Origin of the sequence: Streptococcus sp. UBA4344, assembly GCF_002393675.1 — a bacterium.
Classification (GTDB): domain Bacteria; phylum Bacillota; class Bacilli; order Lactobacillales; family Streptococcaceae; genus Streptococcus; species Streptococcus vicugnae.
In genome coordinates this window covers 57672-115342 of record NZ_DGTE01000041.1, presented here as the reverse complement: position 1 = coordinate 115342, position 57671 = coordinate 57672, and the positions used below count along the sequence as shown (strand labels likewise).

The window sequence follows — 57671 nt, the reverse complement described above, 5'->3', positions numbered from 1 at the left end:
GGTATTTTGCCACTGTAGTATCTTGGTCGTTTTTCATTGACGCATAAACATAAACTTTTTCCAAACGACGTGACAAAGCAAGGTAATCTTCCGTAATTGATAGCAATTCTTGACTTGATTGTGTCAAGTGACCTTTGTATTTTTTAGCGTCTTCTAAAGCACTATCAAGCTCTGCTAATTCTGCTTCCCAATCTTCATCTGTCGCAAAGACTGTGCTCAAATCCCATTTATATTTTTCATCGATATGACTACGATTATCTGACATTATGTTCTCCTTTTCTTGGCATTATTAACCATTCTACCATAATAAGCAGGAGGATAAAGTTTTTGAACACTTTTTTCAACTTGATTTTGATAATAACGCCTAAACGTCTCATAAAAAAGTGACAAATCTTGTGAAATTTGGCAAAACCCGTCCTTCAGTTCTGGCGGTCTGACCTGCGGAAAATAAGCCGAGAGAGGCATGGTTAAAAGATTTTTTCCTTGCAAATAAGCCTCTTCCTGCCTTTTCAACCAAGAAACATTTCTAGCTAGCAATTGCCTCTGAATATAGCATAATAAAGCTTGATCTTGTTTGACTTCATACATTGAAAGCTTCTGCTTTTGATAAGGCAAGCGAAGAAATGCCATGACATTACCCGAAAAAGGACAAGTCTTTGTCAGGTAATGAAGATTTCCACGCCTATCCTCATAAATCAAATAACGTAATCTAATAAGACCTTGCTTAACATCAAGCTCCCACAAGTGAAATCCCATATTTTGTGAAAAATACAGAAAGTGTCGATGTAATGGCGTCAAGCGCCTTCCAAGCCACAGCTTTTCTCCCAAAAACCATAAAACCTTAAAACCTGCCTGATGATAGGCTGCTGTCCTTTGCTTAAGACGTTTTTCTGACAAACGTGAACACTGCACTTCCAAAACCAAATTGTCATTTACTAAAAGATCAGCCACTTGATGCAAAGCTGGTAAAACAGCTTCAACAGTTACTTTCTCAGTTTGCGAAAGAGACTGATAGAGCGCCGCTTTTAACCCAAGATGTTCGTCACTTTCATTTTCACTATAAAAATCACAATTCTCCAAAGACACATGAGCAAAATGCGGACGCATAATACTGCCATTTTTTAAGCGCACTGGCATATGGCAAGCTGGACAAGTAAAAGCCTGCTTTTTAGGAATACCATCTAAGAGTGAAATCAAGCGTCCATTTTCATCAAGAGCTGATAGCATAGTAAACCTCCTTACCTTTTTATTCGAAAAAAATCCTGAAAAATCATTGGCATTAATCCAAATAATCTTTCAAGATTTCTTTTTCTTCACTTGTTAATTCACGGTAGTGGCCAACTGGCAAATCTCCCAAATGAAACTGTCCAAAACTCAATCGTTTCAAGTAAGTAACCTTAACCCCGTAAGCCAAAAACATTTTCTTAACCTGATGAAATTTTCCTTCTGAGATACTAATATTAGCAGAGCTTTTTTCAAGACTTGTCTCAATTATCTCTAGCCTTGCTGGTTTACAAACTGTCCCATCATCAAAAGTCACCCCGTTTTCAAAAAATGCTGGCGCATCTTCAGCTAATAATCCATTAACTTCTACATAATAAGTTTTTGTGACATGATACTTTGGATGTAACATGCGAAAGCCTAGGGGACCATTATTAGTAATCAATAAAAATCCCTCAGTATCACGGTCTAAACGCCCAACAGGGTAGAGCTTAGGAACTCGGTCAGCCTCATCAATCAAATCAATGACCGTCTGATGTTCCTTATCAGAAACTGCAGAAACCACACCAGCTGGCTTATTCAGAATAAAATATTTTTCTTGTGAAAAGGTCACCTGTTTTCCTGACACCGTAACCTCTTGCAGGCTCGGCTCAACATTAAGATTGTCCGCCTCAGCTAATCGACCGTCCACATAAACCTGACGACTTCTGATTAATTTTTTAACTTGATTACGTGAACCAAAGCCAGCTTGACCTAATAATTTATCTAAACGCATGCTCCTATTTTACCATGTTCTGAAGCATTTTTTTAGTCTAATTCGCTCGCTGCTGCTTCATCAACAATCACCACAAGATTTGGATGATTTTGAAGAACACTAGCTGGCAACTCTTCACTAATCGGTCCATTAATCATTTGATTGATAGCGTCAGCTTTGTCCTTACCATAAGCCATTAAAACAACCATTTTAGATTGCATAATAGATTTAATTCCCATTGAGATAGCTTGTTTTGGAACATCATCCATGCTATCAAAGAAACGGCTATTAGCCTCAATCGTATCTTCAGCCAAATCGACGATATGAGTCGTCATATCAAATGGTGTGCCAGGTTCATTGAAACCAATATGACCATTTCGACCAATCCCCAAAATTTGAAAATCAATTGGGTGCTCAGCTATCACTTGATTGTAACGGCGAGCTTCTGCTTGCAAGTCAGTTGCTAAACCATTTGGTAAAAAACTTTTTTTGAAAGGTTTATATTGGAAAAGATTTTCCTTCATAAAATGATGATAACTTTGTGCGTTATCTGCTGCTAAGCCGACATATTCATCAAGATTAATGCTTGTCATTTCTGAAAAATCAAGGTCACTATTTGCAATTTCTTTATAGAAACTAAGAGGTGTGCTACCTGTTGCCAATCCTAATGTTTTAGCCCCCTCAGACATGGCATCTTTCAAGAGAGAGAATGCCACTTTTCCACCTTCAATTTGATCATTAACACTAATCACTTTCATAATATTCTCTCCATTTCGTTTTTTGGTATATACCGTTTATCTATTTTTATTATATGGTATATACCAATCTATGTCAAGGAAAATGTTTTGAGAAATAAAAAAAGAGTTTGAAACTTAAATTCCAAACCCTTTTTACAGTTAAAAATCCATAAAGTAGCCTAATTGCTCAGCTTTATAAATAGCTTCTTGCTTATTGTTCACTGACAATTTTTCATAGATATGACTCAAATGGTTAAATACTGTTCTACGACTTATGTAAAGCTTCTCCTCAATTTCTTTTATAGTATGTCCTTTTCGACTTAAATCTAAAATGACAACCTCTTGCTTGGTTAATTCTTCTAGATACTCTTTACATTGGTAAGACTCAAAATATTTCCTTCCAGAATAAATTATTTTCAAAACCCTCAAAAGTTTATCTGGCTCAATATTTTTGTCAATAAATCCATAGGTACCAATTTTTTTAGCTCGTTCCTCATAAACTGATTTTACATAACCTGTTAACATAGCAATCTTCATTTCAGGATTTTTCTGAATTAATTTTTCAGCTAAATCCAAGCCATTTTCCTTAGAAATATTTGTTAAATTAATATCAAGTAAAATAATATCATAATAGGCTGAATTAATGTCAAGATTATCAAAATTTGTCGTTAAAGTATCCAAAACATCAATTTCATCAAATTGTTCACACATCAATTGAATACTCTTTGCAAAAAGCTTATGATCATCAATCAATAAAATTTTCATAACATAATTTCCAATCTACTGGTAATAAAATTTTTACTACAAAGATGTTGTCACTAATCCGAACACTAATATTTCCTCCAAAAGCTGACAAGGTTTCTTCAATTGATTTAAACCCTCGTCCAAAAGTTATTGATTCTCTATGACATGAACATTCATTCCATTGCTTAATTACTATCGTATCTGATTGAATATCTAAAGATAAATCAATACTGTCATTTGTTGCATATTTAATTGCGTTATTAGTCAATTCTTTTAAAAATCGATATACCATAACATCATATGGAGGAAGCAAATTCAAGTCATCAGAGCAATTAAAAATGATTTGTCTACTGCTCTTACGTTTTTGCACTAACTCAGCTAAAAGCATCTGATAATTATCCTTTAAATTTTTCTCTGGCAATAATATAGGATGATAGGAATCAATTTCATTTCGAATACTAACAACTAAATCATTTAATTCCTCAACAACATATTGACTAGCAAGCTTTTGATTTTCCAAGGCTAGTAAATTTTTAACGGCTATAATATTTTGCAAAATATCATCATGAAGGTAATTCGAAAAATCCTGTCGAACACTTTCTTCTGTTTTCATAAAACGTGACAAACGCTGTCCATCGATTAGCATTACCCGCTCATTCATTTTAGATATATAATAAATCGACCATGATAGCACCATCAAAATGAATAATACATTGATACTTGTAACAACAAAAAATAAGAGAAAATCTGTGATAAAAAAGCGAATAACTATTATCCATACAATTATAAAAAATATCAGTGATACTTCAACTCTTGGTCGATAGTCACCCCAGCATCGCTTTATTTCCAAGCGAAGTTTATCATGAATCGTTCTAAAATAATAAATTACTCCCAATATAGAAGGAAATAAATACCAACCTAAATTAGTATAAATTGGACTAACACCATGTACATCTCCGTAAAACTCAGTACTTAATATGAACAGTAGAAGAATTGCAAAATAGAGGCATGATTTTTTTACTGGACTAATAACCTGCTTAAAATGTGAACGATAAACTACCAATAATAACAATGGGTAGAAATGTAATAAAACAAATATAAAGAAATATAACAAATTAAACAGAGAGGGATTAATAAAATAACATAATATAGTTACTAAAATACTACTAATAAGTACTGTATCAAATTTTCTTTTAAAATCTTTTTGATTATATAGTATCAAGTTAATAATTTCTACAGTATATCCATACATCAGCAACGGCTGAAAAAGAATTCCTACTATATTGAAAACATCATGATTTGATATTGTAAAATAGTATTGCCATATAGTCAAAGAAATAATAAAAATAATCTTTTTAAAAATACTATCTTTATCTTGACGTAAAACTGAAGCTAACCATACAAAAATACCATCAAGTAAAATCGTAATAATAGCAAATTTTTCAGAAAAGATTAATCCATCAATTCTTTCGTCATAAAACAACAATAACAAAGTGATTAATTGTTGAAAAAGTACAACAAAGACCCATAAGTATTTTTTACTCCCATTTTTATTCAGTTGTTCCATATCTCATTCCCACTAAAATATAATTTTCTTCATTGTATCATATTTTAAACTCTAACTATAGAACGTGCTGAACGATTTGTCAAAAAGAAAACAATGAAATAAAGTAATAAAAATACTAATAAACAAGTCACTATTGAAGCAAAAATAATTTGATTTGCTACTAGACTGTCTGTAAATAAATATTTGTAAAAAATAAGTAATAGTCCTCCGTTAAGAATACCTACTAAAACAGGCACAACAAACAATACTCCAATTTCACATTTAAGAATTTTGTCAATCATCTGTCCATTATATCCTAATTTACTTAGATAAGAATATTCATCTTTATTTTCCATAATCTCAACCAAACTTGTAAAGTACAAAATACTTCCTGTACAAATAACAAACAGTATTGATAAAAATGAAATAAAGATATAAGTTGAAATATTTCCCGTTTTAACTAGATATTCACGCTCATAGCTACTCTTAACATCATCTAGATTCTTAAATTTTTCATAAAAAGTTTTACTATGACGAATCTCATTCCCATTAAAAGTCCTAATTATCATTTCCTTACTTGGATAACTTTCTCTCAAATTATCATAAAATTTATCACTCACAACCAGAGTAGTCACACTAGTTGCAAAACTAAAAATATTATCAGTTGTTACTTTTTTTACAGTTACTTCACTACCATTTTCAAATTTAAATGTTTTTCCTAAACTTTTTTTAGTAGGATAATAGTTAATTAACAAAGGAGCTGATGTATCAGCCAATACTTTTTTTCCTTGAACTTTAGCAAGATGCTCATAATCACTATATTTTACCAAGTCAAAATATGGTATTGTTTGTCCACTATCTGTAATAGTTATTTCAGGATTGCTATTAAGTCTTAAAAGGTGAATATCTAATTGACTTACTTGATACTTACTAAGAATTTTATCAATGTTAACCGATTCATTTTCATCCTGTAAATTATATTCAATAACTGATGGGTTTAAACGGCTAATACCATTCACACTATAAGTAATAAGCATTACCATCATACCACTAATAACAATCGTCAATGTTAAAAGCCCACTTAAAATGATTAATAATTTACTTTTTGTTGCAATTCTAAAACTAAGTTTAGGATATACAACATTAGCTACCGGTTGATAGAGTTTTTTTCGATTTTTCTTTAAAAGGGATAGTATAAAAACTAGACCATAACGAATTGTAAAAATACTTCCTAGTGAAATAAGAATAATCACTAAAAATGAAATTGGCATAATCCCTATTTTCAACCAGATACGCTGTGTCACACTAAACATGCTTGTTAAACACAAACAATATGCAGCTCCTAAAGCCATAATTGCTAAAATTGAACGAATCCTTTTCACCTTAATTTGTTTTTCAGCTTTTTTAGAATAATTAACAAACTCAATCAAAGATTGACCTTTGATAATACTAATGTTAATCAAAAAATTAATAACAAAAATGATTAATACAATTCCAAAAGATTTTACAATCATCTCTGATGATATAAACCACTGATTTGATATTTCAATTCCTAAAACATTAATAATAAGAGATACTACCACTGAGTACAAAGTTGGCCCAACAATAAGACTAATAAGATAACTCACCGATAAAATAACAAGATTCTCCATAGTTAGTAGAGTAACTAACTTTTGTTTAGAAAATCCTAAAATAGCCATAGCTCCTAATTCATGACTTCTTCTTTTGATGAAAAAATTATTGAAATACATCAAAAAAATAGTTAAAAAAACAATCAAAAAAACAAGTGAAATATTCGCTATCGCTGAAGCCTGCCCGCTCTCTGCTATTTTTGCCAGAGTCATCTTATCAGAAGTAAACGTTAAAAATGCTGTAAATACACTTAAAAGTCCAATGGTAGCTAAAAAATAGACTCGATAAAGTGAAAAATTTTTTATAATATTTGCTTTCGTTATTGTCCAAATCATATTATTCACCTACTTTTGATAATGCTTGGCTAATTTCATCATGATATGAAGAACCACATTCTGATTTTATGATTTCTTTATCAAATTGACCATCTTTTAAAACAACCACTCGGTTAGCATAAGAAGCTGATAAAACATCATGAGTAACCATTAAGATAGTGACATTAAATACTCGATTAATTTTACTCAATAACTTCATTGTATCTTCTGATGATTTTAAATCTAATGCTCCTGTCGGCTCATCAGCAAAGACGATATCCGGATTTTTTATAACTGCTCTAATAATACTTGCTCTCTGTTTCTGTCCCCCTGACAATTGATATGGATATTTTTCTAACTGGTCATATAAGTTTAACTCCATTGCATAGTCATCAATTCTACTGTCTATTTTTGCCCTATCAACATTTTGAAGAGATAAAGCAACTGCGATATTTTCTCTAATAGTTAAACTATCTAATAACATGTAATCTTGAAAAACAAACCCAACATTATTTTTTCTAAATTCAGTTGCCTCATTATCATTAAGGTGACTAATATTTTTACCACCACAAAAAATATCACCACTATCAATACTATCAATAGTTGAAGCAGCATTTAAAAATGTTGTTTTACCGCTTCCACTTCTCCCCATAATGGCTACAAAATCACCTTTTTCAACTGCTAAATTAATATGATCTAACGCATAGCGAGATTGACCAGTATATTTTTTACAAACATTTTTTAGTTCTAATTGTACCATGTTTATTCACTCCTTTTTTGGTATTTATTCATGTATGAATCGTACATTTGTCTATATGACATATTTTTGTTGTACAAATTATTATGATTTCCACAATCAACAATTTTTCCTGAATCCATCATAATAATCTTGTCAGCTTTTTCTATCGTATTAAGTCTGTGAGTTACTAGAATTCTTGTACATTTTAAAGACTCCACACTTTCCTGAACAATTCTTTCAGTCTTCACATCTAATGCTGAGGTGGGTTCATCTAAGACAAGTATTTTAGGTTTTGTGATTATTTCTCTTGCTAGAACAACCCTCTGCATTTGACCTCCAGATAGCGTTGGTAACTCTCTATTCATCGGAGTATTAAATTTCATAGGGAGTTTTTCTATATCATCATAAATAGATGTATCTTTACAAGCTCTAACTACATCTTCGTAATTAATATTCGATCTATCTAAAGTAACATTATAAAATAAACTTCCATCCAATATAAAAGGATTTTGAAATACAAATGAAGTAATATTCCTAAAGTCTTTTTTATTTATATCAGTATAACTAACATGGTTATAAAAAAGCTCACCAGTGGTTGGAGAAAGATAACCAGATAATACTTTGGCGAAAGTCGATTTTCCACTACCACTTTTTCCAATAATCGCTACAAATTCCCCAGGATTAATCGTAATTGAGACATTTTTCAAAACAAAATCACTATTTAATTCATATTTATAATTTACATTTTTAAGTTTTATTTTAATCTCCCCAAATTTAGATAACTTATAATCCCCACTTTCTTCTTCATCCAATGTAGTGATTTCAAGTGCTCTTATATAATGACGAATCCCATAAAGAATTTCATCAATAGATGTTAAGATACTATTAATTGGATTGACAAAATTTAAAACCATCATATATAATAAAATAATTTCACCACTACTACTTTGAGGGTAGTAATGCAAAAATAAAATTATACTAATTATTGGAGTTGAAAATGTAATAAGAAAATTTATAGCTGATAATAAATTAAAATACCTTGTTCTATCAAACGAAGCCTTATTATAATCTACTAAATCACTTTTCCATTTGTTGTAGATATTTGATTCTGAGTTTTTAGCTTTCAAAACAAACAAACTATCCAATAAAGAGAAAAAACTTTGCAATGATTTTTTCTGTTTTAAAATTTCTTTTCCCAATTTCTCCTGTTTACTTTCTAATAATTTAAAGAACTCTCCTAATTCAAATACAAGAATTATCAGTAGAACCAATCCAATTTGAATTGATTTAGATGAAACGTAGAATAGACTTAAAATCATCAAAGCAACATCCAACCAGATAGAAATTGTCTTTTCCGAAATCAATTCCTTTATTATTAAAATACTATTGTATCTATGGATAACATCACTCTTATCTAATTTAAAAACTTTTTCCAATGGAAGCCTTAATAATTTTTCTACAAAGATAATCGATACATCATTGTATATATTTGTTTTCAAAAATGCTAAAAATACATTTTTTATAAAAAGAACAAGACTTTGAAATGAAACAACTCCTACAACTAACATTAACAGTTTATTATAAGAAATATTCTGTAGAATTTCCAAATTATGATCAACTATTTTTCTTACACCAAAAGGAATTGAAATTGTTATGGCCTGAAATAATAATGTAAAAATGATTATCACTATTATTGATTTTTTATATTTCTTAACCATCTGTTTTAGACTATTGATTACTAAAACTTTTGAAATACTCCTATTACCATCTTCCTTTAGCGCAGGATTGTAGAAAAAAATTGTATAGTATTTTGGAGACATATTTTTAAATTCTTCTTCATTTAAAACATACTTTCCAATTGCAGGATCAACTATATAAAATTTTCCGCCTTTTATTCTTTCTAATATCACAAAATGTGAATTATTAACAAAAAACATAGCTGGTAAAGTTTGAGGTTGATTTTTAAATTTATAAGTTTTACAATCTACTCCATATCTTCTAGCAATCTCAGATATATTTTGTATGCTTAAACCATTTCTACCAATTTCAATTTCTTGCTTTAATTTAAAAATATTTTCCCTTATGCCATAATAATTTAAAATCATACATAAGCAACACAAACCACACTCAGTCATAGTCGTTTGTTCTATTAATGATATTCTTTTCATTATTTCAATTCCTTTGGAAATTCTAATAACAAAATAGATGGAATTTGATATCCAGAAGCACATCTTAACAACTGATATGACATTCCAATTTCTCCCAACATTAAGTTGAAAATTCTAATATTCTGAGGAACGCCACTTTTCCATCCGCTTTTTTTTGATTCATGAATCATATGTAGCACAAAACTTATTACTTCATTTTTTTCATTAGGTTGATTAGAAAGCATTAATAGTTCTAAATTTCCAAATTTTCCATGACAAAGACAATCTGAATCAATAGCTCCTTCCTCAACTACTGTTTTTTTAGCCATTTTATAATTATCACTAAACTCTTTCACCCCCAACATTTTAAATTCTTTATACCTTGTCATACCTATTCCAGCAGCTCCGTGACACCAATAAACTGGATTTGGAATTTTTAGTCGCTCTCTATGCTCCTTATTTCTAAAATCAATCCAATTGCCATTTAGAATTCTCGTATTTTCAAAATCAATTGCTGATAATGCAAATTTATAATAAGTACTATTTTGAGTAATGTTTCCTGATAATACTAGGGCATATGCAATTCCTGATTGTCCATGTGAAAAACCATTTAGAGTTTCTGAACTTATTTCATCACATTTCCAAACTATCCTACCTTTTTCAACATCTGCTTTCTGTATTAAATAATCAGAAATTTTTTCAATAAGATGATATATAAGACTACTTTTTTCAATATTATATATATTACACAAAACAACAAGTAAACCTGAAATTCCTGAGATATAATCTAAATTCTGAGTATCTAAAGATTTCCTCTCGAAACTATGAAGAATTTCAAAACATTTTACATAGTATTCTTTTTCCTTTAATACCAACCATAAATTAAAATATAAATATATTAGTCCTCCTTCTCCTAAGAATACAGACATATCATCACTTTCATATAAGGAATGCAAATTTTCTATTGTTTTAGTTATCTTTTTTAAAATTATATAGTAATGATGTTTTTCAGTTAATGAGTATGCATATAAATAGCATAATGCATTTCCAATTAAACCACTGTACAAAGTAATATCTTGAGGAGATATTACCCATTGTTCTGTCTCTGTAATATCAATATTTAGCCATGTAATTTCTGAATCTGTTGAATAACTATTCATCTCTGCTTCAGATAATATTGTCTCAGCACTTGAAAAAATTTGAGTTATATAATCATATCTGATAGGAGATGCTTGAAACTTCGTTGATTTTTGGCTTATTTTTTCCCAATGCTTATGGGGTTTACTTAATGCTATTTTTAATAAGAAAGCACTAAAATTCATGGCCTCTATTGTCATTTTTTCTAACTTTTCAGTTATATTTACCTCATCAGAAAAATAACCTAAGGGTTGTTTCTTTGAATTAAAAACAAGTCCAGTCATATCCGCAAAAAAGTATGGTATATCACCGTTCATTAAATCCGAAATTTCATTATCGATAATTTTTTTATCAATTTCATTTTGCGCCTCATACAATATATGAAATAGACGCTTTCTCTCTATTGTAGACACTAAATATTTAGGATTAGTTGATGCCTGAAGAAATTTACTATAATCAGAAGTATTTCTATACAACACTCTCGTTCGCATATCAGAATACTTAGACAGCATTGCTTTTATTTCATTTCTATTTATTATAAAGAACTTATAACATTTTTTAAAAGAATCTATTAAATTTGAAGAATAATCACGAGGATCTACTTCGATACCTCTAACACGTGGAATATTAAGAGAACTTTCTCTAAAGAAATCATCTTTAATCAATTTCATATCACCACGTCTCTGATTTAGCAATAAGTATCTTCCTTTTTTTCTAAATCCACTCTTCCCACAAATTCCAGAAACATTTGGTAAGGCTCTTTTTGAATACTGAACTGGAAATAAGCCACTCGATAAAACACTATCATTAATTTTTTCATAGATTCTTGAAGTAATATTATCTGAAATTTGTTCTTTCTTGTATAAGTTACGTTGAAAAATAGTTTCAATATCAATTAAGTAAACTTTATCACCTGTAACAATAATATTTTCCATATGTAAATCTGAAATTGATAATACATCTGCTAAACATGCCATAACTCCAAATTGTTCATAAATTTTTCCTAATTCATCTTTCCTAGAATCTCTACACAATATACCTTCAACCCAACTATAAGTACCTTTATCAAGTATATCGGGTAAAAAAAATGAACAGATTTTATTTTTTCTAAGAATATCTGTTATTTCTGATAGCAAATAGTAAGAAGAATAGCTTTTAGGTTTATAAAAGATATCTTTGTCACTAAATTTTATTTTTATTACTGATTCTTTTCCAGAGTGACTATCACCTTTTGCAAACTCAATCTTTTCTACATTCCCATCAATATTAAAATTTAATTTTATCTCATCTAAATCGTTTTTCAGACGGTCAATAAATACTAAAGCTGATTTTAAAAGTAAATCTATTTCAAGGTTTAATTGTTCAAATAAACAATTATGGCGCACAAAAAAATTCTCGATACCACTTTTTTGCTTTAGATAGGAAATATATTTCTTATATGCTTCTTCTTTATCAGAAAAATTCTTAGAAAAATAGTTTATGTCCAAAACAAGTGACTTGAGTGATAAATAAATAATAGTTTCAAATAGTTGATTCTTCAAGCCATCAACAAAAACATATTCCAGGTCAGTATTTTTCAGACTTTTAATCAAGTCACTCTCTAATATATTGTATTTCAATATTGAATTATAATACTCATAAAATGGATGAGATTCATACTCTTTTTTCATTTTTCAGCACCACTGTTATCAAAAAATCCTACTTAGAACACTCCAAGCAGGATACCAAGTTAAAATAAATTGAATGTCATAATTAACAACAAACAATTACTGAGTTAGGACAATCATCTGTGATTGTTCTTACCCAACCACCACCTTTTTTACCACCAGCAATTTCTTTGAGTTCCTTTTCAGAAACTTCTTCAATCACTTCTGAAACAAGTTCTTTCGAATTTTTCATGATAACAATAATTCCTTTCTAAAAATAATAAAGATTAATCCTTACACCTTTTAGGTTACATTATCTAAATTACTTTTTAATGAGTAAATAGTGCAACATTAAAAAATCCACCCATCTGAGATGAGTGGAAGCTCCTTATCTAGTTCCAGCGATTTGCCCCAAAATGTCACCGACATAATAAGCAAATAAAGCAGCGATTAAACCAATCAATAAGGTTCTAAAAATTTCTTTGAATTTGCTTTTCTTTGTTATCAAAGCTTTGACAAATCCAAGTAAGGTTAGCGCTAGCGATACTAAAATACAAGCCATCATAAAAGTATGGACTTTGAAAATGCTAAAAACATTAATCAAAAGATATGACAAAAGAGGAATCAAGCCAAAAAATATGAATGAAAGGAAAGTTGCACCTGCGTTCTTAACTGCTTTTCCTTTAACAACTGATTCTTCTGTCGTTGAACTTAGATAATCTCCAACTGCCATTGAAAAACCATCAGCTAAAAGATTTGAAAAGCCAAGAATTACAATCGGTGTGACTCCTAAATTACCACCGACCGCTCCAGCAACGACCGCAAATGTTGTAACAATACCATCCATACCGCCATAGACGATTGATTTCGCGTAATCTCCAATTTTTTCTTTCATCTTTTTTCATCACTTTCCATTAACTTTTTAAGCGTTTTCTTTACCATTTTCATTATATCACCTCTTTAGAATTGTTACAATTAAATTCAGACAAGATGACGGAAAAGATTTCTCGTGTTATAATGTAAAGTTGAGAATATATTTATTAAGGACATATTATGAATACCAACGATTTTGATTTTAATTTACCAGAGGAATTAATTGCTCAAACTCCTCTTGAAAAACGAGATAGTTCAAAACTTTTGGTCATTGACCATAACACACACGAAATGGTTGATGCTCACTTTGACCACATTTTAGATGAATTGAACCCTGGTGATGCACTTGTAATGAATAACACGCGTGTGCTTCCAGCTCGACTTTACGGTGAAAAACCAGACACACATGGTCACGTTGAACTGCTTCTTTTGAAAAATACTGAAGGCGATAAATGGGAAGTTCTTGCAAAACCTGCAAAACGCTTACGAGTCGGCGCTAAAGTGTCATTTGGTGATGGTCGATTGACAGCGACAGTTGTTGAAGAATTAGATCACGGTGGACGTATCGTCGAATTTGCGTATGATGGCATCTTCCTTGAAGTTTTGGAAAGTCTTGGCGAAATGCCATTGCCACCATACATCCACGAAAAATTGGATGATCCAGATCGTTACCAAACTGTCTACGCTAAAGAAAACGGCTCTGCTGCTGCTCCAACTGCTGGACTTCACTTCACCAAAGAATTGCTTGAAAAAATCGAAACAAAAGGTGTAAAACTTGTCTACGTAACACTTCACGTTGGACTTGGAACTTTCCGCCCAGTTTCTGTTGACAATGTTGAAGAACACGAAATGCACTCAGAATTCTACTGTTTGTCTGAAGAGGCCGCCCAAACCCTTCGTGACGTTAAAACTGCTGGTGGACGAGTCGTTGCTGTCGGAACTACATCAATTCGTACCCTTGAAACAATCGGATCAAAATTCAACGGCGAAATTAAAGCAGATAGCGGTTGGACAAATATCTTCATCAAACCAGGTTATGAGTTCAAAGTAGTTGATGCCTTTTCAACAAACTTCCACTTACCAAAATCAACACTTGTCATGCTTGTATCAGCTTTTGCAGGACGTGAATTCGTTCTAGAAGCTTACCAACATGCCATTGATGAACGTTATCGCTTCTTTAGCTTTGGCGATGCCATGTTCGTAAAATAAAAGATAAAAAGAACGGAAAAATTTCCGTTCCTTTTTTATTAATCAGCCATATTTGTGTAAACATCTTGAACGTCATCATCGTCTTCGAGTTTATCAACCAACGTTTCTAAAATCTCTGTTTGTTGGTCATCAAGACTAACATAATTTTGTGGAATCATGCTAAGTTGGGCTTGAGCGAATTCAAGATTTTGTGCTTGCAAAGCTTCTTTAACAGCTGGAAATTCTTTTGGTTCGGTAAAAATTTCAAAAGCGTCATCTGATGTTTTCAAGTCTTCGGCACCAGCATCCAAAATCAATTCAAACATAGCATCTTCATCCATATCCAAATTTTCACGGTCGATAACAATGTAACCTTTACGGTCAAACATGTAGGCAACAGAACCTGTTGAGCCCATATTACCACCATTACGAGTGAAAATGGTATGCATGTTAGCATCTGTACGTTTTTTGTTGTCAGTTAAAGTGTGAACTAGGATAGCTACCCCACCAGGTCCATAACCTTCATAAGTGATTTCATCGTAATTTGTTGTATCACCAACATCTGTTGCTTTCTTAATCGCACGATTGATGTTATCTTTTGGCATATTAGCCGCACGCGCTTTATCCAAAACCATACGAAGGCTAGCGTTCATTGATGGATCACCACCACCAGCTTTAGCAGCTACAAAAATTTCACGTGACAATTTATTGAAAATTGCTCCGCGTTTAGCATCTGCTTCACCTTTTTTGTTTTTAATTTTGCTCCATTTATTATGTCCTGACATGCAAAATTCCTCCCTATTCCCTGATATTATATCATATTTAAACATAAAAAGAGGATAGACATCCGCCTATCCTCTTAGATTAGAGAGTGCTATGATAATAAAAATTAATCAGCAAGTGCTGCTTGATACAATTCAGCAACTTTCGTCCAGTTGATAATATCAAAGAATGCTTTGATGTAATTTGGACGAACGTTACGATATTTGAGATAGTAAGCATGTTCCCAAACATCAAGAGCAAGAATTGGTTTCTTACCTTCTGAAAGTGGAGTATCTTGGTTAGCAGTTGAGGTTACTTCAAGTTTGCCATCTTTGTTAACGACAAGCCAAGCCCAACCTGAACCAAAGCGAGTTGTTGCTGCTTGCGTGAAAGCTGTTTTGAAATCTTCAAATGAGCCAAATGCTTCTTCAATTGCCGCAAGAACATCTGCAGTTGGTTCTTGTTTTTCAGGAGATAGCAATTCCCAGAAAAGTGCGTGATTCAAATGTCCACCACCATTGTTAATAACCGCTTGACGGATATCAGCTGGAATGCTATTAACATCTGACAATAATGCTTCCAAGTCTTCTCCGATTTCTGGATGTTTTTCAAGAGCAGCATTTGCATTTGCTACGTAAGTAGCGTGATGTTTGTCATGATGCAATGTCATTGTTTCTACATCAATGTATGGTTCAAGTGCATCATATGCATATGGTAATTCTGGTAAAATAATAGCCATGCTAGTTACCTTCTTTCTTTTCGTTATTTCTTATCATCATTCTATAAGAATTTAATCTAACTAGCAAATTATTTGACCGCTTTTTTTAAGTCCGATTCATGATGCTCATGAGCAATTTTTAAAATAGCCACATCAAACAAATAATCCTTATCATAAGTCCCAGTTTTAATAGCATAATCTGTCTCGATTAAAACAGCTAAGGCTTTCTTCAAGAAAGTCATTGATAACGTACGTGAATCACGCACAGCAAATTTGACTTGATAAGGATTAACACGTCGTCCAAGATATTCTGACAATGTTGCTACCATCTGCTGTTCATTTTTACCTTGGCTGGCTAAAATATTGACTTGCAAGAACATACGGAACTGTCCTAACATAATCGCAATCAGCTTAATCTCATCTTCACCCTGCAAACGCAAATCACGAATCAGCTCGCGCGCCTCATCGATTTTGCCATTCAAAACAAACTGCGTCAAATCGAAAATATTGTCCTGAAGCGTTTTAGGAATGGCTTGATTAATATCATCTGCCGTGATATGACCATCTTTTTTATAAGATTTCAAAAAAGCAATGTTTTTCAAAATCTCACTGAAATCATAATTAGATTTCAAAAGCAAAGCCTCAAAAACACCTGAATCAAAAACTAAGTTTTCCTGGTGAGCCAATTTTTGGAAATACGTTTTTAGCTCTGCTTCTTTTAATTCATTGGCTTCAAAAATCTGTGCATCACGTTTTAAAATTTTGACCAAACGACGTTTACCATCTAATTTCCCTGGCGCAAAAATAATCAAGCGCGTCGTATCGAGCGGATTTTCCAAATAAGCCTCAAAACGTTTGAGGGCCTTATCATCCAAATAAGATTTCTTAGCCGTCGTGATATCGAGCAGATTATCAAAAATCACCACTTTTTGATCTGCAAAAAACGGTAAGCTTTCAAGATCCATCTCAGCATCTTGGTAATCAACCTCAGCCATATCAAAATAAGAATAAGTCAAATCATCCTTATCATAGCCCACGCGCTCCATCATACGTTCTTTTAGCTGAGAAAATTGTCCCAAATCTTCGCCTGTCACTACCGTAATCAAACTAAGATTTTCTTTTCGTAATTTATCAATTTCTTCGATTGCAATCATAGAAATATTATAACAAAAACAGCCGTCAATCGACTACTGTTTTTATTTTGCTTTTAATTTAACTTCATCTCGCTGTCTCAAGTTTCCAGTGGTTCAATCCTCTAAAGCGAATAGCACCTTGTTCATCAGTACGGTAAATGGTTATGTTTTGTTCTTGAAAGCGTTCGAGTGTTTCTTGGTGAGGGTGTTTGTAGCGGTTATTTTGTCCAGCAGAAATCAAAGCTATTTGTGGAGAGGTGTAAGCTAGAAATACTGGACTTGATGAGCCTTTTGAACCATGATGCCCTGCTTTTAAGACGTCAACTGGCAGATTAGGATAAGTCGCTATCAACTTTTGCTCGCCTTCTTCTTCCAAATCTCCTGTAAACAAGAAATTCTTGCCCAAAAGATTGCCATAAAGCACTACCGAGTCATTATTACCACCATCACCAATCTGGCTCGGATAAAGCACTTGCAACCTGCTTCCCATAATGGGTAAAACATCACCAGCTGTTACCACGCGCGCCTTGGTTTTCATGGCTTGTAATTTCGCCACAAAATCTGGCTTTGTCAAACTTCCCTGACTAACCAGTATTTCACCAATTTTCACCTGCTTTGCCACCTCCAGCATATCTCCCATGTGGTCAGTATCCGTGTGCGTCAGAACTAACTGGTCAATTTTTCCAACGCCGCGACTGTTGAGATAAGGAATCAAGGTTCGCTCCGCATTGCTATCAGACTTGCGCTCCTGCCACGCGTTCTTCTCACTAAAACTCACCTTTCCGCCCACATCAATTAGCAGCGTATGCCCCTTAACATCACGCACAAAAATACTATCTCCCTGCCCAATATCAACCATCGTCACCTCGTTTTCTAGCGGATGCTTGATTTGAAAAAATAGCAGAGCAATTAAGCTAACTAGAAAAATCGCCAACTTTTTGTACTGGTAACAATCATATAAAACTCCTAAGATTAACACTAATAACAACAAGATAGCTAGACTCGGTTTTCCAAAAACAAGTGGAGAACCAACAAGAACCTTACTCATTTTAACTAACTTTTCCAAAAAGACAAACAAAGGATTGAGACAAGTTAATTTAAGAAAAGGTGAAATAAGGAAAGTGAAGCTCAACAAAGGGAGAATGACAACATCAAAAGCCAAGGAAAAGATTGCAGTTAAAAGAATTGACAAAGGTTGAAAAACTGAAAAAAAGTATACCAAAACAGGCAAGCTACCCAATGAAATGGCCAAACTCTCTACTACCACTTTTCGATAGTGACTAAAATCCTCAAAGTCAACAAAACTTAAAATAAAAGCATAAGTAAAAGAAAGAACACCTCCCGTCGTCAACAGAAAATTAGGCATGACAAGAAAAAGGCTAAGCAAAGTTAAAGCAAGATTATCCAAACGTTTTATCCCAAGATTTGCCAAAATAGATTGAATAAGACTTCTAATCACTGAAACAGAAAAGCCTGTCATACCCGCATAAACAAAGGAAAAGGGAATTTGTAGGATATCAACATAATCTCGTCGTAAACCAAAACGCAAAAAAACAAAGCGAAAAATACCCAAGAAAAATCCAACTTGCATCCCAGAAAGCGCAAAGAGGTGAATAATACCTAAGCTGGTATAAACATCACTCATTTCATCGAAAGATTTATCCAGGTAACCAAATAAAAGTCCTGTCATGTAATGTTGCATAGGAGCTGGAAATTGCTTTTGAACACTGGCAATAGCCTTTCGACGAAGGTCATGTAATCTATCCCAAATAGTCATCGTTTTAACCAGACTAAATTGGTCAATCGAAGACAAATGCCCCACACGATAAATACCTTCATGTTTCAAATAAGTTCGATAATCAAAGCCAGCAAAATTTCGCTGAGGCGTTGCTTCTTCCAATTCTACATCACCTGATAATATCACCGTTTGATTTAAGTCTTTAAAAAAATGCTGCTCCTTTTCTGACTTCAAGGTGTAAAAGACCTGATAAGTTTGACCTGCTTCTTTTCCTCGAAAAGATAATAAATCTCCGTTAACCGTAATGCTATCTGGAATCATCTGAATTTGTGAAAGAGTTTCTGATGCTGATTGGTAGTCTCTTTCAGTCTGATTAACTTTAACCAGAAAAAAAGCTGCAAAACAAGCTATAAGAAAACAGGTTTGAGTCAACTTTTTAAAGCCGTATTGTTTCCATAAGGCAGCTAAAACTAACACTAAAAAAAGTAAACACATCAAGACTTTTAAAAAGCATAAATAATATACTAAAAGGAGCAAAAAAGCCAATTGAATTGGCTTAATGGGAAGATACTTAATCAACAGTCACCTCAGCTTTTAGTTTTTCCAAAGTTTTCTCACCAATACCTGACACATTTTTCAAATCATCAATCGATGAAAAGCCACCGTTTGATTCACGGTAATCGATAATATCTTGGGCACGTTTGGCACCAATTCCTGAAATAGTTTGAAGCTGTTCTAACGTTGCTGTATTAAGATTAATCTGATCTGAGCTCGTATCTTGATCTATACCATTATTTGCTTGTGAAGGAGTCGTTACTTGTGCAACATTTTCACCAACTTTTGCAACATAGACAACCGCTTCATCAACTAATTTTTCAGCCAGATTTACTGATTTTTTATCCGCATCTTCTGTGAAACCACCTGCTTTTTTGACTAAATCGGTTACACGGCTACCGTTTGAAAGCTCATAAACACCTTCATTTTTTACCGCACCTTTAATGTCGACAAAAATCCTTCCAGATGCCACTTGTGAACTAGCAGCCTTTTCCTTTGAAAAACTTGCTGTAGTACTTGCTGAAAAAGTCGTGCTTAAAGCAGGCAATTCACTCTGTGCTTCTGCTTTAGGTCTTGTCACATTTGACCAAACAAAAAAGCCTAGCAACATGACAAACACTGTTCCTAAAACCGTAGCTAGTGTTTTATTTTCTAAAAGTCTTTCTTTTAGCTCTTCAATCATTTTACTTCCTCGCTTTTAGTATTTAAAAAGAGCTCATACGAGCCTTATATCTATTTATTCGAAAAAAAGCCCTGCTAAATGCCGAGCTTTTGATTATTATTTCATTTTACGGTGCTTATCTGGATCCCAAACAAAGCTTGCAATGTAACTAAAGAGTAATGTCAAAAGAACAACAATAATGGCTACTAAGCCAAGCGGAACACGATAAATATAAGTTAATGGATTTGGTTTTTTATCGATATGATAAGTCGCGTTTTCAGCATCCAAACGATCAAATTCAGTTTGAATACGGTTGGCAACTTCTTCAATACCTTCGTCATTCATACGTTTGATATCAGAAATGTCAATTGGATTACCAAAGTTCATATCAACACGTTCACCAGTCAAAAGACCTTTTAATTGCATTGGTCCAGCATAAACCACTGGCATGATTTTAACTTTAGCCATTTTAGCAATGACGGCTACCCCACCTTTAACGTCTGTTGAATGACGACTACCACTTGGAAACATAACAAGTGAGCGATTGCTTTTCTTCAACATATTAATTGGGTATTTGATAGCTTTTTGACCAGGATTTTCACGGTCAATTGGAAAGGCACCACACATGCGAATCCACCAACCAAAAATACGGTTTGTGAATAATTCCTTCTTAGCCATGAAAATGAATTGTTTTGGTCGAGCTGCGAAAGCCATATAAACAGGGTCCCACCACGTACGGTGAGGTGCAACCAAAATATAGTTTTCATCTTTACTCAAAATTTTGTCTTCATTGTGATAATGGGCATTACCGTTGATAATCCAAAGTAGGAAAACCACTAACCCGCGTAAATAAGTATAAAACACAGATTTACTCCTTTTTTTCTCATTACCTTACATTGTACCATGCTTAAGCGGTTTTAGAAAGTAAAAAATCAACGGCTTGCTAGTGAGAATAAGTAAAATTTGCTATAATAAATGTCATGACTAAATCAATTTTAAAAGAAGGCGAGCGTATTGATCAGCTCTTTTCGACAGACGTAAAAATTATTCAAAACAGAGATGTTTTCAGTTATTCTATCGACAGTGTCCTCTTGTCACGTTTCCCAAAAATTCCATCTCGTGGCTTGATTGTTGACCTTTGCTCTGGAAATGGTGCCGTAGGTCTTTTTGCAAGCACTCGTACCAAAGCACCAATTTTAGAAATTGAAATTCAAGAGCGACTTGCTGATATGGCAGAGCGTTCTATCCAGCTCAACCAGCTTAAAGACCAAGTCCAGATGATTAACGATGATTTAAAAAATCTGCTTAATCATGTCCCTCGAACTAGTGTTGACCTCATCCTTTGTAACCCGCCTTATTTCAAGGTTTCAGAGACTTCTAAGAAAAATGTGTCTGAACATTACCTTCTGGCTCGACATGAAATTACAACTAACCTTGAAGAAATCTGTGACATTGCACGACACGCTCTTAAATCAAATGGTCGTATCGCCATGGTTCACCGACCAGACCGTTTCTTAGATATCATTGATACCATGAGAAAATACAATCTTGCCCCAAAACGCATCCAATTTGTTTATCCAAAAATGGGAAAAGATGCCAATATGTTACTTATTGAAGCCATCAAAGATGGTTCAACTGACGGTCTAAAAATCCTTCCACCACTCTTTGTTCACAAAGAAAATGGCGATTACACCGATGACATTTTTGAAATTTATTATGGAAAAAACGGAAAAAAAGACTAAAAAAGCTTATATGTATGTGGTTGAATGTTCTGACGGAACGCTTTATACAGGCTACACCACAGATATCCAGCACCGCATCAAAACTCATAATGCTGGTAAGGGAGCTAAATACACAAGAAGTCGCCTTCCAGTTAAACTCATCTATCAAGAATCTTTTGATAGTAAGGAATCTGCAATGTCTGCAGAAAGTTACTTTAAACAAAAGACACGAAAGCAAAAACTCGATTATATAAAAGAACACACTTTGTAAAATCAAAGTGTGTTCTTCGATTATAACTGCAAAAATTCTATAATCGAATCAGCTATTTTGTGAATAGCTGATTGAGGTTGAGATTGATATATTGCCCCATTTGTACTCTGCCAGATAATGATGTCATCTATGTAAGTCTTTTCAATGACATAAAGATTTTTAAATATTTTATCTTTAAACTTATCTCGCTCTTCCAAAGTGACTTTAACAACATCATTATAATCATTATCCTCAGAAATTCCTGTCAGTTCATGACCATCATAGGCAACTGTCCCAAAATTTAGTAAATAATTTTTATATTCTTCAGAAAAAGAGGTATTTAAAACATTTTCAGCATAGAGAACTTTTTTATAATCTACCCCTTTACCATAAAACGAAGCATCGTTATTTCTTATAAAATCTACCAATTGTTCCAAGATACTTCCCTCTTTAATTTTTATTATATTTTTTAGAGAAGGCCTTCCAAAATGCCTTCTTTTGTTTTGCCCAATCGGCATTACTGATTTCCTTATGTACCCCCTTTGAAATTTTGGAGTCATGTAATATTTTATTATTTTCTCCAAGTCTGTGCTGGGCTTGAATCAGTATAGCTAGTGGTGAATTTTCCCTCTGACCTACATGATGAAGCTCATATGGTGTTTTACTTTTGGGATCTATGGGGGCATATCCTTTTTTCATCCTTTCAAAATTAGTAACAGTTTTTCCTGCTAACTTACTTTTATATTTTAAATCAATATCTGTAACTAAAGCTGTTTGTCCATCAATTTTTTCAAAAGTTAATCCTGCCTTTTTATATAAGTTATATTCTTCTTTACTTTTTAAATTCTTTATAATATCCAAGGGCCACTTTGACTCTTTTTGAATTTGAGTGGCTTCATTCATCGTTAATCCTTTTAAAGTAGCACCTTTCAAAGAACTAGCAACTTTTGTTCCTCCTACAATTGCTCCTGTAAAAGCCCCCCATTTAAAACCTTTACTTCCCTCTAAAGCACCTTTTTTTAAAGCTTTATTAATATCTTCTGTGTTATTGTACTCAATAGCAGCCGATATTACACTAGAAATTAATCCTGACTGTGCGGCTACAATTGCACCTGACTTAGCTGAAGCTGCGAAAATGACACTAACTGCAGGAGCAGTACTACTAGTTGTTAATGCTACAGTAGCACAAATTAGGATAACACCAGTTCCAACAGCAACATTTTTTATAATATCACCATAAGTGGTATCGACACCCTCAAGTTTTTTTACAACTGTAGAATTACTATCACTATCATAAGTAAAAACAAACTTTTTATTTTGAAATAACTTTTCTAATTCAGATTCAGTGTAACCAAAATAGATATTTTCTTTTGAATTATATGTTAGCTCCTCTAAGTACTCTTGAGATACATATTTAGTCTCAATATTTTCAACAAAACAATCACTAGTTCCTAATTTATCTACAACTTCTTCATAAATTTGTTCTTTTAAGGACGCTGATACTTTTTCATTATTAGTATTTTTATTTTTTACATCTGCTTTAACAATATATGTATTACTAAAACTGTTTAAACACAATGTAAAAAATAGCACAAAAACACAAAATATGGTCAGTATCTTTTTCATTTTCATCCTAATCTCCTTTTATAACTCTATTTTTTTACCTCTTTTTGATACCTTTCTTCACCTTTAACATAAATTACTTTTTTCGATTCCTCACTGACATTTTTATTTTTAAAAGTTATAGTATACTTTCCTTTTTTTGTAAAAGCTTTTTCGCTACTCACTCTTTGTGTTCCTTTATCATCCCATTGACCATTTATCCATACCTTTCTGTTAACATCTATATCAACTGTTTCAGAATTTGCTGAATCAACCTTAAATCCATTTTTAGTATAAGAATTATTTGATAGCTCACTTCCTGTTTTTGAATCAAAGATAAAACCAATGCTTGTTGCATTTTCTACTTTAAAACTAAAATTCATTCTATAGCGCTCTGTATTCCATTTTACTGTTTTACCAGAAATACGCCAATCATGCCTTTTTAACCTATAATCAAGAGCAATTTCATATGTTCCTTCTTGATTAAGCTGAATTGACATGTTCTTGGCATTTTTAGATTTTCCTGTTAAAAAGTTTTTATAAATTTGTGTTTTTACTTCTTTGTTTTTACTAGTAAATTTTACCAATAAAGCACCTTTTTGAAAGTTAGTAGGACCGATTTCAAAATTTGAGTCACTAACGTTCATATCATCTATTACTTCTATATTTTGCTTTTTTCCTATATTATTTAAACCTTTTTGCTTTAAATCAAAATTAAGGGTAATTGTATCACCATTTGTTTTCAAAAATGTAGGTTCTTTTCCTTCTTCGAACGATGAATAGCCCTTCACCATAAATTTTCCTAAATCCCAACCAAAATGCATATCTTTGTCAGTTATTTTAGATTGCCCTAAGTAATTTTTATTTACATTATATAGTTTAACCCCTGTATTAGCCGCTGTACGCTCAAAATAATAAGGAGAACTATCTGAATAAACTACTTTATTTGAAAAAAAGTAAATTCCTATTATAAAAAATACGGCAATTAACCATTGAATATAGAAAATACCTTGTCCCTTCTTTTTCATTACCACACCTCATTTGTACATTTAAACATCTATTATTATAGCAAAAGCCCCCTGTGAAAATAAGGGGGCTTTTGCTATTGATAAATCTATTCTCCGTTTAGTAAATGTTACTTATCTTTCACCTTTATTTCGGATAACAAATCCAGGTTTCTTTTCACTTGATGTGCGGTGTGGGCGTTTGTTATCTTTATTTTGGAAATCACGTTTGTTTTTAGATGATGTGCGTTTGAAATCGCGGAATCCATTATCACGGTCATCACGTTTGCGATCACGACCGCCACGACGGTTATCACGTCCACGTCCATTGCCACGTCCACCTTTACGGTTATTGAATCCACCACCTGATGGTTTGAATGGTAATGGTTTTTCACGCGCAATTTCAACTTTTGGAAGAGTTTCAGGATCTTTAACAGTCAAGCTCAAGATATATAAAGCCAACTCTTCTGGTGTGAATTCTGCAGCCAATTTAACCGCATCCCCTTTGAATTTATCAAAGTTATTACGGATAGTTTCATCCGCAAAATCACGTTCAATTTTCTTAAGGGCAACTTTTTTCTTCGCTTTAAATGCTTCATCAGCTGTAGCAGGTTTCAAACCTTTCATACGTTTCTTAGTCAATTTTTCAATGATTGACAAGTAACCCATTTCGTTTGGTGCAACAAAAGTAATCGATTGACCATGTTTACCTGCACGTCCAGTACGTCCAATACGGTGTACGTAGCTTTCTGGATCTTGTGGAATATCATAGTTATAAACGTGTGTCACCCCTGAAATATCAAGACCACGCGCTGCAACGTCAGTCGCAACCAAAATATCGATATTATCATTTTTGAAATCGCGTAGGACACGAAGACGTTTACCTTGATCAAGGTCACCGTGAATACCTTCTGCACGATAGCCACGCAATTTCAAACCACGTGTCAATTCATCCACACGACGTTTTGTACGTCCAAAAACAATTGACAATTCAGGTTGATCAACGTCCATAAGACGCGTCATTGTATCAAATTTATCTTGTTCTTTAACACGAATATAGTATTGATCGACAAGATCAGTAGTCAATTCTTTAGCAGCTACTTTTACGTGTTCAGGATTTTGCATAAATTTAACACCAATACGTTTGATAGCTTCAGGCATAGTAGCTGAGAAAAGAAGCGTTTGACGTGCTTCAGGTACACGACTGATAATAGCTTCGATATCTTCTAAGAATCCCATGTTAAGCATTTCATCTGCTTCATCAAGAATCAATGTTTCAACGTGTTCAAGTTTTAAAGCTTTACGTTTAATCAAATCAAGCAAACGACCTGGTGTCCCAACAACAATATGAGCACCTGAACGAAGAGCTTTGATTTGTTTTTCAATGCTTGAACCGCCGTAAACTGAACGGACTTTAACACCTTTTTCACGACCAAAACGGAATAATTCTTCTTGACCTTGAACCGCTAATTCACGTGTTGGAGCGATAACCAAGGCTTGAACAAGATTACGACTTGTATCAATTTTATCCAAGGTTGGTAAACCAAAGGCAGCTGTTTTCCCTGTACCAGTTTGCGCTTGTCCGATAACATCCTTACCTTCCAATGCCAAAGGAATTGTTAATTCTTGGATTGGAGATGGCTCAACAAAGCCTGCTTTTTCAACAGCAGCAAGGATTGCTTCCGATAAGTTAAGTTCTGTAAATTTCAAATTTTTCTCTTTTCTAAAAGGCAGTGCGAAGCTGCCTTATTAAACTTTAGTTTCGTTGTTTAACAACTTAACTAGTGTAACACATTCTAAGTCAAAAAGATAGGAAACAGTTTCATTTATTATCATTAACACGTTTTCATAGTGTCAATTATTTGAATATTCTTTAAAAAAACTATTTGACTTTTTTTGAAGGATTTTTAAGTTTTCTTTAAGGCATAATAGCTATAATAGCAACATCCTAAAACTTTTCTTTTTCATAATCTCAAAAAAACAGCTCTGATTCGTCAGAGCTGTTTTTTTACACCCGTAACAATTATAAAAGGTCTGAGCAATGCTCAGACCTTTTATAATTACATTTTTTCTTCCAAATCAACATCTGGATATTTATCCGCAAACCAACGAAGTGCAAAGTCGTTTTCGAAAAGGAAAACGGGTTGGTCGAAACGGTCTTTAGCCAAGATATTACGGCTTGAAGACATGCGTTCATCAAGATCTTCTGGTTTAATCCAACGAACAGTCTTTTTACCCATTGGCGTCATGACAACTTCAGCGTTGTATTCATTTTCCATACGGTGTTTGAAAACTTCAAACTGCAATTGACCTACCGCACCAAGCATGTATTCGCCTGTTTGGTAGTTTTTGTACAATTGGATAGCCCCTTCTTGTACCAATTGTTCAATCCCTTTATGGAATGATTTTTGTTTCATGACGTTTTTAGCAGCAACTTTCATGAACAATTCTGGTGTGAAGGTTGGTAGTGGTTCAAATTCGAATTTGTTTTTACCAACAGTCAAAGTATCACCAACTTGGTATGTACCTGTATCGTAAACCCCGATAATATCACCAGCAACGGCGTTTTCAACATTTTCACGTGATTCAGCCATGAATTGTGTCACATTTGACAATTTCACTGATTTTTTCGTACGAGCCAAATTCACGCTCATACCACGTTCAAATTCACCAGAAACGATACGTACGAAAGCAATACGGTCACGGTGACGTGGGTCCATATTAGCTTGGATTTTAAAGACAAATCCTGAGAAGTCTTTGTCGTAAGGATCGATTTCATTACCTTCTGTTGTTTTGTGCCCATGAGGCTCTGGTGCGAATTGTAAGAAAGTATCTAGGAAAGTTTGCACACCAAAATTTGTAAGGGCTGAACCGAAGAACACTGGTGTCAAATCACCAGACAAGATAGCTTCTTCTGAGAATTCATTTCCCGCTTCTTCTAGCAACTCAACATCTTCCAAAACTTGTTGGTAAAATGGGTTATTAGCAAATAACTTGTCACCATCTTCAAGTGCTGCAAAACGTTCATCACCCTTGTAAAGTTCCAAACGTTTGTTGTACAAGTCATAAAGTCCTTCAAATGATTTCCCCATACCAATTGGCCAGTTCATTGGGTAACTTGCAATACCAAGCACTTCTTCCAATTCTTCCAAAAGATCAAGCGGTTCACGACCATCACGGTCAAGTTTGTTAATAAAAGTGAAAACTGGAATGTTACGGTGTTTTACAACTTCAAATAATTTTTTAGTCTGTGCTTCGATACCTTTGGCTGAATCGACAACCATAACCGCAGCATCCACGGCCATAAGCGTACGGTAAGTATCTTCAGAGAAGTCCTCGTGCCCTGGCGTATCAAGGATATTCACGCGTTTACCAGCGTAGTCAAATTGCATCACTGATGATGTAACAGAGATACCACGTTGTTTTTCGATATCCATCCAGTCAGATTTAGCAAAGTTTCCTGTTTTTTTACCTTTTACAGTACCGGCTTCACGAATTTCTCCACCAAAATAAAGTAATTGCTCTGTAATTGTCGTTTTACCAGCATCCGGGTGACTGATGATGGCAAAAGTACGACGTTTTTTAATGTCATCTTGAATTGTCATTTTATTTCCTTATTATAATTAAATTTCTTTGATAACGACTTTGTCCGTTTTTTTTTATGAATGGCTACATTAAGCCACTCCTTTTGTGACGATACAAAAATAGAGTCATGGGACTCCATAACTCTATTATTATAACGAAAATTAGACGCTATTTCAATATTTCTCCTCTAGCTTATCACCAGAAACCGCAAAATAATTTAACAATAAGATACTACAGATTTCAATACTTGCTCCATAGTGTTCCATAGTATTAATAAAGAACGTCAATAAGAATAGTAAACTATGGAAAAGTGTGAATTTTTTTCCTTTTAACTGAATCATCAAAAGTAACGGATACATGCAAAAAAGAATAATACCTTGACGTAAAAGCGAATCAACGTAGAAACTATCATCGTACATCATACTTCCATTGATTTCTGTAAAAATTGGAATGTTTCTTGGCAGCCAGTTCAAGCCAAATTGTTCAAGATAAGCATGACCAATACTAGTACGTCCAGTAAATAAATGATTTAATGTTACAAAGACAGGATTATCTGGAGTATAATATCTCGGCAAAGCAAGCCCAAGTCCAAACATTCCGATTACAATTGGCATGATAAGATATCCAGAAACTTTAACCTTTGATAGGATTGGTTTTAAGAAATAACACAAGATAATACCAAGTGCAATGAAAAATGATGTCCTTGAATCCGTCACCGAAAAGACAAGCAAAGCTGCTAACAACATGATTATCCCACCATCAAAGCGATAAGGCTTTCTAAGCAGTGAAAAATCATAAATTAGAGTAATGAAAAACATTCCAAGTGAATTTGGGTGCATAAATCCATATGAGTGTCGAATCAAATCCTTGCTTGAGCGATACATTGTCATATCAGAAATAATATGGCTATTATAAGCAAACAGTACTAAGATTGCTACAAGTATCTTAAAATAAAATAGTGCTGCCACTAAATTATCATCTTCCCTATCAACACTAACCGATAACAAAAAGAAGACAATCATACTTAAATCATCTATTGAGGTATCCAGATAGCCTATTGTCGGTAAAAGTAGCATAAAAGCTAGCGCAAAAATTCCAGCTAAGACTTTTTCGATTGATAAGCCTGTCCTACGCAAATTCCACAAATAGATAGCCCAACCACCTGTAATAGCTAAACTCGGTAAGAAAAGCGAGATAGCTGGTGGCAATGGATAACGTTTCAAAAACCAAGCTAGAAAAAGGACACAAAATTCTAAAAAATACAGTGCTCGATAAATGAGAAGCGAGTCTCCAGTTTCAGTCCTAAATACTTTCTTTACCATCTCCACCTCACTAGTTTTCCAATGCTTCTACAACTTTAGCGAGATGCATTGAATTACTTCCCTTCAGCAAGATTTGGTCAGCTGGTTGCAAGACTTTTTGAATCGTATCAAGCATGTCATCAAATTGATCTTCATCAGCTGTTTTCTTAAAGTAATAAACTTTACCGAGTGGGAACATTTGACTAGCAAGCTGTGCCAATTCTGCAATGTCTTCTCCGTAGAAAATAAGTGTGTCTAAAGTTTCAGGTGACAAGCTCATAATCATACGTTTGTGGAGTTCAACAGACTGTTCACCTAGTTCTTTCATATCAGCAAGAACAGCAATTTTCTTACCACCTTCATTGGCAGGAATTTTAGAAAATGTCTCCAAAATCAAACGCATGGCTGTTGGATTAGCGTTATATACATCTGATAGAATGTCAGCACCGTTAGCTGCTTTTTTCCATTCTGTGCGATTACGTGTTAACTCAATATTTTCTAGAGCTTCAACGATATCATCATCAGAAATTGCTAATAACTTACCGACATAAGCTGCTACCATAGCATTTGTAGCATTGTATTTTCCTGGTACAGGAAGGGTAATTGGACGATTAATAACATTTGTCGTAAACGTCAAAGAGTTTTTGCTTTCTTGTAAATCCTGGACAGAGATTTCTGCACCATCACCAAAACGAATAACCATTTGGCTTTCTGGCAAGTATGGATCAACAATTGGATCAGCCGGTGCAATCAAAATACCATCCGAATCCATTCCATCAACAATCTGAAGTTTACCTTCCGCGATTTTTTCGCGACTTCCGAAGAATTCTAAATGAGCTTCACCAATCAAAGTTACAACACCGATATGTGGTTTAGCAAGTTTTGACAAGAGATGAATATCTCCCATATGATCTTGTCCCATTTCAAGAACAATCTTTTCAGTGTCATCTGGCATATGAAGTGCTGTGTAAGGCAAACCAATTTCATTGTTATAGTTGCCTTGAGTTTTATATGTCTTGTATTCTGTTGATAAAACAGCAGCAATCATATCTTTCGTTGTTGTCTTACCATTTGAACCAGTGACTGCGATAACATCAACGCGTTGTTTTTCAAGATAGTAGCTAGCAAGAGCTTGAAAAGCTTCTAAGCAATCATCAACTAAAATATAAGGGTGACCTTCTACTTCGCGTTCTGAAAAAGTTGCAACTGCACCATTTTCAAAAGCTGTTTCAATAAAATCGTGCCCATCACGCGCCCCTTTTAAAGGCAAAAACAAATCGCCTTTTTCAATCTTACGACTGTCAAATTCAATTTGTCTCAGAGGAACGTCATCAAAATCCGAAATAGTGTTCTTTGCGCCAACCACCTTGGCGACTTCGTGTAAGTTAAGTTTCATTTTTTATTATCTCCATTATAAAAAGAGCCTTTTGGCTCTTCCTATTATATCACAAAATAAAGTGCTCTCAAGCATTTTCCTTACGGACCTTAGAATGATTCTTCCACCATGAAGACAAAATTGATCCAGAAATATTATGCCAAATTGAAAAAATCGTTGAGGGAATAGCTGCTTGTGGAACAAAATACTTCATTGCTAAAGTTGCCCCTAAGCTTGAGTCCTGCATTCCTACCTCAAATGTAATAGCTTTTTGTTGAGGTTCTTCCAAATGAAGAAGCTTTGAAAAGACAAAACCAAGCCCATAACCACAAAGATTGTGTAACATAACAACAGGAATAACTAAAGCTGTTGCTGTTGTAAAAATATTAGCATGATTTGCTGAGACAACCGCACCAATAATCAAAAGAATCGCTAGCTGTGAGATTAAAGGCATCAACTGAATAATGGCATTGATTTTTTTACCTAAAAGTGTATGAACCAACACCCCTAAAATAATTGGCACAACAACAATTCTTAAAGTTGAAAGAAAAAGACTTGCTGCTGGTACAGCAATAAATTGCCCTGCTAACATCGATAACAATAAAGGAAGCATAATTGGCGCAAGAAGTGTTGAAAGGATTTCAATAGAAACATCCAAAGCAACATCTCCTCCAGCCAAAAAAGCCATCACACTAGAAGACGTTCCACTTGGACAAGATCCAACTAAAATGACCCCCGCTGCTGTTGCTCCTGTTAAATGAAAAAGATGACATAAAAGCCAAGCTAAACTTGGCATAATAATATAATGTGCCACTGTACCTAGAATGACAGGAATTGGACGTTTAGAAATACGGATAAAATCTTCAGTCTGAAGTGTCAGCCCCATCCCAAAAAGAATAATTCCCAACAAATACGATGTATTAGGGATAACCCAGGTACTAGTCTGAGGTAAGAGATAATTAAAGAAAGCCCAAATAATAACAACCAAGGTAAACCATTTACTAAGTTGTTTTGAAAAATCAGTTAGTTTTTCCATCATTTTCTCCTTAACTAAAAAGCTTTTTATCAGCAAAGCCTTTGATTTTTACAGCTTCATTATACGACTAATTTCAGAATTTTCAATCTTTTTACGTAATCATTTTCATTTATTTTCCAGGTCATATTCAAAAGAATCTTTTTTGTGATACAATAAACCTGTAAGGAGATAAAACCTTACACAGAGTAGATGATTCGCGTTAAGTGTGTGTGAATGGGATGTCGTCACACAACGAAGCAATTTGCGCGGTGAATCGTTGCATCCGCTGTTATTTTTTAACAGCTCCAGTTTTATGTTTTAAAAAGGAGCAAACATGAAAAACATTTTTCAAACACCCAAACTCACCCCTAAGCGCTTAGTTAGTCTTGCTATGTTAATTGCGCTTGCTTTCATTGTCGGAAAATTCTCAATTCCCATCATTCCACAACAATTAGTGGTTAGTTTGACCTTTGTTGTCAATACCATTATTGGAATGATTGCTGGTCCGATTTGGGGAGCTATCAGTCTTGCTATTCTTGATGTTGTCGATAACCTATCAAGCGGTGCTGGTAACTTTATCATTTGGTGGACTGTCATGGAAGCTGTTCAGGGCTTTTTCTATGGTCTTTTCTTCTACGGAAAAGAAATCAGCTGGTCAAATAAACACGATTGGCTTCACGTCACATTTGCCACACTCGTAACCATGCTGATTGGAACCTTTATCTTCACACCACTGCTTGTTCAGATTTATTTTGGTGTACCATTCTGGGCACAGTATCTTGCAGGACGTTGGCTCAAAATTTTTGAAATTCCACTACGTATTATCATTACTATGCTTGTCGTACCAAAACTACAGAAAATTCCAGAATTGCGCAAGCTTGCAAATCTATAAACAAAAAATCTCAGAGAGTTATCCCATCTCTGAGGTTATTTTTGTACAGTAAAAAAGCACCTAACGGTGCTTCTTTTTTTAGATTAAGTGGCTTTCGCGTTTTTCAAACATTTCTTTAGCCAACTCAACTAATTTTTCAATCAAATCAGAATAAGCAAGTCCCATGTTTTCCCATAGAAGTGGATACATTGACCATTGTGTGAAACCAGGCATTGTATTCAATTCGTTAAGGTAAACATTACCTTCTTCAGTCAAGAAGAAATCGCAGCGTGACAATCCGCATCCGCCGATAGCACGAAAAGCTGTTGTTGCATAACCACGCATTTCTTCCATAATGTCGCTATCGATATGTGCTGGAATATCCATAGTAATTTTATTATCGATGTATTTAGCATCGTAATCATAGAAAGCAACGTCTTTAACAACTTCACCAGGCAATGTTGTTTTCACATCAGCATTTCCTAAAATACCAACTTCGATTTCACGCGCATTGACACCAGTTTCAATAAGAATACGGCTATCATATTTAAGGGCAAAATCAATAGCAGTGCGAAGAGCTGCTTCGTCTTCAGCTTTTGAAATACCTACTGAAGAACCCATGTTAGCTGGTTTAACAAAGACTGGATAAGTCAATTTTTCATTTACTTCAGCAACCGCTTTTTCAAGATCAGCCCCTTCAACATAAGTCACGTAAGCAACAAGTGGTACACCTGCAGACTCAAGAACGTGTTTTGTTGAAATTTTATCCATGGCAACACTTGATGACAAGATGTTAGTTCCAACGTAAGGCATTTTAAGAATTTCAAGGAAGCCTTGGATTGAACCGTCTTCTCCCATTGGTCCATGAAGAACAGGGAAAACAACTGCTCCTTCTTCATAAATATCACTTGGTTTAATTTTTTGACTTTCAACAACTGTGTCGTTAGTCATCAATTTTTCATCATCAGCTGGTTTACTTGAAAATTCTTGTGTTTTGATAAAATCACCAGATTTTGTGATGAAGTAAGTTTTCACAAAGAATTTGTCATAATTAATCGCACGCATGACACTTTCAGCTGATAATACAGATACTTCACGCTCCGCAGAACGTCCACCATAAAGTAAAACAAGCGTTTCTTTTGCCATAAACTTTAATTACCTGAACAGAAAAAAGGTACCAAGTCTTAATACACTTAATAACATTTTTCATCGAACCAAGAAGCTTTACAAAACAAGCCAAATCTTAGTTCAAGTTCAATTCCTTTTCTATTACAATTTCCTAATTATCATACCACAAAAGAAGCCGTCTTTCAAACTCCTACAGCCATAAGATGGAAGATAATATAACAAAGAAAAGAAAGAAATTTTTTAGTCATCATAAGGAAAATAGTGTTCAGTTTTTGATTGAAACTCTGAAAGTTTGATAATCTTTTTATCTTCATCAAAATCTGCTATGGTTACACCATCAAAATTATCTATACCTCCTTCATAACAACATTTAAAATACCACTCAACTACTATTGATTTATCATTTTCAATAATACGTTTTATTGTCCACTCCAAAACTTTTCCTTTATTATTCCAATTTTCAAACCAAGTTATAATCTGTGATAACCCATGATACTCTGGTCCATAACTTTCAGAATACACCGCTTGTTCTGCAAAAACATCTTTAAGTACCTCAGCATCATTATCTAGCCAAGACTGAAAATATGCCATTATAATCTCTTTCATAAAGTACGCTCCAATTGTATTGATTGTTTTACTTTATTGTATAACGACTATCCAATAAGTTCAATGACAAGCAAAAAGCAGCCTTCCGCTGCTTTTCTTACATTCTACAATTCTGTTCGGTTTTCAATAGCACGAAGTAGGGTAACTTCGTCAGCATATTCGATATCAGAACCAACGGCAAGCCCACGCGCTAAGCGTGTCACTTTGATTCCAGCTGGTTTTAGAACACGTGAGATGTACATTGATGTCGCTTCACCATCTGCTGTTGCATTGGTTGCAATAATCACTTCGTTGACTTCACTATCCATTAAACGTGTAATCAATGATTTCAAATTAATATCATCTGGTCCGACACCATTCATTGGTGAAATCAAACCATGTAAAACATGATACAAACCATGATATTCTTGAATTTTTTCCATGGCTGAAACATCTTTGGAATCTTCGACAACTAAAATAACAGAACGATCGCGAGTCTGATCTGTACAAATGCTGCACGGATCTTCATCTGTTAAATTACCACAAACAGAACAATATGTTAATTCACGTTTAGCAGCCAATAAATTCTTGGCAAATTCATTTACCTCTTCGTCTGACATTCCAATAGTATAGAAAGCTAAACGGGTAGCTGTTTTAATCCCAATTCCTGGTAATTTTGTAAAACTATCAATTAACTTTGCAATTGGTGTTGGGTAGAGCATAGCCTCTCCTTTCCTCTGATAAAGCCGCGAGTCGACTTTTTGCCGACTCGAACTTTGTTATTATTTATTAGCGTAAGTTGACATATACAAGTTAATAATGTCACGTGCAATTAATTGGTTAGGGTGATTATCGTCACTTGTTAAGTGCGGAATAATAACCGCAACTGCAATTTTTGAATCATCATTTTTTGAGTAATCATAAGCAAGAACACTCAAATTGACAGTTGTCACAGCATTGCCATTGTCATCAAGGGCATATGTTTCGGCAGTCCCTGTCTTACCGGCAATCGTAACATTTCCTCTCATATGAGTACCAGTTGCATAACCACTTGTACTATTAACTACTTGGTAGAAACCTTGTTGAAGCAGAGCCATATCGCTACTTGAAATGTTCACCTTGTTCAAAACATTTGTCTCAATTGTCTTAGATAAAGTTCCAATTCCTGTAGTGCCATCATTATCGTAAATACTATCAACAATATGTGGTGCTACACGGCTACCACCATTTGCCACAGTAGCTGCGTATTGAGCCAGTTGCATTGGTGTATAAGAATCGTACTGACCGAACGCTTCTGTTAAGACATTACCTGGACTATAATCATCTGATAGGTAACCAGTAGTTGTTTCTGGAAGGTCGATGCCAGTGCTTGTACCCATACCATATTCAGCATAGGTTGCACGAAGTTGTTCCATAGCTTCTTTTGTACCACTTGTTGCAAGTGCCATACCTGAATAATATTCTTGGCCCATCATCTTAAGAGCAACTTGAACCATATAGGTATTTGAAGAGTACTCAAGGGCTTGAACAGCTGTGATGTTTGTCGCACCACTGCCTGTGAACCATGATTTAATAGATGGTGAACCAGCAAGGTTAATTGATTGGTCAGCAATCACTTGGTTACCAGAAATAGCGTTATTTTCCCATCCAGAACTAATAGTCGCCGCTTTGACAACTGACCCTGGAACAAAGTTATCGTTAATCGTACCAAGAGCATCTAGCGTCGTTGTTGAAGAACCAGTATCATGTGACAAACCAGCCATTGCTAAAATAGCTCCTGTTTGAGGGTTCAAAGCAACGGCATAGGCACCTTCTGAATAAGTTGCAAAACCAGCAGCAAGCTCAGCATTGTAATACTGATTCAAGATATTTTCCACTCCAGATTGGAAATCTGAATTAACGGTCAACTTCAAGTTCTTACCAGCTTTTCCTTCGCTAGTAATGTTATCTGAAACGACATTACCATTTTTATCAGTTGTGATTTCACGAACAGTATGTGTACCTTGTAAATCATCTTCGTAGGCTTTTTCAAGATAAGATGTTCCAACTCGGTCATTCATTGAATAACCTTTAGCAAGATACTCTTCTGCTTCTTCAGCTGGTAAACCAGATTGTTTTGATGATACCGTACCGATAAGGGTTGAAAGCGAACCTGTTGATGTTTGACGATCCCAGTCAGTAGCAATAGAAATCCCTGATAATTTTGAACGATTTGCAGTGATGTATGCAATTTGTTCATCGGTTAAATCACCAGTTGTTAAATTAACCGTACTAAAAGTTGAGGCAGCATTCATTTGACTAAAAATATAAACCAACTTCAACTCATCTTCAGAATAATTAATCTCATCATCTGTTACTGCTTTAACAGCGTTAGCATAAACTTTAGATTCGGTTAAATTATTCCCATAATTATCATATTTTTGATTATCAGGAAGACTCTTAACAACTTTAGCATAAGTGTCTGAATCAGCCAAATAATAATCTTTTTTCTGACGTGTTGTCACATTAGTTTCTGTAAAATCAACCAGTGTTGATAGGGTTCTTGCTAAGTTCTTCATTTCCTCAGCAGTAATTGTATTACTACGTGTAAAGGCAACAACCTGCTTAACATTATTAGAGACTAATAAATTTCCTGCAGCATCAAAAATTTGCCCACGGGGACTTGATGACGTCACTTTATAGGTCGTTGATGAATTTAACTTATCATCATAAAAAGATTTATTTAAAATTTGCATCTGCGCTAATCTTAAAATAATAATTGAAAATAAGACAACGATAACCGCAAAAATCAAGTAAATTCGTTTTGTGATACTGGTTGTTTTTTTGGCAATTTTAATCTTGCTCAATCTCTTCTTAACTGACATTCTTTCCTCACAATTAAAAGCTTCGTTTTATATTTTATCACAATTTACTTAAAAGAGAGTGACACAAAATGTAAAACTTTCACTTTTTTACATAGTATTTTTTCAAGAAAATTTGCAAGAAAAATTGAGTCATTTTAAGCAAAAAAAAGGAGGAAGTTTATTCCTCCACCATATTATTTTGCGTCAACTGAAAAATCAACGCCAACTTTATCACGCAAGAATTTCCAAAGGAAATAAGCAATGTAAAAATCAATGCATCCATGAACAAGAGAGCCTAAGCCAATCAAGCCTACCAAAGACCAAATATAGGCTGTTCCTGTGTGAGCTCCTGCCGTTAAAACAAGAACAACGATAAACTCTGCTAAACCATGCAAGATATTTAAGAAAACAGCTAATCCAAATGTCAAAGCTGGTTTTTCAAGCAAAGCTGGACGTTTTTTAATCATCACAGCACCTACAACCGCAAAGAGCAAATGCGATACTGCGCGCAATACAATAACAATTGGAAAACCTGCTAACAAGAAACCTAGACTTGTTCCCAAAGCAACTAAAACAGCTACTTGCGGTGAGATAAACATAGCCATAAAGACCGGCACGTGACTAGCCAAGGTAAACGAAGCTGGACCGATGACAACCTTAACTGGCATAACCATTGGAATTAAAATCCCAAAGGCAACTAAAATAGCTGTAAATGCAAGAGACTTAGTTTGATGACGTCTCATATGACAACTCCTTTTATATTTGTATATGATAATACCTGAATGATCCCCAATTATCACTCAGGAATTGACGATAGTTTTAATCAATTAACTAACAGGCAATACACACGTTTTTTTGAAAGTAGCTAACTGATCTTGCTTATTATAAAGAAAAAAAGAACAGGTGTCAAGACACCTGTAGCTATTTTAGTTTGATTTTAAAAGCAAACCTTTATCAGATAAGATAGACTTGATGTCCTCAAATTCATCTTTTGAATGACATGATAGAGTGTGAGTATGAATCCCATCAGTTAAAGATGAGAGAAGCGTTGCATTTGAATGCTCAACCTTATCCATAAAATTATCAATATCTTCTTTGCTTTTGATATTAAGCGGTGCTGTTAACATCCCATAAACTGGGTGTTCAACTTCCACATCAACCATAATGCCACCTTTAGAAACAACACAATCCAACTCTTCTTTCGTTCTATCCGGACCATGTTGACAAGCAATTTTTCCAATAAATTGATGCGAATAAAGTGCTTGTGACAAAACGTAACCTTTTGGTGTAGAAATAACATCATGATTAGCTGCTCTCAAAAGAGCTACATCTCCAACAATAATTTGACGACTTACACCAAGTTGGCTTGCTAAAGTACTAGCTGAAATGGGAACTTGTGTCTGACTCAAAATATCAATAATTTTTTGACGACGCTCTGCTGCTTTCATAAAAGCCCCCTTTACAAAATATATTACTTACTACTAATCATACCATAAAAACAAGAAAATATAGAAGAGTTATCCCTTAAATTTCCTAGTCACTCTAACTCCTAGCCAAAAAAGGTAACAAATTCAAAAAAAGCACCCTAGGAGTTAGCCTAGAATGCTTTTATATCAAGGGTTTTAAGCCTTATAATCTTATATCAGATTATTTACCCAAGAAGTATTCGTCAGTAACGTTCAATTTTTCGTCAAATTCGAATACAAGTGGTGGGAAGTTAGGGATTTCAACATCCATAATTTCGTCATCTGACAATTGTTTGATGTGTTTTACAAGAGCGCGGATTGAGTTACCGTGTGCACCTACAAAGACGTTTTTACCATCTTTAAGAGCTGGAGCAATTTTATCTTCCCAGAATGGAAGTGCGCGTTCCAAAGTAACTTTCAAGTTTTCTGCATCTGGAACAACTTTGTCATCAAGGTTAGCGTAACGACGGTCAGTGTGTGCTGAGTATTGATCGTCTTTAGCCATAGCTGGTGGCAATACATCGTATGAACGACGCCAGATGTGAACTTGTTCGTCACCCCATTTTTCAGCAGCTTCAGCTTTGTTTTGACCAGTCAAACCACCGTAGTGACGTTCGTTCAAGCGCCATGATTTTTCAACTGGAACCCAAAGTTGGTCAGAAGCTTCAAGAGCAAGGTTAGTTGTTTTGATAGCACGTTTAAGAACTGAAGTGAAAGCAACATCGAATTCGATTCCTGCTTCTTTGATCAATTTACCAGCTTCAGTAGCTTGTTTAGTACCTTCTTCTGTAAGGTCAACGTCAGCCCAACCAGTGAAAAGGTTAGCTTTGTTCCATTCAGATTGCCCGTGACGTGCAAACACTAATTTTACCATTAGATAAAGTCTCCTTTTAAGTAATACAAGGGCTATTAACACACAGCGAAAAATAGATAGTAATCTTACTAATTGACAAACAACCAGAGAAGTTAGACTATTTTTGGCTCAGCATTTTAGCCAACTTAATTTATTACGACCAGATAAAGTCGCTTACCCTTACTATTCTACCCAAAAAGCTCTAAAAAAGCTAGTATAATTGCTAATTTTCTGTAAAAGAGTCTGACATCCTTGAACAGTCACTAACAGAACTTTGAAAAGCAATAAAAAATGGCATGGCAACCATTTGAAACTCAAAATCGTGCCATACCACCCCACTCTCTAAAAGAAAATGGTAGCTTTCTATATGATTAAGGCTATTATAGTTCAAAAAAATTTCTATGTCAATTTCATTGTTCGCATAGCATTTAGTGTTGCAAGAACTGTTACACCAACATCAGCAAAGATGGCAAGCCACATATTAGCTAAACCAAGAGTGGCCAAAATCAAAACTAAAACTTTAACTCCGATTGAAAAGATAATATTTTCTCTAGCGATAGTAATTGTCTTGCGGGCAATTTTAATTGCTTGAGCAATTTTTGATAATTGGTCGTTCATGACAACAACATCTGCTGCTTCAATCGCAACATCACTACCAAGACCACCCATGGCAATACCAACATCAGCTCGAGCTAAAACCGGTGCATCGTTAATTCCATCTCCGACGAATCCAACTGTTGATCTAGGATTCTTTTGTGCTAGGTAGTTTTCTAACTCTGTAACTTTATCTCCTGGAAGAAGCTCTGCTTTATAATCTGTCATTGCTAGCTCATCGGCAATTTTTTGAGCTACTTCGTGACGGTCCCCTGTTAGCATAACTAGTTGTTTAACACCAGCTTTTCGAAGTTCTTGCAAAGCTTGCTTAGTATCAGATTTGATGCAATCTGAAATCACAATATGTCCGGCATAATTTCCATCAATAGCTACATGAACAATAGTTCCAACTTTATGACATGGTTTCCAATCAGCTCCCAAACTTTCCATAAATTTAGTATTACCGACAGCAACATCATGCCCATTAACTTTTGCGCTGATACCATAGCCAGATTTTTCAGTCACATCAGTAATTGAACAATCATCTGCTTCTTTTTCGTAAGCTTCACGAAGAGATTGAGCAATTGGGTGGCTCGAAAAACGTTCCACATGACTTGCCAAATGCAGCAAATGTTCTTCTTTAACATCAGTAGAGTGAAGAGCAGTTACTTCAAAAACACCTTCTGTCAAAGTTCCTGTTTTATCAAAAAACAATGTTTCTAGAGAAGCCAAACTTTCAAGATAATTTGACCCTTTAATCAAAACACCCGCTTTCGAACTTGCTCCTAAACCTCCAAAGAAGCTAAGCGGAATCGAAATCACTAATGCACAAGGGCATGAAATAACAAGGAAAGTAAGCGCACGACTCAGCCATTCTGGGAAATTAGCAAGAAAATCTCCAGATACCAGCGGTGGTATAAAGGCTAAAATCAAAGCTGCAATTACTACTGTTGGTGTGTAGACTTCTGCGAATTTTGTCATGAAACGTTCGCTCTTAGATTTGTTTGCCGTTGAATTTTCCAGTAAATCCAAAATTTTACTTAAGGTTGAATTTTCAACAGAATGCAGGACCTTAACACGAATTACTCCTGTCATGTTAATCATCCCTGACAAAACTTGATCTCCTACCTGAACACTTTGAGGCAAACTTTCACCTGTCAAAGCTGCTGTATCCACTGAAGATTCTCCAGAAATCAAAACCCCATCAACAGCAACCTTTTCACCAGGTTTAATGACAATCACTTGCCCTTCTTTCAAATTTTTAGGATCAACATCAATAGTTTGACCCTCTTCTTCTAAATGAACAAGGTCTGGTCGCAAATCTAGCAATTCTGAAATGGATTTTTCACTATTACCTTCTGCAATGTGTTCAAAAAATTCACCTACTTGATAGAAAATCATCACAAACACAGCCTCGGCAAACTCAGCTTCACCAGTCATAAAACTAAGGGCAAATGCCCCAAGTGTCGCTAATGACATCAGAAAATGTTCGCTAAAGACTTTTCCCTGACTTATTTTTAGCAAGGCTTTTTTCAAAACATCATAACCAGCCATTAAAAATGGAATAGCGTATAACAAAGCTTGAACTACCAAACCAATGTGATTTAGCTTAACCACAGCAAAAACAATAATAAACGTCAGCGTTGCTAACAAAATTCTAAAAAGCTTCTTTTTATGTTTACCTGACACGTTTAATCCTCCTGATAATGCTCTACAACAGACTCCAAAACTTGGCTAATATGCTTATCAGCAAGAGCATAAATCTGATTTTTTCCTTCACGTCGAACAGAAACAATTTTTAAGTTCTTTAACATCGTCAACTGATGTGAAACAGCTGACGGTGTCATCTCTAAAATTGCCGCCAATTCACTAGACTTTAATTCGCCCTTACTTAAACAGCAAATGATTTGTAAACGTGTTGTGTTTCCAAGAGCTTTAAAAAAGCTAGTAACATCATTTAACAAATCTCCCTTTAGCAATTTTTGTGATTCATTAATCTCAATCATCTTAATTATCTCCAATATCTTTTGTAAAACATTTGAACAATTACTCAAACGTTCTACTGTAATCACTGTATCACTTTCACGCATACATTTCAAGAATTAGCTAATACATTCGGTTTTTAGGTCAATTTTTCATATTTTGCTGTCAAAATATAGAAAAGTATTCAAAAAAAGCATAGAAATAGCACTAAAAACTTTCTGTTTATCTCATGAAATAAAAAAACGTTCGGAAAACACTTGATTTCACCTTAGCATAATAGTAAAATGTAACTAGCAATATCAGAAAATTCATTATTGCGTGATAATATATTTTGGAGGACTTTATGGTTTCAACCGCAACTAAAATTGGAACTTTCGATTTTGATAACTGCTTAATGAACGCTGCTGGCGTTTACTGCATGACACGAGAAGAATTAGCTGAGATTGAAGATTCTGCTGCAGGTTCATTTGTTACAAAAACAGGAACATTAACTGCACGCGATGGTAACCCTGAACCACGCTATGCTGATACAGCACTTGGTTCAATTAATTCTATGGGACTCCCTAACAACGGTTTCCAATACTATCTTGACTACGTTACTGAACTCCAAAATACACCCAATAGCAAGAATCACTTTTTGTCACTTGTAGGTATGTCTGAAGAAGAAACACACACTATCTTAAAAACTGTTCAAGCTTCTGACTACCAAGGACTTGTTGAGCTAAACCTTTCTTGTCCAAATGTTCCGGGGAAACCACAAATTGCCTACGACTTTGAAACAACTGAAAGAATTTTAAAAGATATCTTTACTTACTTTACAAAACCTCTCGGAGTTAAATTACCTCCATATTTTGACATTGCACACTTTGACCGTGCGGCAGCTATCTTTAATCAATTTCCTCTAACTTTCGTCAACTGTATTAACTCTGTCGGTAATGGTTTGGTTGTTGATGATGAAACTGTTGTGATTAAACCTAAAAATGGTTTTGGTGGTATTGGTGGTGATTATGTCAAACCAACCGCACTTGCTAATGTTCACGCATTTTATAAACGCCTAAATCCATCTATCCAAATTATTGGAACAGGTGGTGTTAAGACTGGTCGTGATGCCTTTGAACATATTTTATGCGGAGCAAGTATGGTACAGCTAGGAACAGTTCTTCACCAAGAAGGTCCTGCTGCTTTTGCACGCATTACTGATGAACTAAAAGCCATCATGGAAGAAAAAGGCTATGAAAAACTTGAAGACTTCCGTGGCAAATTAAAATACATGGACTAAACTAAAAAACGTTTGAGGCGTTTCTCAAACGTTTTTGGCTATTAGTTCTCACATCAAATTCTAAAAAGAGCGAGAACAATCGTCCCCACTCTTTTTAGGATTTGCCACCTCCTACAGTTGACATAAAAACTCTTTGATTATCAGGAAAAGAGCCTCTAAAATATTAATTATTACGCATTAAATTCAAAATTGTTTTTTTAATCAGCAACAATAGAACACCGATACCAAGACAAACAAGTCCCAAGATACCGAAGAATGCTACTTCTGTTTCCTTAGTGAAATATGGTGTAATCAAAGCATTTACTGCTTGTGAAGTTGAATCTGCCAAGAACCAAAGAGCAACCATTTGTGATTGGAAAGCAAGTGGTGCAAGTCTAGTTGAAACTGATAGACCTACTGGAGAAACTAACAATTCACCAGCCATTTGGACTGCAAACATAACTACCAACCACATGAAGCTTACACGGTTGTTTGTTCCGTATAGCATACCTGGAAGAGCCATAATCATGTAAGACACACCAGTTAATAACAATCCTAATCCAAATTTTGTAACTGCTGATGGTTGACGATCACCCATTTTGTTCCAAATCCAAACAAAAAGTGGTGTCAATACAACGATGAACAGTGGATTAAGCAATTGATACCAAGATGGATCAATATAAAAATTAATACCAAAGATAGTTGGATGTAGGTTTGAACGAGTTTCACCCCAAACAGCAATAACTGTCGCACTTTGTTCTTCAACTAACCAGAAAACGATAGAAGACAAGAACAATGGTAGGTATGCCAACAATTGTTTGCGTTCTGTGCTTGATACTTTATTTGAAGCAAACATCAAGATAAAGTAAATAAATGGGATGAAGATACCAGCCATAGATAGAATATTGATAAAGTTATCAACGAATTTAGCTGGGTTAGCTTGGTAAAGTAAAGTTCCAGCAACTGCTAAAACAACAAAACCAATAACAGATTTAATTAATAAACCTTTTTTCTCTTCTGTCGTTAGTGGATTAGAAGGTTTGTTTCCAATTTCTGGGAATTGTTTCATTCGTCCATACCAATAAACAAATAAAGCAAATACCATACCAATAGCGGCAAGAGAGAAACCTAGGTGATAGTTGATACTTTGTCCAACTGTTCCTACTACAATAGGAGCAAGCAGTGAACCAATATTAATACCGATAACAAAGATATTGAAACCTGTGTCGCGACGAGGATCATCCGGTTCATACAAATGACCAACCATATTTGAAATATTTGGTTTTAACATCCCTGTTCCCAAGATAATCAAGAAAAGTGAGATGAAAAGAGACGTCAAGCCAAACGGAAGAGCTAAAACAATGTGCCCTAGGGTAATAAGAATACCACCGATAAAGATCGTCTGAGAAGCGCCTAGAACGCGGTCTGCAAACCATCCACCAATAATACCTGAAAGGTATACAAGAGCTCCATAGATACTTACAATAGCCATTGCTTGTGGCTTAGGAAGTCCTAAACCAGCATTAGCTGAAGTAACAGATGCGTACAAGTAGTAAATTAAAATCGCACGCATTCCATAGTACGAGAATCGTTCCCAAAGTTCTGTTTGGAATAAAGTAAACAAAGCCTTAGGCTGTCCAAAAAATGTTTGTTCTTTATTTTTTTCCATACCATCCATTATATAGATTTTTTTTAATTTGGGCAATAGAAATTTTATTTAAAATATTAAGTAAATTCATAAAAATCAAGCTTTTATGGGAGATTAAGCGCTTTTTTCAAAATGTTAAAAAATATCAAAAAACGCAAAATATCTGACATCAGTGACCAAAATATCGCTATTTTTTACTTTAATTAACTATTCTACGAACTTAAAAATGCAATCAACAAACTTGACTCGCCTTCTTATTTCTTGGCTCATGAAAAAAACGTCCACTGGACGTTAACTCGCTCTCTTGTTTCTTGGCTCATGAAAAAAACGTCCACTGGACGTTTTTTTTCATCACCAATTATCCCAAAAGTCACTGTCATCTTCATCTGGGCTTGTTTCGTCATCTTCTGCTTCTTGCTCTTGCTTCAGAATTTCTCCATTTTCATCTACTTTAGGTTTCATAGCAAGTCCTACCATGATTAACATAGCTGCTTTAAAAAGAGAAAAAACGCCTAAGAAACTAACAACTAACAAAAGTGATTTATCCATGATTATAACTCTTTCCTTGTATTCTTATCATCATTAAAACCACTAATGATTTCACGATGTCTCTATGCTGATTATACCATAAAAGACTTGAACTGCCCTTATAACAAGTGTAAATGCATAGAAACCACTGAAAGGTAATTCTATTCATTGTGCCAAAGCAACTATTTCTTTTCCCCAAAAATGCCCCAAAACATTCAAAAAAGCCTATCGAACAAGCTACAACGCTTGATATGATAGGCTTTTTAAATATTAATTATTTTACAGCGTCTTTAAGTGCTTTACCAGCTTTGAATGCAGGTACTTTTGAAGCTGCAATTTCAATTTCTTCACCAGTTTGTGGGTTACGACCTTTACGAGCTGCGCGTTCGCGAACTTCAAAGTTACCAAAACCGATTAATTGAACTTTTTCGCCTTCAGAAAGGAAGCTTTCGATTGCTGAGAATACTGCATCTACAGCTGCTGCTGAATCTTTTTTAGTAAGCTCAGTTGCTTCTGCAACTTTAGCGATTAAATCTTGTTTGTTAGCCATTTAACAAATCCTCCAATTAATTTCTAAGCGTTAACACTTTAACAAAGTCTATGATACCCAAAAATAGGCTTAAGGTCAAGTATTAAACATTTAATTAGCTGTTTTTCTTGTAAATATCGAAGTTAAATTGATCCCCAACTAAATCAATTGTTGTCGCTTTCAAAAAGATGTCAGCATCGTTTTTCAAGTTCTGAATATTGATATTAATAACAGATTCTTTCGGTAAAACTTCAACAAAATTTGGTAGGTCAACACTTGATTTTAAATATTTCAAAACTTCTGATTCTGGCAATGTGAGTGTTCCAACTGAAAACGAGGTAATTTTTAACTGAATTGCGCCTGATTCTAGGCGACTTGGTTGGAAATAAATATAAAGTGGCACTTCATAACCCAAAAAAGTATATGTTCCCTCAAACATAATGGCTGATGAAGTTGCGTAAACACTGTAAGATGAATTTTTAGTCTGATAATCTTTCAAATAAGCAGCCACCGTATCATTTAACTGTTCACGAGTTGTTGAAACCGTCCCTACTTTGACACTCTCTACTTTCTTTGACGTAATACTTTGTGCCGCAGGTTCTCTGACTTGAATCAAGCGACTAGCAATCACTCCCACAAAAGCAATATTAACTGCTAAAATGAGAAGAAAGCCCCACTTCCACCAATTAGTCTTTGTTCCATTCTTTTTTAGTTTCATTGATTTTCTCCATTGTTACATCTGACATAATTTGATAGCCAATATTATTTGGGTGGAAATGATCTCCACTGAATAAAGCATCATTGATAACCATTGTTTGATCACCAGATGTCGACACAATTCCTTCTTGACCATCAATTCCTTTGTAAATCTGATCGTTGATTGGAACGAAGTAAACATTATCATAGTCTTCCGTCACACTTTCAGTAGCATCATTCCAATCGTTGATAATATCTTGCATTTCCGTCATTTCAGGGAAATTCAAATAAAAGGGATTATAAATTCCCAAAATATAAATCGGCAAGTCTTCATTTTCCGTACGAGCAAGTTCGATAATTTGGCGCAAACGCTCTTGATAAGATTTGGCAGGCTTCTTAAAAGTAGAAACTGATAGTTTCGTCAAATGCTTACGAATCACCGCCATAACATCGTTACCGCCGACAGTCAAAGTCATCATATCCGCTTTTTCTAGGGATTTTTGAATGTCTTGCTTATCCTTCATTCGTGTCAAAATCTGTTGGCTGGTATTTCCTGAGACCCCATAGTTATCGTAAGAAACTTGATAGTTATAAGTATCTGTTAAACTTTGGGATAAAATTGGAACAAATCCACCTTGATTAGTAGTATCCCCGACTCCTTCTGTCAAAGAGTCCCCAATAGCCACATAACGAAATTGTTTGGCTTCTTGAGCCAAGAAATCCTTTTTCGTCAACTCCGAATCTGACTTTGGAATTAAAACATTAAAAATGACAATAAACAGAAGAAGGCTTGCCAAAAAGAAAGCAAACCCAGTTAAAAAATTCTTTTTTTTATTCATAGCGTACCATAACCGCAAAAGCGTCTTCTCCAGTGTGCGTTTGAATGATTGAACCAGTTTCTAAAACAGCAATTGGTGCACCCAAAACTTGCAGTTTTTCTTTGAAACCATTAGCCATATCTGCTGTTCCGCAGTATGAAATACCGATTTCAGCTACTTTCTTGTTAGAAGCATGCTCAATAAAGCTATCTAGCCATTTGTTAAATGTTTTAACACCACGGCCTTTGATAACTGTGTTTAATTCGCAATCAACCATTTCCATAACAACTCGAATGTTAAGGAGTGAACTAAGAAGACCCGTTACACGCCCAATACGTCCACCTTTTACCAAATTTTCAAGCGTTGACACGCCAATAAAAAGTTCTGATTTTTGACGAACTTCTTCAACTTTTGCAAGAACTTCTTCTAAGCTTGCACCTTCTTGGGCTAATTTGGCAGCTTGAACAACTTGGAATTTTTGGCATTGGTCAGTAAATGTTGAATCGATAACAGTGACATCTGCCCCAGCTAGATTAGCCCCTTGACGAGCTGCTTCAACTGTTCCTGAAAGAGTATGTGTAATGTGAATAGAAACGATGTGTTCGGCACCATTTTTCATCAGATTTTCATAAACTTCTGCAAAGACGCCAACTGGTGGTTGGCTTGTTTTAGGCAATTCCTTACTATTGCGCATCATGTTAAGGAATTTTCCTTCTTCTTTCATGTCGTTGTCAGAATAAACAACACCATCAATCATTACTGACAATGGCACAACTGTAATGTCATATTTTTCAACTAATTCTGGTTCAATCGTTAAAGATGAATCTGTAACAATTTTAATTTTACTCATTTTTTATCCTATCATACTTTCAAAACTTTATATCAAAATTTATCCTAACATTCATTATACCAAATTTTTAGCAGTTAGGGGACATTTTATAAAAGGCTATCTTATCGACAAAAAAAGAAGCACCTAGGCTTCTTTTTATTTCTTCAATAATTCACGCGCTTGTTCGCGAGCCATTTCGGTAATATCACTACCGGCAAGCATTTTAGCGATTTCTTCCACTCGTTCTTCTTCGGTCAATAGACGAACCGTTGAAACAGTCGTATTTTCATCGCTACGTTTTTCGATGAAGAATTGATAATCAGCAATAGCAATCACTTGTGGTAAATGTGAGATTGCCAAAACTTGGCCATGACTACCAATTTTATAGATTTTTTGAGCAATAGCTTGCGCTACACGTCCTGATACTCCTGTATCAACCTCGTCAAAGACAATACTTGTCTTATCTTCTTTACGTGAAAAGGCCGATTTAATCGCAAGCATCAAGCGAGAAATTTCACCACCAGAAGCTACTTTTACCAAAGGTTTGAAACCTTCACCAGGATTGGTAGAGATATAAAATTCAATAGCTTCATTACCGTCACGGTTGAATTTTCCTTTAGTGAATTGAACCTGAAAATCTGCTTTTTCCATGTATAGATCAGCTAATTCCTGCTTAATTTCTGCTTCCAAATTCTTCGCAAGTGCATGACGTTCTTGGCTGAGATTTTCAGCAGCAACAATCAATTCTTTTTCCAGGCGTTTGAGCTCTTTTTCCATATCATCAGACGACTCATCATTTCCAGTTAAAAGATTGTACTCTTTAGTGATATTCTCGTAATAATCCAAAACATCATCAACACTTCCACCGTATTTTCGAGTAATGCTGTAAATCACTTCTAAGCGGGCTTCAATCTGTTGCAAACTACCAGCATCAAAATCAAGCTCATCAATAACATCACCTAAGTGCTTAGTCACTTCTTCTAAAATATAATAAGCTTCAGAAACATTTGATGACATATCTTTGTAATCCGCATCGAATTCTTCCAAGGTCATCAAGTCGTTCATAGCTGAACGAATGTTTGACAAACTTGAAAACTCTTCATCATCAAGCATGACATAAGCATTGGTTAATGTGTCTGCGATATGTTTGTGATTTAACAACTTATCACGTTTTTGGTTTAGAGCTTGGTCTTCACCTGATTTTAGGGCAGCTGCTTCAATCTCTGCAATTTGAAATTCCAGCATTTCAATACGCGCTTTGTGCTCTTGTTCATTTTTTTGTTTTGTTAAAACACGTTTACGTAAGCTACGGTAACTTTCAAAAAGTTCTTGATATTGCTTTTTAACCGTAGCAAAATGACCGTCTCCAAACTCATCAAGCATGCGAATATGCATATTTGGCTTCATTAGTTCCTCTTGGTCATGTTGGCCATGGATATCAACCAAATATTGCCCAACAGCTCGAAGAGTTGTCAAATTAACCATCTGACCATTAATGCGACCAATTGAACGACCATTTTGCAAAATTTCACGGCGAATAATAAGTTCTTCTGTCACCTCAATGCCGTTTTCTTCCAAAATTTGCGTTAATGCAGGATTTTCACCAACCGAAAAAAGACCTTCAATTTCAGCTTTATTAGCCCCGTGTCGAATGACATCAAGACTCGCACGTGCTCCAAGCATGAGGTTCATGGCATCAATAATAATAGACTTCCCTGCACCAGTTTCACCTGTCAAAACTGTCATGCCATTTTCAAAAGTTAAGGAAATCTCCTCAATAATGGCAAAATTTTTAATGGAAATTTCTAAAAGCATAGAACGACCTTTCTTATTTGTGGTCTGTCATCCATTTACGAACTTCTTGGCGAATGGCTGCAGCACCCTCAGCTGTTTTTGTAACTACTAACAAACTATCATCATCAGCAATCACACTAAAAAGACTGTCCTTGAAATCTTCCAACAAGAAACGTTTAATCAAGCGGCTATTTCCTGGAATAACATCAAGGTTAATCATATTTTCAAGACCTACTGTTTCCTCTGAGACGGCAAGAACAGTGCTTTTAATTGGGACAGATACTTGCCCAACTTTTTTTGTTTTATCTTTTGAGAGGCCATAAATATAAGGACCATCAACCGATGGGACTTTGATGATACCAATTTCATTCATATCACGTGAAATGGTAGCTTGAGTCAAAGTTAATCCTTCAGCTTCAAGTAATTCTAGCAAATCATGCTGTGTCTCAACAGCATTTTCAGCAACAATCTTTTTAATTAATTCTAAACGTTCACTCTTTTTCATCTTTAAATTCCTTATGCGCTTTTTCTACAATTTCTGGAATCACAGTTACCACCAAATTTTGAGCATCAGCTGATTTTTCTAGATGAGCCAAAAATTCAATATTTCCATGACCACCTTGGATAGGTGAAAAATCAAGTCCCTTAACTGTAAATCCGTAATCGACAGCAAAACTTGTCACTGTTTCCAAAACTTTTTGGTGAACAGCTTTGTCACGAATAATACCATTTTTACCAATTTGATCACGCCCAGCTTCAAATTGTGGTTTAATAAGCGCCACGACCTGACCATTATCAGCCAAAATATTGTGAAGTGCTGGCAAAATCAAATTTAATGAAATAAAGCTAACGTCTATACTAGCAAAAGTTGGTTGGCCTTCTGTAAAATCAGCCAATTCTGCATAGCGGAAATTGTATTGTTCCATACTACGAACGCGTTCGTCTTGACGAAGTTTCCATACCAATTGGTTGGTACCAACATCAACTGCATAAACTAATTTCGCACCATTTTGCAACATCACATCGGTAAAACCACCTGTTGAAGCTCCGATATCAATTGTTGTTTGGCCGTCAACAGAAATACCAAAAACTTGCAAAGCCTTTTCAAGTTTTAACCCACCACGGCTAACGTATTTAAGCTTTTCACCTTTTAATTTCAATTCTGTTGCATCATCAATTTTTTCACCTGGTTTATCATAACGTTCGCCGTTAATAACATTAACAACCAAACCAGCCATTACTCCACGTTTTGCCTGCTCACGTGTCTCAAAAAGCCCTTGTTTATAGGCTAGTACATCAACTCTTTCCTTAGGCATTTAGTCGTAACCTTTCTATCATTTCTGTGATTTTTTCTGCATGTAATCCATGAGTTTTTGAGAGGTTTTTGAAAATCACTAGCGCTTGATTAAGGGATTGATCCAAAATATCATAAGATTTTTCCAAACCAAGCAAACTTGGGTAAGTCGCTTTGTCAGCTAGTAAATCTTTTTTCGGTGTTTTTCCAATTTCTTCAAAACTTGCTGTCACATCTAAGATATCATCACGAACCTGGAAAGCAAGACCAATCAAGCTACCAGCTTTACGCAAATTAGCAAGTTCTTCATCTGCAACACCAGCAACAATTCCTGCTGCCACAACAGGGAAAGTCAACAATTTTCCTGTTTTATTAGCATGAATCAATTGTAATTCTGAAAGGCTAAGCTTACGCTCTTCACCTTTCATATCAAGCATTTGACCACCAACCATGCCATAAGTACCTGAAGCATGCGACAATTCTGCAATCAATCGAACTTTGACATCAGCTGGTAGCGCAGCATTTGCCACCAAATCAAATGGGTCTAAAAAGAGACTATCTCCTGCTAAAATCGCTGTCGCTTCATCAAATTTTTTGTGATTTGTTAAACGTCCACGACGATAATAATCATCATCCATAGCTGGTAAGTCATCATGAATCAAACTACCTGTGTGAATCATTTCAAGGGCAGCAGCCACATCATAATGAGCATCTGTCAACGACAACCCAAATCCTTCTAGTAATTCTAGAAAAATCAATGGACGGATACGTTTTCCACCAGCATCAACAGAGTATAAAATTGACTCAATCAAATCTGGCGAAACCAGCTCTTTTTGTTCATAATAACGGTGAATGGCTTGACTAATTTTACTTATTTTATCCATTAGACATCCATTTCTGTTTCTGTCCCATCAGCTTGCATCACTTTAACAAGTGTTTTTTCAGCTGAATCTAGTGTTTTTTGCAATTCTTTTGAGAGAAGCATTCCTTTTTGGAATTCAGCAATAGCATCTTCCAAAGCAACGTCACCATTTTCAAGTTTTGTCACAATCGCTTCTAAATCTTGTAAATTTTCTTCAAATGTTTTTTTACTTGGCATCTTTTACCTCCACTTCAAGTTGACCGTCTTTTAATTGAACGCTTAATTGGTCGCCTTGCTTAACGTCCCTTACGCTTGAAATCACTTTTCCATCTTTTTGCACCATAGCATAACCTCTAGCGATAATTCGGCTAGTATCCAAAGATAACAGAGCATCCTGAGCCTTTTCAAACCGAGCTAATTTGCTATCATATTGGCTAGTCATATTTGATAACAAGAGACGTTTTAAGCTCTGCAATTTATCCTGATAATGTTTAATCTGACTGTCAAAATCCATAGCAATCAAACGCTGATGCAACAACTCTTGACGCTGTTTAGCTTGATTAAATTGATTTTGCATGGTATTTGTCAAAGACATGGTCAAACGATCTAACTTTTGAACATAACCATCATACAAACGTTCAGGTTGTCTAAAAATGACCGAATTAGCTAATTTATCAAGTCGTTCTTGATTTTGTTTGATGCGACGAAGACTAGCTTGATACATACGATTATCGCGTTCAGTAATCCACGAAATAATATCAGCTTTAGTCACCGGAGTAGCAAGCTCAGCTGCTGCTGTTGGTGTTGCTGCCCTACGGTCAGCCACGTAATCTGCCAAAGTCGTATCCGTCTCATGACCAACACTAGAAATAACTGGCAAGCGAGATTCAAAAATCGCTTGTACAACAATTTCTTCGTTAAAAGCCCATAAGTCTTCGATAGAACCACCACCACGACCAATAATCAAAAGGTCCAAGTCATCACGGTCATTTGCCTTTGCAATATTAGCAGCAACTTCCTGACTAGCTCCTTCCCCCTGAACTTTCGTTGGAAAAAGAAGAATTTCGACTCCTGGAAAACGACGAGACACTGTCGTAATAATATCTCGAATAACAGCTCCACTAGGACTAGTTACCACGCCGATTTTTTTAACAAATTGAGGTAAGGGGTGTTTATGACGATCATCAAAATAACCAGCCTCTGCCAATTTTTTCTTTAATTGTTCAAATTGAATCGCTAAAGCACCAATACCATCTGGCTCTGCTTTTTCAATAATAATAGAATATGATCCACTTGGTTCATAAAGTTGGACACGTCCCACAACATTGATTTTCATACCTTCTTCAAGCTCAAAACCAAGTTTTTTAAAAGTCCCTGCCCACATAGTCGCCTGAATAACCGCATTTTCATCTTTCAATGAAAAATATTGGTGTGTCGGACGACGTCGGAAATTGGAAACCTGACCTGTCAAATAAACGCGTTCCAAATAAGGATCACGATCAAACTTCAATTTAAGGTATTTTGTCAAAATCGAAACACTTAAATAATCTGACATAACAGGCTCCTTTCCTTATTTTTTCTAGCTTTATACAATTTTTGCATATCACTATTATTATATCAAATATCTTAAAAAAAAACTGTCCAGTGGACAGTTTTTTCATGAGCTTGAAAATTAGAAAGCGAGTCATGTCCAGTGGACAGTTTTTTCACGAGCCTGAAAATTAGAAAGCGAGTTATGTCTAATAGACATTTTTTCATTTTGATTAGTGGATACTAACAATGGTACCTTCGGGCATCTTCTCAAAAAGCCATTTGGCATCTTCTTTGGACAACCTCACATTGCCATCTGTACATGCTGTTCCAATTTTTTTAGTTTCTCCTTTCAAAACCTTGCCTTTCCAATCTGTCGGAAAACTTTGAAACTGAAAAGCTCCATGATCCTTAAACGATACCCAGTAACATCGTCCACGATTTAAGCTGTCATCATAAGTAAATTCCTCACGTTCAGCTTCGATAGCAAATTTTCCAGTTGGTGTTGGCGTCTCTTTAGCACCTGTAGATACCTTAGTTTTAAAAATGACTTTATTACCAGAATAAACAATCATTTTTTGTTGTGATATAGAGACCAAAATACTCAACTGGTCGTATTTTGACAAATCTGGATAAACCTTATCAACCTTAGGTTTCTTAATAGCTTTCCCCAAAGTACTCTCATCAATTCTCACCTCAGCTGATTGATGAGTCACTAACAGTTGTCGACAAAGACCATAAGCAACCACTAAATTAGCAAGAGTCAAAAGTAAAACCAAAACTCTTTTTGACAACTTCTTTCGCATTTTCCCTTTTCCCTAACATTTACTCCACCACATTTTACATTTTGGTGGAAGTAACCTCTCCTTTTAATCAATTAAAACATAACGTCTTGCGCCACTATAACTAACATAGGAAATCCATTGATGACCATCAGCGTATAGAGTCTTATCATAATGAACTTGATAACCAGCATCCAATTTAAATTCAGTCGGTGCTGACACACGCGGTTGACTCTTAACTTCTTTTGAACTAGTTAAGACATAAGTACCACTTTGTGGCATAGCTGGCGTTTGAGGTGTTTGAAGAGTTGCCTTTGTGCCTCCTACACCTTTTAAAGAACCATCAGCCTGTTCATAGTAGAGGTGAATATTATATTCACCATAATTATTTTTATGGTCGCTGACATTAACCCTTGTTTTATAACTACCATCAGCTTGTTTTGCTGCTGTATACCAAATAATATCATCTTGACCACCTTGCGTTGACCAAACAGGTACTTTAACAGCTTTCAGCTGACCTGGATTTGACACATTAGTTACCAAAACATCAAATCCTGCAGCAGATTGATTCACAATTTGTAAATCACCTGATAAAGTTCCTTCAGGAACAGTCGTTTTTGTTCCCAAAACTGCTTGTAAATGACCATCTGATTCTACATAATAGAGATGAATGTTGTAATCTCCGCGTTCATAATTGTGATCTGACAATTTCACATTGACTTTATAAGTATCGTCGTTTTGTTTGATGCCATCATACCAGATGATATCATCTTGATCATTTTTGACAGTCCAGATTGGAACTTTCACAGCTGTAATACCTTGGGAATCAGAAACATTTGTCACAAGGACTTCAAATCCTTGGCTTGTCACATTTTGAAAATTAATTGAACCAGATAATTTTTGAACAACTTCAGGCGTTAATTTAGCAATAGCCGCATAACGACGTTGCCCTGAATAAGAATTGTAAGAAATCCATTGATAACCATCTTGTGTTAAAACTTGGTCATAAAAGACACGATCACCAGCATTAGCATAAAAAGCAACTGGCGCAGAAGCTTTGGCTTCGTTTTTAACCTCTGTCTTTTGCGTATAAGCATAGTAACCTTGACTTGGTAAATTCTTTTGAGTTTTAACTGTTACTTTTGATTCTTTAACAAATGATTTTTGATTTTCCTGAGTTTCTTTTGCTAAAGCAGTCGCATCAATCGTAACAGTTTCCATCGGTTCTGTTGACTCTGGAGTAGCCTCATTTGTAGCAGCGCTTTCCTCATTTTGTTTTTCTTCGGAAGCTTTCTGATCAGTCACTTGTTCATCATTAGCTGCTACTTGATTTTGAGTATCAGCTAAACTGCTCTCTTTAGTATCATTTTCCTGACTTAGCTTTGAAGTATCTTCTCCTATTTTTTCTTCTTGGCTATCACTTGTCACAACTTGATGTTCATCGGATGCATTATCTGAATTTGCCACTTGTACCTGTGAAATAGCGTCCGCTTGTACAGAATCATCAGCAGCTACGCCTTGTCCTCCCATAAACAAAACACTGGCAATCAAAACAGATGCCACACCGACACTGTATTTACGAATTGAAAAACGTTGCTTCGTTTGATTAAATAAACCTTTTTTCATAATATCTTTCCCCTTTGATTTAAAAACATTTCCCAAAAACTTGCTTATAACCGATAATTGTTACAAATAAATTACATCAATATTTCTAAAAGAAACTTTTGATTCACTTTTGAAAACCACCAGTTTTTAGCGTTTTATCAATCATTTCGTAACTATTATCATCCTAGAATCGGCCAATTCTGCTCATATTATAGAGTAGTTTTTTACATAAGTCAACGCAAAACTGTAATATTTGTAATATTTTTGAAATATTTTATTTTTTAGACTTTCACATACAAAAAACGCACTGTCTTTCAACGATGCGTTTTACGAGTTATTCTGATAATTGTTTCATGACTTTTGGTAGAGCTGCACTGATGGTAGTCGGCAAAACAACATAAGCTTCTTTACTAAGCTGATCAGCAATATAAGAATGCAAATAAGTCGCAACTGCTACACTATCAAAATAGTTTTTTCTAAATTGTGCTACAAAACCAGCAATCATACCACAAAGTGTATCTCCCATACCACCAGTTGCTTGATATGGGCCTCCTACTGTAAACTCAGCAAGCAGTTGGTCTTGAAAAATTTGCGTGCGATGACTTTTTGCAACCAGGATTGTTTCCTTTGGAAAGTTTTCAAGAGCTTTGCGAGTATTGTCCACTGTTTGTTCTGAAATAGCTAACCCTGATAATCTTTCCCATTCTTTCTGATGTGGTGTTAAAACTAAATGGTCTGTGTTAAAAGAAAGTGGCATAGTTTTAGCAAGCAAATTTAAAGCAGAACCGTCAATAATCAGACTCTGATGCTCTGACACCTTCTCAAGTACTTGCTTAAACACTCTGCTAGCTTTGCTATTTTCGCTTAAACCAGGACCAACCAAAACCACATCTGCTTTTATCAAATTTTCCTCAAAAAGCTCTTTATCTTCACAATCAAAAGCCATAGTTTCTGGAAGATGAGCGTGCAAAGCTGTAATATTGTCACGCTCTGTAGCTACTGTAACAAGACCAGCTCCGCTCTTGACACAGGCCAAAGCTGACATAATAATAGCACCGCCATAAGGGTAAAATCCAC

55 protein-coding genes and 1 riboswitch (2 of these 56 cut by a window edge) are annotated in these 57671 nt (G+C 34.9%); of the genes, 5 read left to right on the top strand and 50 right to left on the bottom strand.

Annotation, left to right across the window (positions count from 1 at the left end; translation table 11 throughout):
* The 12 genes from pepF to B4D49_RS08275 form a co-directional block, all read right to left on the bottom strand.
* Positions 1-265, bottom strand: partial view of an oligoendopeptidase F gene (gene pepF / locus B4D49_RS08330; RefSeq protein ID WP_199544368.1) — the beginning only. The gene continues 1538 nt to the left of window position 1, outside the view; only the first 265 of its 1803 coding nucleotides appear in the window; its start codon is at positions 263-265; its stop codon lies off the left edge, out of view.
* Positions 265-1227, bottom strand: a complete 963-nt coding sequence (locus B4D49_RS08325) for a competence protein CoiA (protein WP_286784090.1) — start codon at positions 1225-1227, stop codon at positions 265-267. Before B4D49_RS08325 ends, pepF begins: the two co-directional genes overlap by 1 nt.
* A gap of 52 nt (positions 1228-1279) precedes the next feature.
* A complete protein-coding gene (locus tag B4D49_RS08320; RefSeq protein WP_286784089.1) occupies positions 1280-1996 on the bottom strand; it encodes a pseudouridine synthase in 717 nt (238 codons plus the stop codon).
* A gap of 32 nt (positions 1997-2028) precedes the next feature.
* Complete coding sequence (nagB, locus tag B4D49_RS08315) at positions 2029-2733, bottom strand: glucosamine-6-phosphate deaminase (protein WP_132869113.1); 705 nt, start codon at positions 2731-2733, stop codon at positions 2029-2031.
* Positions 2734-2871: 138 nt separating this feature from the next.
* Positions 2872-3477 (bottom strand): response regulator, encoded by a 606-nt coding sequence (locus B4D49_RS08310; RefSeq protein WP_286784088.1) that lies wholly within the window; start codon positions 3475-3477, stop codon positions 2872-2874.
* Positions 3458-5023, bottom strand: a complete 1566-nt coding sequence (locus B4D49_RS08305) for a sensor histidine kinase (protein ID WP_286784087.1) — start codon at positions 5021-5023, stop codon at positions 3458-3460. The genes B4D49_RS08310 and B4D49_RS08305 overlap by 20 nt, the downstream gene beginning before the upstream one ends.
* A 44-nt stretch (positions 5024-5067) precedes the next feature.
* Positions 5068-6969 (bottom strand): FtsX-like permease family protein, encoded by a 1902-nt coding sequence (locus tag B4D49_RS08300; RefSeq protein ID WP_286784086.1) that lies wholly within the window; start codon positions 6967-6969, stop codon positions 5068-5070.
* A gap of 1 nt (position 6970) precedes the next feature.
* The gene (locus B4D49_RS08295) at positions 6971-7708 is read right to left on the bottom strand and encodes an ABC transporter ATP-binding protein (RefSeq protein ID WP_027967951.1); all 738 of its coding nucleotides are present in this window, start codon (positions 7706-7708) and stop codon (positions 6971-6973) included.
* Between the two features lie 2 nt (positions 7709-7710).
* A complete protein-coding gene (locus tag B4D49_RS08290; protein WP_286784085.1) occupies positions 7711-9855 on the bottom strand; it encodes a peptidase domain-containing ABC transporter in 2145 nt (714 codons plus the stop codon).
* Positions 9855-12641 (bottom strand): type 2 lanthipeptide synthetase LanM family protein, encoded by a 2787-nt coding sequence (locus tag B4D49_RS08285; protein ID WP_286784084.1) that lies wholly within the window; start codon positions 12639-12641, stop codon positions 9855-9857. The genes B4D49_RS08290 and B4D49_RS08285 overlap by 1 nt, the downstream gene beginning before the upstream one ends.
* Before the next feature lie 82 nt (positions 12642-12723).
* A complete protein-coding gene (locus B4D49_RS08280; protein ID WP_029875984.1) occupies positions 12724-12870 on the bottom strand; it encodes a type A2 lanthipeptide in 147 nt (48 codons plus the stop codon).
* Between the two features lie 135 nt (positions 12871-13005).
* Positions 13006-13512, bottom strand: coding sequence for a VIT1/CCC1 transporter family protein (locus B4D49_RS08275; protein WP_199544377.1), 507 nt, complete (start codon positions 13510-13512; stop codon positions 13006-13008).
* A gap of 158 nt (positions 13513-13670) precedes the next feature.
* Here B4D49_RS08275 and queA point away from each other — a divergent pair, with 158 nt between their 5' ends.
* Entirely contained in the window at positions 13671-14699 is a 1029-nt protein-coding gene (gene queA / locus B4D49_RS08270) for a tRNA preQ1(34) S-adenosylmethionine ribosyltransferase-isomerase QueA (protein WP_286784083.1), read from the top strand.
* Positions 14700-14737: 38 nt separating this feature from the next.
* On the opposite strand, the gene B4D49_RS08265 is transcribed toward queA, so the two are convergent.
* From B4D49_RS08265 to B4D49_RS08240, 6 genes are all read right to left on the bottom strand, one after another.
* Complete coding sequence (locus B4D49_RS08265; protein WP_132869300.1) at positions 14738-15463, bottom strand: YebC/PmpR family DNA-binding transcriptional regulator; 726 nt, start codon at positions 15461-15463, stop codon at positions 14738-14740.
* 104 nt (positions 15464-15567) lie between these two features.
* Entirely contained in the window at positions 15568-16179 is a 612-nt protein-coding gene (sodA, locus tag B4D49_RS08260) for a superoxide dismutase SodA (RefSeq protein WP_286784082.1), read from the bottom strand.
* A 68-nt stretch (positions 16180-16247) separates the two neighbouring features.
* Positions 16248-17312: a DNA polymerase III subunit delta gene (holA, locus tag B4D49_RS08255; RefSeq protein ID WP_286784081.1), complete on the bottom strand. Its 1065-nt coding sequence runs from the start codon at positions 17310-17312 to the stop codon at positions 16248-16250.
* 64 nt (positions 17313-17376) lie between these two features.
* Positions 17377-19608: a DNA internalization-related competence protein ComEC/Rec2 gene (locus B4D49_RS08250; protein ID WP_132869303.1), complete on the bottom strand. Its 2232-nt coding sequence runs from the start codon at positions 19606-19608 to the stop codon at positions 17377-17379.
* On the bottom strand, positions 19601-20266 hold the full coding sequence (locus B4D49_RS08245) for a helix-hairpin-helix domain-containing protein (protein WP_132869304.1): 666 nt from the start codon (positions 20264-20266) through the stop codon (positions 19601-19603). Before B4D49_RS08245 ends, B4D49_RS08250 begins: the two co-directional genes overlap by 8 nt.
* 96 nt (positions 20267-20362) lie before the next feature.
* Entirely contained in the window at positions 20363-21109 is a 747-nt protein-coding gene (locus tag B4D49_RS08240; RefSeq protein ID WP_132869305.1) for a lysophospholipid acyltransferase family protein, read from the bottom strand.
* Positions 21110-21225: 116 nt separating this feature from the next.
* Between B4D49_RS08240 and B4D49_RS08235 the strand changes: the two genes are divergently transcribed.
* Entirely contained in the window at positions 21226-21987 is a 762-nt protein-coding gene (locus tag B4D49_RS08235; protein ID WP_132869306.1) for a tRNA1(Val) (adenine(37)-N6)-methyltransferase, read from the top strand.
* A complete protein-coding gene (locus B4D49_RS08230; protein WP_132869307.1) occupies positions 21962-22237 on the top strand; it encodes a GIY-YIG nuclease family protein in 276 nt (91 codons plus the stop codon). Before B4D49_RS08235 ends, B4D49_RS08230 begins: the two co-directional genes overlap by 26 nt.
* Before the next feature lie 20 nt (positions 22238-22257).
* Here B4D49_RS08230 and B4D49_RS08225 read toward each other — a convergent pair whose 3' ends face one another.
* The 8 genes from B4D49_RS08225 to B4D49_RS08190 form a co-directional block, all read right to left on the bottom strand.
* Entirely contained in the window at positions 22258-22734 is a 477-nt protein-coding gene (locus B4D49_RS08225; protein WP_286784080.1) for an SMI1/KNR4 family protein, read from the bottom strand.
* Entirely contained in the window at positions 22667-23848 is a 1182-nt protein-coding gene (locus B4D49_RS08220) for an HNH/ENDO VII family nuclease (RefSeq protein ID WP_286784079.1), read from the bottom strand. The genes B4D49_RS08225 and B4D49_RS08220 overlap by 68 nt, the downstream gene beginning before the upstream one ends.
* A 20-nt stretch (positions 23849-23868) precedes the next feature.
* Positions 23869-24846, bottom strand: a complete 978-nt coding sequence (locus B4D49_RS08215; protein ID WP_286784078.1) for a hypothetical protein — start codon at positions 24844-24846, stop codon at positions 23869-23871.
* Positions 24847-24957: 111 nt separating this feature from the next.
* The gene (locus B4D49_RS08210; RefSeq protein WP_286784077.1) at positions 24958-26532 is read right to left on the bottom strand and encodes a DEAD/DEAH box helicase; all 1575 of its coding nucleotides are present in this window, start codon (positions 26530-26532) and stop codon (positions 24958-24960) included.
* 350 nt (positions 26533-26882) lie between these two features.
* On the bottom strand, positions 26883-28427 hold the full coding sequence (locus B4D49_RS08205; RefSeq protein ID WP_286784076.1) for a peptide chain release factor 3: 1545 nt from the start codon (positions 28425-28427) through the stop codon (positions 26883-26885).
* 153 nt (positions 28428-28580) lie between these two features.
* The gene (locus B4D49_RS08200; RefSeq protein ID WP_349679000.1) at positions 28581-29630 is read right to left on the bottom strand and encodes a polymerase; all 1050 of its coding nucleotides are present in this window, start codon (positions 29628-29630) and stop codon (positions 28581-28583) included.
* 109 nt (positions 29631-29739) lie between these two features.
* A complete protein-coding gene (locus B4D49_RS08195; RefSeq protein WP_199544413.1) occupies positions 29740-31104 on the bottom strand; it encodes a UDP-N-acetylmuramoyl-tripeptide--D-alanyl-D-alanine ligase in 1365 nt (454 codons plus the stop codon).
* Positions 31105-31171: 67 nt separating this feature from the next.
* The gene (locus tag B4D49_RS08190; protein ID WP_286784075.1) at positions 31172-32119 is read right to left on the bottom strand and encodes a bile acid:sodium symporter family protein; all 948 of its coding nucleotides are present in this window, start codon (positions 32117-32119) and stop codon (positions 31172-31174) included.
* Positions 32120-32298: 179 nt separating this feature from the next.
* Positions 32299-32389: riboswitch (THF riboswitch) on the top strand.
* Between the two features lie 43 nt (positions 32390-32432).
* Here B4D49_RS08190 and B4D49_RS08185 point away from each other — a divergent pair.
* A complete protein-coding gene (locus B4D49_RS08185; protein ID WP_286784074.1) occupies positions 32433-32990 on the top strand; it encodes a folate family ECF transporter S component in 558 nt (185 codons plus the stop codon).
* A gap of 78 nt (positions 32991-33068) precedes the next feature.
* Here the strand turns inward: B4D49_RS08185 and B4D49_RS08180 are convergent, their stop codons facing one another.
* The 9 genes from B4D49_RS08180 to B4D49_RS08140 all read right to left on the bottom strand — a co-directional run bounded on the left by B4D49_RS08180 (position 33069) and on the right by B4D49_RS08140 (position 42444).
* On the bottom strand, positions 33069-34115 hold the full coding sequence (locus B4D49_RS08180; protein ID WP_132869375.1) for a D-alanine--D-alanine ligase: 1047 nt from the start codon (positions 34113-34115) through the stop codon (positions 33069-33071).
* Positions 34116-34337: 222 nt separating this feature from the next.
* The gene (locus tag B4D49_RS08175) at positions 34338-34703 is read right to left on the bottom strand and encodes a nuclear transport factor 2 family protein (RefSeq protein ID WP_199544416.1); all 366 of its coding nucleotides are present in this window, start codon (positions 34701-34703) and stop codon (positions 34338-34340) included.
* 104 nt (positions 34704-34807) lie between these two features.
* The gene (gene recR / locus B4D49_RS08170) at positions 34808-35404 is read right to left on the bottom strand and encodes a recombination mediator RecR (RefSeq protein WP_132869374.1); all 597 of its coding nucleotides are present in this window, start codon (positions 35402-35404) and stop codon (positions 34808-34810) included.
* A gap of 60 nt (positions 35405-35464) precedes the next feature.
* A complete protein-coding gene (pbp2b, locus tag B4D49_RS08165) occupies positions 35465-37546 on the bottom strand; it encodes a penicillin-binding protein PBP2B (RefSeq protein ID WP_286784073.1) in 2082 nt (693 codons plus the stop codon).
* Positions 37547-37719: 173 nt separating this feature from the next.
* Positions 37720-38268: a hypothetical protein gene (locus B4D49_RS08160; protein WP_132869991.1), complete on the bottom strand. Its 549-nt coding sequence runs from the start codon at positions 38266-38268 to the stop codon at positions 37720-37722.
* Positions 38269-38451: 183 nt separating this feature from the next.
* Entirely contained in the window at positions 38452-38973 is a 522-nt protein-coding gene (locus B4D49_RS08155; RefSeq protein ID WP_132869992.1) for a transcription repressor NadR, read from the bottom strand.
* Positions 38974-39172: 199 nt separating this feature from the next.
* The gene (locus B4D49_RS08150; RefSeq protein WP_020916409.1) at positions 39173-39865 is read right to left on the bottom strand and encodes a phosphoglycerate mutase; all 693 of its coding nucleotides are present in this window, start codon (positions 39863-39865) and stop codon (positions 39173-39175) included.
* Positions 39866-40243: 378 nt separating this feature from the next.
* Positions 40244-42127, bottom strand: a complete 1884-nt coding sequence (locus B4D49_RS08145; RefSeq protein ID WP_286784072.1) for a heavy metal translocating P-type ATPase — start codon at positions 42125-42127, stop codon at positions 40244-40246.
* A 2-nt stretch (positions 42128-42129) separates the two neighbouring features.
* A complete protein-coding gene (locus B4D49_RS08140; protein WP_199544557.1) occupies positions 42130-42444 on the bottom strand; it encodes an ArsR/SmtB family transcription factor in 315 nt (104 codons plus the stop codon).
* 320 nt (positions 42445-42764) lie between these two features.
* Between B4D49_RS08140 and B4D49_RS08135 the strand changes: the two genes are divergently transcribed.
* A complete protein-coding gene (locus B4D49_RS08135) occupies positions 42765-43700 on the top strand; it encodes a dihydroorotate oxidase (protein ID WP_132869879.1) in 936 nt (311 codons plus the stop codon).
* A gap of 163 nt (positions 43701-43863) precedes the next feature.
* On the opposite strand, the gene B4D49_RS08130 is transcribed toward B4D49_RS08135, so the two are convergent.
* The 15 genes from B4D49_RS08130 to B4D49_RS08060 all read right to left on the bottom strand — a co-directional run.
* On the bottom strand, positions 43864-45348 hold the full coding sequence (locus B4D49_RS08130; RefSeq protein WP_286784071.1) for a peptide MFS transporter: 1485 nt from the start codon (positions 45346-45348) through the stop codon (positions 43864-43866).
* 330 nt (positions 45349-45678) lie between these two features.
* Positions 45679-45876 carry a hypothetical protein gene (locus B4D49_RS08125; RefSeq protein ID WP_286784070.1) on the bottom strand — a complete coding sequence of 66 codons (198 nt, stop codon included), beginning with the start codon at positions 45874-45876 and terminating at the stop codon, positions 45679-45681.
* 253 nt (positions 45877-46129) lie between these two features.
* The gene (locus B4D49_RS08120) at positions 46130-46405 is read right to left on the bottom strand and encodes an HU family DNA-binding protein (protein WP_009853724.1); all 276 of its coding nucleotides are present in this window, start codon (positions 46403-46405) and stop codon (positions 46130-46132) included.
* Positions 46406-46499: 94 nt separating this feature from the next.
* Positions 46500-47102 carry a YpmS family protein gene (locus B4D49_RS08115; protein ID WP_132869125.1) on the bottom strand — a complete coding sequence of 201 codons (603 nt, stop codon included), beginning with the start codon at positions 47100-47102 and terminating at the stop codon, positions 46500-46502.
* Positions 47071-47919: an SGNH/GDSL hydrolase family protein gene (locus B4D49_RS08110; RefSeq protein WP_286784069.1), complete on the bottom strand. Its 849-nt coding sequence runs from the start codon at positions 47917-47919 to the stop codon at positions 47071-47073. Before B4D49_RS08110 ends, B4D49_RS08115 begins: the two co-directional genes overlap by 32 nt.
* Positions 47912-48748: a DegV family protein gene (locus tag B4D49_RS08105; protein WP_132869127.1), complete on the bottom strand. Its 837-nt coding sequence runs from the start codon at positions 48746-48748 to the stop codon at positions 47912-47914. The genes B4D49_RS08110 and B4D49_RS08105 overlap by 8 nt, the downstream gene beginning before the upstream one ends.
* 135 nt (positions 48749-48883) lie before the next feature.
* Entirely contained in the window at positions 48884-50542 is a 1659-nt protein-coding gene (gene recN, locus B4D49_RS08100) for a DNA repair protein RecN (protein WP_132869128.1), read from the bottom strand.
* Positions 50543-50555: 13 nt separating this feature from the next.
* Positions 50556-51026, bottom strand: coding sequence for an arginine repressor (locus B4D49_RS08095; RefSeq protein WP_132869129.1), 471 nt, complete (start codon positions 51024-51026; stop codon positions 50556-50558).
* The gene (locus tag B4D49_RS08090; protein ID WP_132869130.1) at positions 51013-51837 is read right to left on the bottom strand and encodes a TlyA family RNA methyltransferase; all 825 of its coding nucleotides are present in this window, start codon (positions 51835-51837) and stop codon (positions 51013-51015) included. The genes B4D49_RS08095 and B4D49_RS08090 overlap by 14 nt, the downstream gene beginning before the upstream one ends.
* The gene (locus tag B4D49_RS08085; RefSeq protein ID WP_286784068.1) at positions 51830-52699 is read right to left on the bottom strand and encodes a polyprenyl synthetase family protein; all 870 of its coding nucleotides are present in this window, start codon (positions 52697-52699) and stop codon (positions 51830-51832) included. Before B4D49_RS08085 ends, B4D49_RS08090 begins: the two co-directional genes overlap by 8 nt.
* Positions 52699-52914 carry an exodeoxyribonuclease VII small subunit gene (locus B4D49_RS08080; protein ID WP_132869132.1) on the bottom strand — a complete coding sequence of 72 codons (216 nt, stop codon included), beginning with the start codon at positions 52912-52914 and terminating at the stop codon, positions 52699-52701. Before B4D49_RS08080 ends, B4D49_RS08085 begins: the two co-directional genes overlap by 1 nt.
* Positions 52904-54232, bottom strand: coding sequence for an exodeoxyribonuclease VII large subunit (gene xseA / locus B4D49_RS08075; RefSeq protein WP_132869133.1), 1329 nt, complete (start codon positions 54230-54232; stop codon positions 52904-52906). The genes B4D49_RS08080 and xseA overlap by 11 nt, the downstream gene beginning before the upstream one ends.
* A gap of 208 nt (positions 54233-54440) precedes the next feature.
* Complete coding sequence (locus B4D49_RS08070) at positions 54441-55013, bottom strand: L,D-transpeptidase (protein ID WP_132869134.1); 573 nt, start codon at positions 55011-55013, stop codon at positions 54441-54443.
* Positions 55014-55076: 63 nt separating this feature from the next.
* Positions 55077-56615 (bottom strand): GBS Bsp-like repeat-containing protein, encoded by a 1539-nt coding sequence (locus tag B4D49_RS08065; RefSeq protein WP_286784067.1) that lies wholly within the window; start codon positions 56613-56615, stop codon positions 55077-55079.
* A gap of 313 nt (positions 56616-56928) precedes the next feature.
* A protein-coding gene (locus B4D49_RS08060; protein ID WP_132869642.1) for an NAD(P)H-hydrate dehydratase crosses the window boundary here: on the bottom strand, positions 56929-57671 show its 3' portion. The gene runs 91 nt beyond the window's last position; the window shows 743 of its 834 coding nt (coding positions 92-834); the start codon falls outside the window, past its right edge; the stop codon is at positions 56929-56931.

Coding starts and splice junctions, on each gene's coding strand:
- recR (WP_132869374.1), bottom strand. CDS start 35,404: ATGCTCTACCCAACACCAATTGCAAAGTTAATTGATAGTTTTACAAAA.
- B4D49_RS08305 (WP_286784087.1), bottom strand. CDS start 5,023: ATGGAACAACTGAATAAAAATGGGAGTAAAAAATACTTATGGGTCTTT.
- B4D49_RS08085 (WP_286784068.1), bottom strand. CDS start 52,699: ATGGATAAAATAAGTAAAATTAGTCAAGCCATTCACCGTTATTATGAA.
- B4D49_RS08115 (WP_132869125.1), bottom strand. CDS start 47,102: ATGAAACTAAAAAAGAATGGAACAAAGACTAATTGGTGGAAGTGGGGC.
- B4D49_RS08205 (WP_286784076.1), bottom strand. CDS start 28,427: ATGACAATTCAAGATGACATTAAAAAACGTCGTACTTTTGCCATCATC.
- B4D49_RS08265 (WP_132869300.1), bottom strand. CDS start 15,463: ATGTCAGGACATAATAAATGGAGCAAAATTAAAAACAAAAAAGGTGAA.
- B4D49_RS08090 (WP_132869130.1), bottom strand. CDS start 51,837: ATGCCTAAGGAAAGAGTTGATGTACTAGCCTATAAACAAGGGCTTTTT.
- B4D49_RS08220 (WP_286784079.1), bottom strand. CDS start 23,848: ATGAAAATGAAAAAGATACTGACCATATTTTGTGTTTTTGTGCTATTT.
- recN (WP_132869128.1), bottom strand. CDS start 50,542: ATGCTTTTAGAAATTTCCATTAAAAATTTTGCCATTATTGAGGAGATT.
- B4D49_RS08235 (WP_132869306.1), top strand. CDS start 21,226: ATGACTAAATCAATTTTAAAAGAAGGCGAGCGTATTGATCAGCTCTTT.
- B4D49_RS08080 (WP_132869132.1), bottom strand. CDS start 52,914: ATGCCAAGTAAAAAAACATTTGAAGAAAATTTACAAGATTTAGAAGCG.
- B4D49_RS08155 (WP_132869992.1), bottom strand. CDS start 38,973: ATGAAAGCAGCAGAGCGTCGTCAAAAAATTATTGATATTTTGAGTCAG.
- B4D49_RS08275 (WP_199544377.1), bottom strand. CDS start 13,512: ATGAAAGAAAAAATTGGAGATTACGCGAAATCAATCGTCTATGGCGGT.
- xseA (WP_132869133.1), bottom strand. CDS start 54,232: ATGTCAGATTATTTAAGTGTTTCGATTTTGACAAAATACCTTAAATTG.
- holA (WP_286784081.1), bottom strand. CDS start 17,312: ATGATTGCAATCGAAGAAATTGATAAATTACGAAAAGAAAATCTTAGT.
- B4D49_RS08110 (WP_286784069.1), bottom strand. CDS start 47,919: ATGAATAAAAAAAAGAATTTTTTAACTGGGTTTGCTTTCTTTTTGGCA.
- pbp2b (WP_286784073.1), bottom strand. CDS start 37,546: ATGTCAGTTAAGAAGAGATTGAGCAAGATTAAAATTGCCAAAAAAACA.
- B4D49_RS08195 (WP_199544413.1), bottom strand. CDS start 31,104: ATGAAACTTAACTTACACGAAGTCGCCAAGGTGGTTGGCGCAAAGAAC.
- B4D49_RS08215 (WP_286784078.1), bottom strand. CDS start 24,846: ATGAAAAAGAAGGGACAAGGTATTTTCTATATTCAATGGTTAATTGCC.
- B4D49_RS08245 (WP_132869304.1), bottom strand. CDS start 20,266: ATGATTGAAGAGCTAAAAGAAAGACTTTTAGAAAATAAAACACTAGCT.
- B4D49_RS08300 (WP_286784086.1), bottom strand. CDS start 6,969: ATGATTTGGACAATAACGAAAGCAAATATTATAAAAAATTTTTCACTT.
- B4D49_RS08310 (WP_286784088.1), bottom strand. CDS start 3,477: ATGAAAATTTTATTGATTGATGATCATAAGCTTTTTGCAAAGAGTATT.
- B4D49_RS08185 (WP_286784074.1), top strand. CDS start 32,433: ATGAAAAACATTTTTCAAACACCCAAACTCACCCCTAAGCGCTTAGTT.
- B4D49_RS08140 (WP_199544557.1), bottom strand. CDS start 42,444: ATGATTGAGATTAATGAATCACAAAAATTGCTAAAGGGAGATTTGTTA.
- B4D49_RS08150 (WP_020916409.1), bottom strand. CDS start 39,865: ATGGTAAAATTAGTGTTTGCACGTCACGGGCAATCTGAATGGAACAAA.
- B4D49_RS08190 (WP_286784075.1), bottom strand. CDS start 32,119: ATGGAAAAACTAACTGATTTTTCAAAACAACTTAGTAAATGGTTTACC.
- B4D49_RS08290 (WP_286784085.1), bottom strand. CDS start 9,855: ATGAAAAGAATATCATTAATAGAACAAACGACTATGACTGAGTGTGGT.
- B4D49_RS08120 (WP_009853724.1), bottom strand. CDS start 46,405: ATGGCTAACAAACAAGATTTAATCGCTAAAGTTGCAGAAGCAACTGAG.
- B4D49_RS08325 (WP_286784090.1), bottom strand. CDS start 1,227: ATGCTATCAGCTCTTGATGAAAATGGACGCTTGATTTCACTCTTAGAT.
- nagB (WP_132869113.1), bottom strand. CDS start 2,733: ATGAAAGTGATTAGTGTTAATGATCAAATTGAAGGTGGAAAAGTGGCA.
- B4D49_RS08225 (WP_286784080.1), bottom strand. CDS start 22,734: ATGCCGATTGGGCAAAACAAAAGAAGGCATTTTGGAAGGCCTTCTCTA.
- sodA (WP_286784082.1), bottom strand. CDS start 16,179: ATGGCTATTATTTTACCAGAATTACCATATGCATATGATGCACTTGAA.
- B4D49_RS08095 (WP_132869129.1), bottom strand. CDS start 51,026: ATGAAAAAGAGTGAACGTTTAGAATTAATTAAAAAGATTGTTGCTGAA.
- B4D49_RS08280 (WP_029875984.1), bottom strand. CDS start 12,870: ATGAAAAATTCGAAAGAACTTGTTTCAGAAGTGATTGAAGAAGTTTCT.
- B4D49_RS08130 (WP_286784071.1), bottom strand. CDS start 45,348: ATGGAAAAAAATAAAGAACAAACATTTTTTGGACAGCCTAAGGCTTTG.
- B4D49_RS08230 (WP_132869307.1), top strand. CDS start 21,962: ATGGAAAAAACGGAAAAAAAGACTAAAAAAGCTTATATGTATGTGGTT.
- B4D49_RS08295 (WP_027967951.1), bottom strand. CDS start 7,708: ATGGTACAATTAGAACTAAAAAATGTTTGTAAAAAATATACTGGTCAA.
- B4D49_RS08105 (WP_132869127.1), bottom strand. CDS start 48,748: ATGAGTAAAATTAAAATTGTTACAGATTCATCTTTAACGATTGAACCA.
- B4D49_RS08320 (WP_286784089.1), bottom strand. CDS start 1,996: ATGCGTTTAGATAAATTATTAGGTCAAGCTGGCTTTGGTTCACGTAAT.
- B4D49_RS08180 (WP_132869375.1), bottom strand. CDS start 34,115: ATGGCAAAAGAAACGCTTGTTTTACTTTATGGTGGACGTTCTGCGGAG.
- B4D49_RS08175 (WP_199544416.1), bottom strand. CDS start 34,703: ATGAAAGAGATTATAATGGCATATTTTCAGTCTTGGCTAGATAATGAT.
- B4D49_RS08135 (WP_132869879.1), top strand. CDS start 42,765: ATGGTTTCAACCGCAACTAAAATTGGAACTTTCGATTTTGATAACTGC.
- B4D49_RS08065 (WP_286784067.1), bottom strand. CDS start 56,615: ATGAAAAAAGGTTTATTTAATCAAACGAAGCAACGTTTTTCAATTCGT.
- B4D49_RS08125 (WP_286784070.1), bottom strand. CDS start 45,876: ATGGATAAATCACTTTTGTTAGTTGTTAGTTTCTTAGGCGTTTTTTCT.
- queA (WP_286784083.1), top strand. CDS start 13,671: ATGAATACCAACGATTTTGATTTTAATTTACCAGAGGAATTAATTGCT.
- B4D49_RS08070 (WP_132869134.1), bottom strand. CDS start 55,013: ATGCGAAAGAAGTTGTCAAAAAGAGTTTTGGTTTTACTTTTGACTCTT.
- B4D49_RS08160 (WP_132869991.1), bottom strand. CDS start 38,268: ATGAGACGTCATCAAACTAAGTCTCTTGCATTTACAGCTATTTTAGTT.
- B4D49_RS08285 (WP_286784084.1), bottom strand. CDS start 12,641: ATGAAAAAAGAGTATGAATCTCATCCATTTTATGAGTATTATAATTCA.